We start from the raw sequence: 46,356 nt of genomic DNA, 5'->3' as shown, positions 1-46,356 counted from the left end.
CGGCCTTCTTGACGGCGATGTTGGCGGCGGCACGCGCCGTCTTGAGCGCCTTGAGATCGGCTGCCGGGGCAGCGGCGCCTGTCGTGGAGGTGCTTGCCGCCGCAGGGGCAGCTGACTCGCTGGTCTCGCTGGCGGCCTTGAGGTCGGCTTCGGCCTTTGCCAGTCGGGCCCTGGCGTCCGTGACGCTGGCCTCCAGCGCCGCGATATCACCCTCACCGCTGTCCTGTGCCGTCTTGAGGGCCTTCTCGGCCTTCTTGACGGCGATGTTGGCGGCGGCACGCGCCGTCTTGAGCGCCTTGAGGTCGCCAGCCGAAGCTGCGGCAGCCGGGGCTGCGGCGGCGGGGGCGGACGCGCCGGTGGCAGCAGAGGCGGGGGCCGCAGCGGCGGACTCGCTTGCCTCACTGGCGGCCTTGAGGGCGCTCTCGGCGCTGGCAAGCTTGGCCTTGGCCGCGGTCACGTTGGCCTCAAGCGCCGCAAGATCACTGGCGCTGCTCTCGCCACTGTCCTGAGCCGCCTTGAGCGCCTTCTCGGCCTTCTTGAGAGCGATGTTGGCTGCGGCGCGCGCCGTCTTGAAGGCTTTGATATCGGTGGCCGGTGCCGGTTGGGCAGCCGTGGTCGCTGTGGAGGCCGAGGTCGACGTCGTGTCTGCGACGGCGCTGGCATCGGCGCGCGCTGCGGCGGCCTTCTGGGCGGCCTGGGCACGCTGTTGGCGCTTGGCTTCCTTCTCGGCTTCCTCGCGTGCCATGCGCGCCTGCTTGAACTCGAAGCGGTGACGGGCGCGCTCTGACTTGCGCGCCTCGTGCTGGGCGGTACGAATCTCGCCCTTGGCGAAGCGGTAATACTGCACCAGCGGAATCTGGCTGGGGCAGACATAGGAGCAGGCACCGCACTCGATGCAGTCCGCGAGGTTGTAGAGCTCGGCCTTGTCGAACTCGCGAGACTTGGAGAACCAGTAGAGCTGCTGCGGGAGCAGCTCCGCCGGACATGCCTGCTCGCACATGCCACAGCGGATGCAGGGTTGCTCGACAGCGGGGGCCGGCACCGCCTCAGGCGAGGAGGCCAGCAGACAATTGGTGGTCTTGATGATCGGCAGGGCGTCACTCTCGAGGGTGAAGCCCATCATCGGCCCACCCATCACCAGACGGGCGATGCCGCTCGCAGAAGGAGCAGCCAGGCGCAGCAGGTCACCGATGGCGGTGCCCAGGCGAGCCTCGACGTTGTGCGGGTGCTGCAGGGCCTCGCCAGTCAGGGTGACGACCCGCGAGATCATCGGCTCGCCGAAGCACACCGCACGCTGCACCGCGCGCACGGTGCCCGGATTGTGCACCACCACGCCGACATCCGCGGGCAGGCCGCGACTGGGCACTTCGCGGCCCGTCAGCAGCTTGATCAGCTGCTTCTCGCCGCCGGAAGGGTACTTGGTCGGCACCACCACGACTTCCAGACGTGAATCCAGCGGCGGCAGGCGCTTGTCGGCACGCCGGGCGCGAATCGCCTGCTCCAGCGCGATGACGGCCTCGGGCTTGTTGTCCTCGATACCGATCAGGATGCACTCGGGGCCGATCAGGCTGGCGAGAATCTCGAGCCCTTCGATCAGCGCTTCCGGATGCGTGCGCATGGTCAGGTCATCGGCGGTGATGTAAGGCTCACACTCCGCCGCGTTCAGAATCAGGGTGTCGATGGCGTGGCGCTCACGCACGCGCGCCTTCACCGCCGAGGGGAAGCCCGCACCGCCCTGGCCGACCACGCCGGCATCCTGCAGGCGCTGGATCAGGTCCTGGGCTTCCTGCTGGCGCCAGTCGCGCCAGGCCTCAAGGCGCGCCCATTCATCGATCTCGCCGTCACGCTCGATCACGATGCACAGATCTTCCAGGCCCGAGACGTGAGGGATCTGACGCGGCTCGATGGCGGTGACCACGCCGGTGATGCTGGCATGCACTGGCGCGGAGATCATGCCCTGGGCGCGAGCGATCAGCTCACCGGTCTTCACGCGCTGGCCGATCTCCACCAGCGGCTGGGCGGGCGCGCCGATATGCTGACTGAGCGGCAGTACCACCTCATGGGGCAGCGGTGCGGCCACCAGCGGGGCGCGATTGGAGAGTGCCTTGTGTTCCGGCGGGTGAATGCCGCCGTGGAAGTCGAATACGCGGGGAGCACTGTCACTGCCTGTCGCGCGCGGGGCAGCAGTGCTCGTGGCAGAACGGGACGTCACCATGGACTTGAGCAACGACAGAACCATCAGGCGACATTCCTTGCAGAGGTGGCGGTAGCGCGCTCTTGCGGGGCAGCGTCAGTGACGATCAGGCTGCCGCTGAAGCGGGTATTGTCTCGGGTCGGGCCGGCCGGCTGTGGCCAATGCCAGCTGCGCACGTCGGTGGCGACCGGCACCATGTCGATGCAGTCCACCGGGCAGGGCTCGACGCACAGGTCGCAGCCGGTGCATTCGTCGGCGATCACGGTGTGCATGTGCTTGGCGGCGCCCAGGATGGCGTCCACCGGGCAGGCCTGGATGCACTTGGTGCAGCCGATGCATTCGTCTTCGCGAATCACCGCCACCTTGGGGGTGTTGTCGGCATCGCCATCCAGCGGCGTGGCCTCGCGACCCAGCAGGTCGGCCAGCGAGGCGATGGTGCTCTCGCCACCCGGTGGGCACTTGTTGATCTCGTCCCCCTCGGCGATGGCCTGGGCATAGGGCTTGCAGCCCGGATAGCCGCACTGGCCGCACTGGGTCTGCGGCAGCAGCTGGTCGATCTGCTCGACGATGGGGTCGCCCTCGACCTTGAAGGCCACCGAGGCGAAGCCGAGCAGGCCACCGAAGACGATCGCCATGGCCACCAGCGCGATGATGGCGGAGATCAGCGTATGGTCGTTGAGGAAATCGAGCATGTCAGATCTGCACCAGTCCGGAGAAGCCGAGGAAGGCCAGCGACATCAGGCTGGCGGTGATCATCGCGATGGCCGGGCCCTGGAAGGGGCGTGGCACATCGGCGAAGGCCAGGCGCTCACGCATGGCGGCGAACAGCACCAGCACCAGCGAGAAGCCCACGGCCGCACCGAAACCGTAGAGCGTGGCTTCCATGAAGCTTGAATTGCGGTTCAGGGTCAGCAGCGCCACACCGAGCACCGCACAGTTGGTGGTGATCAGCGGCAGGAAGATGCCCAGCACCTGGTAGAGCAGCGGACTGGTCTTCTTGACCACCATCTCGGTGAACTGCACCACCACGGCAATCACCATGATGAACGCGATGGTGCGCAGGTACTCAAGCCCCAGCGGCGCGAGGATGAAGTGGTAGGTCAGGTAGGCGCACATCGAGGACAGAGTGAGCACGAAGGTGGTGGCCAGCGACATGCCCATCGCCGACTCCAGCTTGTTGGAGACCCCCATGAACGGGCACAAGCCGAGGAACTGAACCAGCACGAAATTGTTGACCAGGATGGTGCTGATCAGGATAAGAAGGTATTCACTCATCAGGGGCGTCGCTCGGTCAGGGTGTTTCGAAGGCGCTCTGGTGTACGGTCGACAGGCATGACGCTGCGCTAGCAGAAGATCATGGCGCGTCGCTGTCGTGCGCAGTCAGGATGCGGCACGTCAGGAAGGAGCGTCGAGCGCGGCAGCATTATACGCAAGATACTGCCTGCCGACAGCCTGTAGCGTGGCAATCAAGGCGCAGTGTTGCCAGTGTGAGACGGCCATTGTTTCGTGTTTTGCTTGGCTCTTGAAGTAATAAAGAAGAATTCCTTTATTACTTTTTATGATTCTGGCGTTGCCAGTGTCTTTTCATCCTCAAGGGATTGCACAAGGAGTGGGATATGCGTCGATCGGGTTCGCGCGGCAGGCGGCCGTTGTGGGTCATTGTCATCGTGGTCATCCTGGCGGGAATTTCCCAGCTGACGGGCAATGGCAACCTTTCGCTCACGCAGTTGTGGAGCGACTTCCGCTCACCGCAGACCACGCAGGAGCAGGGCACCGGCTCCGCGGATGAGCAGCGCCTGCGCGATGCCATCCGCGCGCAGCAGAGTGATGTGCAGGTGCGCGGCACGGGGGAGGTGATACGCCTGCTTCGGGATGATCTCAAGGGCAGTCGCCATCAGAAATTCCTGATTCGAGTGGCAGGCGGGACCACCATTCTGGTGGCGCACAACATCGATCTCGCGCCGCGTATCGACAGTCTTCAGGTCGGGGATCGCATCGGCTTCTACGGGGAATACGAGTGGACCGACAAGGGCGGCGTGATCCACTGGACGCATCATGATCCCGGTGGCCGCCATGTGGGCGGCTGGCTGGAGCATGCCGGTCGCCGTTACGAGTGATCGTGATACTGCCGAGTCCTGAGCCAGATGCCTGAACGACGACGCCCCGCCAGAGACTCTCTGGCGGGGCGTTGCGCTGAAGAGGCTTCAGCGAGGCTGAATCAGTGCATCAAGTGACGCGCTGTCCCGGCTTGGCACCGGTGTGCGGCTCCAGCAGGTAGATGCCTTCGTCGTCACCGGCGGCCAGCACCATGCCTTCGGACACGCCGAAGCGCATCTTGCGCGGTGCGAGGTTGGCGACCATCACGGTCAGGCGGCCTTCCAGGGCTTCCGGCGCGTAGGCGGACTTGATGCCGGAGAATACGGTGCGCGTCTCGCCGCCGATATCCAATGTCAGCTTGAGCAGCTTGGCCGCCTTCTCGACGTGCTCCGCCTTGACGATCTTCGCCACGCGCAGGTCGGTCTTCATGAAGGTGTCGAAGTCGATCTCCTCGGCGATCGGGTCGGCGTCGAGCGGGCTCGGCGCGGCGGCAGCTTCCGCCTTGGCGGTGCCGTCCTTGATCTTCTGCTCCTCGACCAGCACTTCGCGCGAGGCTTCGAGCATCTTGTCGATGCGCTCCGGCTCGACACGGGTCAGCAGCGGCTTGAACTTGTTGATGGCATGATCGGTCAGCACGCTTTCGCGGCTGGCCCAGTCCAGGCTCTCGAGGTTCAGGAAGTCGCGCGCCTTGTTGGCCAGCTCCGGAATCACCGGCGCCAGATAGACCATCAGCTGGCGGAACAGGTTGATGCCCACGGAGCAGACGTCGAGCACTTCCTGCTCGCGGCCGTCTTCCTTGGCCATCGCCCACGGCGCCTTGTCGGCGATGTAGGTGTTGGCTTCATCGGCCAGCTCCATCACCTTGCGCATGGCGCGGGCGAATTCACGGGCTTCGAAGTCCGCCGCGATGCCTTCGCCAGCGGCGATGAAGCGCTCGACCAGCTCCGGCTCGGCGCAGGTGGCGGACAGCTTGCCGTCGCCCAGCTTCTTGACGAAGCCGGCACAGCGGCTGGCGATGTTGACCACCTTGCCGACCAGGTCGGAATTCACGCGGGCGGTGAAGTCCTCGAGGTTGAGGTCGAGGTCATCGACGCCGGAGGTCAGCTTGGCGGCGAAGTAGTAGCGCAGGTATTCCGGGTTGAGGAACTGCGCGTAGGTATCGGCCTTGATGAAGGTGCCGCGCGACTTGGACATCTTGGCGCCGTTCACGGTCACGAAGCCGTGGCAGTTGACGCCGGTCGGGGTGCGCATGCCGGCACCTTCCAGCATCGCCGGCCAGAACAGGGCGTGGAAGTAGACGATGTCCTTGCCGATGAAGTGATAGACCTCGGCGTCGGAATCGGCCTTCCAGTAGCTGTCGAAGTCGATGCCCTGCTTCTCGCACAGGTTCTGGAAGCTGGCGAGATAGCCGATCGGCGCGTCCAGCCACACGTAGAAGTACTTGCCCGGCGCGTCCGGAATCTCGAAGCCGAAGTACGGTGCATCGCGGGAGATGTCCCACTCGGCCAGACCCGCCTCGAACCATTCCTGCAGCTTGTTGGAGATCTGGCTCTGCACGCGGCCGCTCTTGGTCCACTCCTTGAGGAACTCGGCGAAGTTCGGCAGCTTGAAGAAGTAGTGCGTGGAGGTGCGCATTTCCGGGGTGGCACCGGAGATGGCAGAGACCGGATCGATCAGCTCGGCCGGCGTGTAGGCCGCGCCGCAGGCTTCACAGTTGTCGCCGTACTGGTCTTCGGTCTTGCACTTCGGGCAGGTGCCCTTGATGAAGCGGTCGGCGAGGAACAGGCCCTTGACCGGGTCGAACATCTGCTCGATGTCACGGGTGGCGATATGGCCGGCATCACGCAGCGCCAGATAGATGCGCTCGCTGTGGGCGCGGTTCTCCGGCGAGTGGGTGGAGTGGTAGTTGTCAAAGTCGACACCGAACTTGGCGAAGTCGGCCTGGTGCTCGTCACTCACACGCTGGATCAGCTGCTCGGCGGTGACACCTTCCTGCTCGGCACGCAGCATGATGGCGGTACCGTGGGCGTCATCGGCGCACACGTAATGGCATTCGTGGCCACGACTTTTCTGGAAGCGTACCCAGATGTCGGTCTGGATGTACTCAAGCAGGTGACCCAGGTGGATCGACCCATTGGCATAGGGCAGGGCACTGGTGACCAGAATCTTGCGCGCTGACATGAGGCCTCGTCTTGACGGTAAAGGGCGCCTGCTGCGTGAAGGGCAGCGGCTCGCCGGGATGACACGTGATAGGGGCGAACGCATCGCCCCGTCGGGATGAGCGCTACTATATCGCGAAGGTGCGGGCGGCGCGAAGGGCGCGTCGCGTCACCAGCAACGCCGCCATGCGCAACTGTGCGGTTGCATCCCTTCCCGGCGCCCTCATGAAGGATGCTATACGCCACTTTTCCCGTTTCTGGAGGTCAGCATGGCAGCTCAACTATCTGTCGCAGGTCAGATCAATCGTCTCATCCGTCAGGTGATGATGCCCGGCAGCAACGCGCGCCCCAACGATGAACCCGGCCCCGAGCTTGCGATGGCCGTGCTGATGTTCGAGGTGGTGCGCGCCGATGACCACCTCGATGTGCGCGAGCGAGAAGCGCTTGCACGTCAGCTGGCCGAGCGTTTCTCGCTGGAGAAGGATGAGCTTGCCAGCCTGTTGTCCCAGGCCGAACAGGATGCCGAACAGGCCACGGATCACTACCGCTTCGTCAAGCAGCTCAACGAGCACATGAGCCTTGAGGAGCGCACCGAGCTGATCGGCATGCTCTGGGAGCTGGCGTACGCCGATGGCGAGCTGGATGCCCATGAGGAGCATCGCATCCGCCGGCTTGCCGGACTGCTGCACGTCAGTCACAGCGAATTCATCCGTACCAAGCTGACGGCCCAGCCGAACAAGTAAGCGCAGCCGCTCTCATGCAGACGCCCCCGCTGCCAATGGCAACGGGGGCGTCGTGTTTCCGACTTGTGGTCGCAGTGTCGGTAGGCTCTCAACAGTGGTCATCCAGCAACAGCGGCTCGCGCTCAGTTGCGATAGAACAGGTGCTGACCGATGCGCGCGGTGCGCACGAAGCGCTTGGCCCAGTAGGGCGTAGCGTAGCGGGCGTGGAAGTAGAGCGCGCCGTCGGTGACGTCTTCCAGCTGATGGTTGAGCGCCTGCCGAGCCACGTCGCGTGCCTCGGCGTAGGCTTCCGGCTCGCGAATCCTGTCGGAACGCCCGTCACACCACCAGGAGAACTGGCAGCTGCCGCTCTCGCCGCCCTGCTTGACCACGCCACAGAGGCTGTCGGGGAAGCGCGGGTCGGCGGCGCGATTGATCACCACGTTGACGATGCCCTGCATGCCGCTTCGGCCTTCGCCCTTGGCTTCCCAGTAGGCGGCGCGCGCCAGACAGGTCAGCGGGTCGTCCACCGGTCGCTGGCCATTGGGGTCGATGGCGCGGGCGCCGGCCTTGGTCAGCAACAGCTCATCGGGGATATCGTCCTGGCCTCGCACCAGCAGGCTCTCGAGGCGCTCGGCCTTGGCGGCGGCGCTGACGGCATTGGCAGCGGCAGGGGTGTCCGAGGCCTGTGGCGCCGAGCAGCCAGCCGCCAGCGTCAGCCCCGCGACAAGCAGCAGATGACGCAGTCCACGCAGCGTGGCGTGGCGGTCGATGCCGGCAATGCCGCGGCGCGGTGCCGGGGGTGTAGCGTGGGCACGCACGGGGTGCGCGGATGTCGATGGACGCATGCAGTTTACCTGTAGACATGTCCTGTAGGCTTGGGGTGGTGTGCCAATCTAGGCAGTGACACAGGCATCCCCCGGCGTGATGACCCTTCGGGCGCGATCGAGCAGTAATGGTCGCATGAGGGCGAGTCGCGCAGACGCGCCATCTTGCCCGATGTCATTCGTTCGATGCCCCTTGTCGGCTTCAACGCAACTCTGACGCAGCTCAGACGACGGCAGTCGGGAAGAGTTCCCTGCCGCCATTGAATCACGCCGGGCGGCGGCGGGCATTCTCCCGTGTCATCGCGCCGGCTTGTCGTTATCATGGCCGGTCTTCGTGATTGTCCATCGTGCATCACACTTCGTCATCCTGCGCTGGTGCGTGCCATTGCCTCCGGTCGCTAGCGTCGCTGTCCTTGAGAGTTTCCATGACTGAACCCGTCCGTCTATCCAAGTTCCTGGCCCATCAGCAGGGCATTTCACGTCGTGAAGCCGAGCATCTCATCGCCCAGGGCGTGGTGCGAGTCGCGGGCGAAGTCGTCGAGGCGCCGTTCTTCAAGGTCACGGATGAGGAAGTCACGGTCGATGAGGGCGCCAGCATGGAGCCCATCGCGCCGATGACTCTGGTGTGGTATCGCCCGCCGGGCGCTCCGCTGCCGGACCCGCTCACCCTGCGTGACGGCGCGCCGCGCAGTGCGCTGGACCACAGCGGTGCCGACTGGCTCAAGGTGCATTTCCTGTCCCAGCAGCCGCTGGCGGAGCTCGGCGAGGATGAATCCGGTCTCGCGGTGTGGTCACAGAATCGTGGTGTGATCCGCAAGCTCGGTGATGACCTGGACCAGCTGGAGCAGGAATACGTCGTCGAAGTGGAAGGGACGCTGGATGACGACGGCCTCAAGCGTATCGGCTTCGCGCTGTGCGCCGACATCCGCGGGCGCAAGCCCAAGGTCAGCATCAGCTGGCAGAGCGACACCCGTCTGCGCATCGCCATGAAGCGAGTGCCGGTGGGCGGTATCCGCGGTGCGGTCGAGGAGCAGGGCCTCAGGGTCATCGAGGTGCGCCGCCTGCGCCTGGGCGCGATCCTGCTGGGCCGCATGGCACCGGGCGAGTGGCGCTTCCTGCCGGTCGACGTGCGTTTCTGATCATGGTTCATCGGGTCATGACTCCTCGAGGCATGTCCCATCGGCTTGGCCCGTATCGCGGTGGCAGGCATACTGTGCCCATCGTGTTCCACGGCTTTTTTCGCTGACAGTTCAGACGTCTGCGCCTGCTGCGTTGACCGCGCGGCGCAGGCCGTCACAGGAGTTTCAAGATATGGAAGGTATCAAGCACATCGTGGCCGTCGCCTCCGGCAAGGGTGGCGTCGGCAAGTCCACCGTGACGGCCAATCTGGCACTGGCGCTGGCTCAGGAAGGTCTCAAGGTCGGCCTGCTGGACGCCGACATCTACGGGCCGAGTCAGGCGCAGATGTTCGGCGTGCCGACCGGTCAGCGTCCGGAGATGACCGGTGAGCAGGTCTTCAGCCCCATCGAGGCCCACGGCATCAAGACCATGTCGATGGCCTATCTGGTCGACGTGAAGGACCCGATGGTCTGGCGTGGCCCGATGGTCGCGGGTGCCTTCCAGCAGTTGCTCAACCAGACTGCCTGGGGAGAGCTGGACGTGCTGTTGATCGACATGCCGCCGGGCACCGGTGACATCCAGCTGACCCTGTCCCAGAAGGTGCCGGTCTCCGGGGCTGTCATCGTCACCACGCCGCAGGACATCGCGCTGCTGGATGCCCAGAAGGGCATCGAGATGTTCCGCAAGGTCAAGGTGCCGGTGCTGGGCGTGGTCGAGAACATGAGCACGCATACCTGCAGCCAGTGTGGCCACAGTGAAGCGGTCTTCGGTGCCGGTGGCGGTGAGCGCATCGCCGAGGAATACCAGACTCGTCTGCTGGGCCAGCTGCCGCTGACCCTGAGCATCCGCGAGAATGCCGATGGTGGTCGTCCCAGCGTGATCGCGGAGCCGCAAGGCGAGGTGGCCAAGTGCTTCCTCTCCATCGCGCGTCAGGTCATCGAGACCCTGGACACTGCCGAGGCGGACGAAGGCCCGAGCATCAGCTTCAGCTGAGCCTGAGCCGACACGCCGCCGTCGCCTCGTCGCGAGGTTTCCAGCGGCGCAGCGGGCCGGTATCATGCTGGCCCGCGTTTCATGGCGCTCACGCGTCTCTCCCCCATCAGTCAGTCAGGTACGCTCGATGAGCATCAAATCCGACAAGTGGATCCGTCGCATGGCCGAAAGCCACGACATGATCGAACCCTTTGAGCCCGATCAGGTGCGCTTTCACGATGAGCGCCGTGTGATTTCCTACGGCACCTCCAGCTACGGCTACGACGTGCGCTGTTCGGATGAATTCAAGGTCTTCACCAACATCCATTCGGCGACGGTGGACCCCAAGCACTTCGACGAGAAGAGCTTCGTGGACGTGAAAGGCGATTCCTGCGTGATTCCGCCCAACTCCTTCGCACTGGCCCGTACCATCGAGTACTTCCGCATTCCGCGTAACGTGCTGACCATCTGCCTGGGCAAGTCCACCTACGCGCGCTGCGGCATCATCGTCAACGTGACGCCGCTGGAGCCGGAGTGGGAAGGGCACGTCACCCTCGAGTTCTCCAACACCACCAACCTGCCGGCGCGTATCTACGCCAATGAAGGCGTGGCGCAGATGCTGTTCCTCGAGTCCGACGAAGTCTGCGAGACCAGCTACAAGGATCGCGGTGGCAAGTATCAGGGCCAGCGTGGCGTGACACTGCCGCGTACCTGAGGCACCGGTAGCGGTACTGCTTTCGCTGCCAGCCGCACCTGTGATTGCCAAAAGCGCCTCCCCCGGGAGGCGCTTTTCTTTGCGTGAGCGCAGGCGAGATCCGTCGCGGATGTGCTCGCTGCTTGCTGCTTGCGAGCCGAAGCATTAGTCGGAAGTTGAACGAAACATTCGATTCAATCACTTGTTTTATTGCCTATGCTTGTCTGCAGGCCACCCCAGAGTGGCTGCAGGACGGATACCTCCCACAAGCAAGGGGCACGCCATGCCATCGCGTTCACATCGCGCTGTATTCCCTCCGACCAGCGCCAGCGGTCTGGTCCGACGTTTCACTCTGAGCAGTCTCGCGCTCGCCATCAGCACCACGCTGCTGGCGACTCCCGCGCAGGCCTATTCCGACATCTATCTCTTCGGCGACAGCCTGAGCGATTCCGGGCAGTTCCCCGATACCACCCTGGGCGGCCTCAACAGCCTGCGATTCACCAACCGCAGCGGGCCGGATTACGAGAACTCGCCCTATGGCAGCGTCTCGACCCAGTTGCTGGCCACGGAGCTTGGGCTTGCCGCTGAGCCTTCCACCTCGGTGATCTATCAATTGGCCGGCTTCAGTGACGGCACCAACTACGCCGTGGGCGGCTATACCACGGCGCAGATTCTGGCCTCGGTGACCGACGAGGATGGCTCCGAGGTGGTCATCCCCGCGGGCAGCCCGGGCGGTGGTACGGTGCTCAGGGTCGAGGATGGCTATCTGGTCAGCACCGGCGGCAGTGCCGACCCGGACGCGCTCTATTACGTCAATGGCGGTGGCAATGACTTCCTGCAGGGCGTGATCACCTCACCGGCCACGGCGGTCGCCTCCGCCGGCAATCTGGCCGCGGCGGTGGAGGCACTGGCGGCGGCGGGGGCGACCACCATCATGGTCTCCAACCTGCCGGATGTCGGCAGCACGCCGGCAGGTCAGTCGGCGGGTGCCGCGCAGGCGGCGGGGACCTCCGCGCTGGTGGGCGTCTTCAATGACGCGCTGGGCGAGCGATTGGCGGCGCTGGATGGTCAGGTCAACATCATCCGGCTCGACACCGTCGGCATTCTCGAGGAGGTACTGGCATCGCCGGCCGAGTTTGGCTTTGCCAGCGACGTGCCGCTGACCCAGGTGTGCTTCTCGGACAGCTGCAACGTCACGTCTTATGGGCTGGGCGGAGCTGCAGAAGACCCGGACTCCCTGCTGTTCAATGACGGGGTGCACCCGACCAGCGCCGGCCAGGAGATTCTCGCCGACTACGCCTATGCGATGCTCGCCGCGCCCTCGGTACTGGGGTTGGCGCCGCAGCTGGGCACGGGGGCGCTCAATGCCAGTCAGCGCAGTCTCGCCGACGAATTGCGCCCCGGGGCGCAGCATCCGCAGGCGGGAGGGGAGACGGGCGTGCGTGTGTTCGCCATCGGCTCGGCCACTGGCGGCACCGGCGATGGCGAGACCTCCACCGGCCAGCAAGGCGTTGACAGCGAACAGCGCGGCGCGGGTGTCGGCGTGATGCTGCCGCTGGACAACGCGCTCGGCCGCGCCTGGGGCGGGGTGGCGGTCAGTCAGCGCCATGCGGACTTCGATGTCGATGATGGCAGTGAGCTTGAATTGGAAGGCCAGGTGTTCAGTCTGTTCGCCCGTCAGCAGCTGGGCAGAGTTGGCATGCAGGCAGTGGCCAGCTACGGTGACTTCGAGTACGACCTCGACCGCCATGTCGCGCTGGGCCAGTCATCGCGCACCCTGTCCGGTGAGACGGATGGCGATGGCTTCAGCGCCGAGGCGCGTCTCGACTATCGCCTCACCGCCGCCGATTCGCTGTGGTACAACGCGCCCTTCGTGGCCTATCGTCACACCGAGTCCGACCTCGATGGCTACACCGAATCCGGCTCCGCCGCCAATGCCCTGAGCGTCTCGGATCAGACGCTGCGCGATCGGCGTGTCGAGCTGGGCTTCATGGTCGATCGCGCCGTCGCGGATGGCTTCGGCCTCTACGGGGAGCTGGCCTACGGCAAGCGTCTCGATGATGACGCCGAGAGCGCCGAGGTGCGTCTGGCGAGCCTGCCGACCAACGCCTACAGCGCCGAGGATCTCGATCGCGGCAGTGACAACTACCTGCGTGTCGATGGCGGCTGGCGCATGCAACTGGGCCGCAATGCCATGCTGCATCTGGGGGCAGGGTTCGAGACATGGGATGAGGTGACGGCGCGCGGCGAGGTGGGCGTGAGTTATACCTTCTAGAAGCGCAAGCGCCGAGAGAGAAGGGAAGCGTGAGAGACAAGAAGACCCCGTGACATTGGCATGTCGCGGGGTCTTCTGTTTTCAGCTCGCTGTCAGCTCAGCCTGCCTTGTTAGCAAGGCAGACAGTGCGGATCAGTCTTCTTCGCCTTCCGGCAGCTCATCGCTGAGCTCTTCTTCCACATCGGCGTGGGAGAGGCGCAGACCGCCCACCGGCAGGTCATGGCCGTCGAGCTTGGCCACTTCGCCGTCGAGCTTCAGGCGGCCTTCGAGGAACCAGCGCACCGCGATCGGGTAGATCAGATGCTCACGCGTGTGCACGCGTTCCTTGAGGCTGGCTTCGTCATCACCTTCCAGCACGTTGGCGACGGCCTGGATCGCCACCGGACCACCGTCGAGCTCCTCGGTGACGAAGTGCACGCTGGCGCCGTGTTCCTTCTCGCCAGCTTCCAGAACCTTGCGATGGGTATCAAGGCCCGGCCAGGCCGGCAGCAGTGACGGATGGATGTTGATCAGTCGACCGAAGAAGCGCTGCACGAAGATCGGCGACAGGATGCGCATGAAGCCGGCCAGCACGATGAGATCCGGCTCGTGGCGTTCGATCACCTTGATCAGGGCACCATCGTAGTGCTCGCGATTCTCGTACTCGTCATGCGGCAGCACCACGGCATCCACGCCCGCTTCGCGTGCGCGCACCAAGCCGTAGGCATCGGCCTTGTTGGAAATCACCGCGACCACGTCGCCGCCCAGCTCATCGTGCTCCTGAGCCTCCAGCAGCGCCTGCAGGTTGCTGCCGCTGCCGGAGATCAGTACCACGACGCGTGGGCGTACCGGCGTGTCATCCGCCTCGAAACCGTTGCCGAAGCCGCCGAGAGTGTCACCGTTGGAGGCGTTGGTAGTCGGTTCGATCATGCGGACAGATTCTCCAGCTGGACCTGTTCTTCTTCGCCCTTGCGTGCACGGATGGCGCCGAGGGTGAAGACCGTCTCGCCCTGGGCTTCCAGGTGAGCGCGCGCGGCATCGGCATCCGCCGCGGCCACGACGACGACCATGCCGACGCCACAGTTGAGCACGCGGTGCATCTCGTGCTCCTCGACATTGCCCTGCTGCTGCAGCCAGTCGAACACGGCCGGACGCTTCCAGCTGGCGACGTCGATCTCGGCGGTGCAGTCATGCGGCAGCACGCGCGGGATGTTCTCGAGCAGGCCACCACCGGTGATGTGGGACATGGCATGCACGCTGACATCGCTTTCCTTGAGCAGGGACAGCAGCGGCTTGACGTAGATGCGCGTCGGCGCCATCAGGGCGTCAGCCAGCGGCTGGCCGTCGATCTGCTGCTCCAGCAGCGAGGCATCGGCGACTTCGAGAATCTTGCGGATCAGCGAGTAGCCGTTGGAGTGCGGGCCGGAGGAGGCCAGACCCAGAATCACGTCGCCTTCGCCGACCTTCTTGCCGTCGAGGATCTCGGACTTCTCGACCACACCGACGCAGAAGCCGGCCAGATCGTAGTCACTGCCTTCGTACATGCCCGGCATCTCGGCCGTCTCGCCGCCGACCAGTGCACAGCCGGACTGCAGGCAGCCTTCGCCGATCCCGGTGACGACGTCAGCGGCGATGTCGACGTCCAGCTTGCCGGTGGCATAGTAGTCGAGGAACTGCAGCGGCTCGGCGCCGGCGACCACCAGATCATTGACACACATGGCGACCAGATCGATGCCGATGGTGTCGTGACGGTTGAGGTCCATGGCCAGGCGCAGCTTGGTGCCCACGCCATCGGTACCGGTGACCAGCACGGGCTGGCGATAGCCTTGCGGCAGTTCGCACAGGGCGCCGAAGCCACCCAGACCACCCATCACTTCCGGGCGGTGAGTGCGCTTGGCGACACCCTTGATGCGTTCCACGAGGGCGTTGCCTGCATCGATATCGACACCTGCATCCTTGTAGCTCAAGGAAGTCTTGCTGGGCGAGGAGTCCTGGGGGCGTTGCGTCATGTGAGGTTCCTGTCGGTGCGGCCTGAGCGGTGAGACACGATCGATCGGGGGAAAGAAAGGCGGCTATTGTAGCATTGCGCTTCACGGCTGACACCGTGGCGTTTCACAAAAAATGGCCATGATGTGAAAGACACGCCCCGAGCGCTTTCCTGAGGGCGCGCCAGTCCCTTTGGCCATCTTTCGTCAGGTGGGTCGTCCCGTTCGCCGGGCGCTTGTGGGTGAGTCAGTGACAGGCAACAATGGGGGCATGCGTGGACCGTCGGCGACATGCCGCCTGTGAGCCACACGGCTTGTCTCAAGGAGTGATGATGCAGCGTAAATGGTGGTTGCTGGCCGCAGGCGTGGCCCTGCTCGGGTTGCTGGTTCTGCTGGAGCCGATTCTGATGCCGTTCTTCATCGGCATGATTCTCGCCTATCTGGGCGACCCGCTGGCCGACTGGCTGGAAGAGAAGGGCCTGTCGCGCCGACTGGCCGTCAGCCTGGTGTTCAGCGTGCTCTCGGTGGTGCTGCTGATCGCGCTGCTCATTCTGGTGCCGCTGCTCGGGCGTCAGCTGGCGCAGTTGATCAGCTTCATGCCGATGGTCTTCAACTGGATACGCGAGACGATCCTGCCGGAAGTGCAGGCCTTCACCGGCATGGATTTCAGCGCCGATTTCGATCAGGTGCGCTCGCTGCTGCTGGGCAACTGGAAGGAAACCGGTACCTTCGCCGCCGCTTTCCTGGGCACCGTCTCCAAATCCGGGCTCGCCATGGCCATCTGGCTGGGCAACCTGGCGCTGATTCCCGTCGTCACCTTCTATCTGCTGCTCGACTGGGACCGCATGAAGGAGAAGCTGCAGGGGCTCCTGCCGCGCCACATGGAGCCGACCGCCACGCGGCTGGCCCATGACTGTGACGAGGTACTGGGTGCCTTCCTGCGCGGGCAGCTGCTGGTGATGCTGAGTCTGGGCATCGTCTATGCCATCGGCCTTGCCATCATCGGCCTCAAGTTCGCGCTGCTCATCGGGCTGGTGGCGGGGCTCGCCAGTATCGTGCCGTATCTGGGCGTCATCGTCGGGGTGTTGATCGCGGCGACGGTGGCCTTCTTCCAGTTCGGCGAGTGGTGGGCGCTGCTGGCGGTGGGCGGTGTCTTCGCGCTGGGGCAGCTGCTGGAAGGCGTGGTGTTGCAACCCCTGCTGCTGGGCGACAAGATTGGCCTGCACCCCGTGGCGGTCATCTTTGCCGTCATGGCCGGCGGGCAGCTGTTCGGGTTCACGGGCATTCTGCTGGCGCTGCCGGTAGCCGCCGTGATCATGGTGCTCTTGCGTTATCTGCATGATCGCTATAAAAACAGTACTTTATATGATCAACAGCGTGATTCTCGCCCCGTGGCCGCCAGTGAGCCACCCGCGCCTTCGGCGGCAGAGGATACCCAGTGATCGAGAGAGATCACGGCAACAACAACCAGCATGACGGATGGCAATGACACAGGGACAGATGGCACTCGGCGTCGGGGTACGCGACGCCGCGACCTTCGACAACTACCACTTCACCTCCACCTCGCTGGCAGAGGCCCTCAAGGGGCAGCTTGCTGACGGCGGGGAGCCCTTCGTCTATCTATGGGGCGGTGAGCAGAGTGGGCGTAGCCATCTGTTGCAGGCGGCATGCCATCTGGCGGGAGAGCAGGGCAAGCGTGCCTTCTACCTGCCGCTCAAGGAGATTGGCCACTTCCCGCCGCACATGCTGGAAGGGTTGGACGAGATGGATCTGGTCGCCATCGACGACCTCGAGAGCGTGATCGGCCGCAAGCGCTGGGAAGAGGCGCTGTTCCACCTTTACAACCGCCTGCGTGACAGTGGCCGCCACCTGCTGGTCAGCGCCAGCTGTGCGCCGCGCCTGCTCCCCGTCACCCTGCCGGACCTGGCCTCACGCCTCTCCTGGGGCGTCACCTTCCACCTCTCCGGGCTGGATGATGGCCAGCGTCTCGAGGCGCTCAAGCTGCGCGCCAAGGACCACGGCCTCGCGCTGCCCGATGAAGTCGCCCGCTACATCCTGCATCGCGGGCCGCGCAGCCTGCCGGGCCTGTTCGCCGCGATGATCGAGCTCGACAACGCCTCGCTCTCCGCCCAGCGCAAGCTCACCATTCCCTTCGTCAAGCAGACCCTCGGCTGGTAGACGCCGCGCCTGCGCGGGCTACTTGGCCCAATCTTGCCTTCATCACGACCGCGGCACCGATATTGCAGTCTCTTTCTCATCATCTCTGTCTGAGGACACGCGGCATGAACAGGCTAGACAAGCATCGAGAGCGCATGCACAAGCAAGCCAACTCGATCGGCAATTTCCTGGTCGAGGGCTTTCATTATCTTGGGCTGTTCGCCATCGGCGGAGCCATCGCCATTGCCTCGGTGTCGGCCTTCTTCGAGATGTTCGCCAAGGGCTCGGCCAGCGTTGATGACATCCTGCTGCTGTTCATCTATCTCGAACTCGGCGCGATGGTCGGTATCTACTTCAAGACCAACCACCTGCCGATCCGCTTTCTGCTCTACATCGCCATCACCGCGCTGACGCGCTACCTCATCGGTGATGTCTCCCACCACAAGGCCCCCGATATCGGCCTGCTCTACCTCTGCGGCGGCATTTTCTTCCTTGCCCTCTCGGTACTCGCCGTACGCTTCGCCTCCTACAAATATCCCTCCAGCCGCGCCATGGACCCGATGGGCGGCACGGTAGGGGACGAGGACTCGACGCGATAAGCCCGTGTTTCAGTAGCTTCTGAAGACCCCAAAGGCCGCGATCACTCGCGGCCTTTTTTCATTCTCCACTCAGCGTCAGACACAACCTGCGACTGCCGCCGTGGTCGCGGTGTTCGCCGAGCCAGATGCCTTGCCAGGTGCCGAGGGCGAGGCGGTTGACGCCGCGGCGGGCTTCGACGGGCAGGGTGAGTTGGGTGCCGAGCAGGCTGGCGAGTACATGGGCGGGCATGTCGTCATCGCCTTCCAGCGTGTGGCGGAAGTAGGGCAGGTTGCCGGGCACCAGGCGGCGCAGGAAGGCGTCCATGTCGTGACGCACGTCGGGGTCGGCGTTCTCGTTGAGCGTCAGCGAGGCGGAGGTGTGCAGCAGCTGCACATGCAACAGGCCAACACTGACCGGCGGCATTTCGGCCAATGCCTGCTCCACCTCGTCACTGATGAGGTGAAAGCCACGCTTGCGAGCGGAGAGGGTGAGCGTGTCGCGTTGCCACATAGTAGTTTCTAATCTTAGTTTGGGCGTTGATTGATTTTTAGTGTGCTAGACAGTAAATAGCGAACGTGGTCCAGTGTTGCTGACTTTTTCTATTGTTTGAGATAGATCGTATTCAGTCAAGCGGCGCAATGTTGATGCTGCAATAAATTGTGATCCAATGGCTAGTCTGACTACTTCGAGTCGAGTCATACCTGCAGAAGAGTAACGGCTATTAACAAAATGCGGCATCTTATGTATAATCGAAGTGATATTCTCATCATCACGGTGGCGGCGTGCTGAAAACATTTTTTTAGCAAGGAGATCTAAATCATGACTCTTGATGTCTTTGGTTTTTGCACCTTGATAAATCAGTGCTGCTTTTAGTGATAACTCCGATGTCATATGTATTGATTGAATTATCGTGTCATTAGACGTTAAGTTTGGTAGTGCGTTGCTCAAGTCTTCTAAGCATGATTGTGTCAATTCCCAGTACGTTGCTGCTTCAATATTGGTGTTTTTAACCTGCTCAAGGCCCATGCTAAAGTCATAGATATCTGCAATTGTGTAATCCACGTCAAGAGCTATGTTTTGTTTGTTGTAGCACCAGTTATTGTACTCTTCGCACGAAGTGAATCCTGCTATTTTCCAAGCTGTAAAAGAAAATTCTCCATAATTAACTGGGAGGACAATTTTCTTGGTTTTATCCATAGAGCTTATGAGGCCAATACCTGCTCCAGGCCAACTACTATCAGCTTCAGGAAGTACTTTTTTGTAAGCCTGTACGATTTTCTTTACTTCTATAGGATCCAAGCCTTCAAGTGATACACTACTTCCTAATATTTCGATCGCAGCTTTTAGTGGGCATTGGTACATTGGTATATCTTCTAAAGAAAATCTATAGTCTATTTTTTGAAGATCATATAAGTTCCATTTTTTCATTAGCTAGTACTCTGAGCTGTTAGAATAACTTTCCACTTAAGCATAGTCGAAATAATTGATGAAAAAATAGTGGATCACCTAAAAAACAAGAAGGCCAGCCCCTGAGGGCTGGCCTTTTTGCGGCGTGCCGCGCTGATTCATGCCACCTCGAGCGTGAGAGTCAGCGTAGCAATGCTGCCATCAACCGGCAGTGGTGGCGGCTTCGCTGACGGTGCGGCGGGCGGCCTTGGCGGTGACGCGCTCCGGTTCTGTCTTGCCGATCTCGCGGGCGAGCCAGTCGGCGAGCATGCGCACGCGGGTCGGGATTGGGCCGCGCGGCAGCAGCATGCCGATCTCGACCGGCGGGATCTCGTCGCATTCCAGACGCTTGAAGGACTGGCCGTTGCGCTCGCTGAGCGAGTTGACCCAGTCGATGGGCAGCACGGCGCGAATCAGACCATCGGCGACGTAGTCGGTGAGGACTTCGAGGTCATCGGACTGGATGTGATTCGGGCGCGGGTCTTCCGGGTGACGCGAGAGCGAGGTGCCGGAGACGAGCGGTTCCAGCTCGCCCCACGGCAGTTCTTCGGGATGCTCGACATGCGAGGCCGCGTAGGCGGCTTGCTGCCACTGGGTCAGCGGGCGGAAGACGTGAGTGCTGCCGGCCAGGTGCGGGAAGCCGATGACCAGATGCGGCTGGTTCTCGAGAATCTCGCGACCGTTGTGCCACAGCTTCAGCTTGATATCGACTCCGTCATGCTCGGACAGGAAGCTGGTGAGAGCGTGGCCCAGGAAGTGACGACCCAGCGCTGGGGTGGCGTGGATACGAATGGTGCCGGTGAGGTCCGACTGACGATCCTCGATGGCGCGGTGCGCTTCATCATCGAGGTTGGCCATCGATCGTGCGTAGCGGTAGAGAGTCTCTCCCGCTTCCGACAGGCGGATACCGCGATGGCCGCGTTCCACCAGGCGAGTGCCGAAGCGGCCCTCGAGGGCGTCGAGGCGACGGCTGACGGTGGATTTGGGCAGGCGCAGGCGTTCGGCAGCGCGGGACAGGCTGCCGAGATCCGCGACCATCAGAAAGGTGTTATAGGCGTCGATATCGCTCATCGAATAGGTCCGGTTGTTCAGGGGGTCGGGGTGTGTCGTCAGGGAAACACCCACCTTGTACGGGCCATGTCGGGCCCGTCGCAGCGCAGGGGCTGCACAACGGATTGCCTGTCGATGACCGTGCCCCTCGTACCGCGGGGGATGCCCCGGGCAAAGACGCGCTCATCGATCAACAACCGCTCCTGTCAGTCGTGCACCGCAGCGCACGTCGACAGGTCTTGCACTTGATTCTTGCCTTCAGCTCTTGCGGCCGGCTAGTGAAGCCCGGTCTTGGGGCTCAGTCTTGAAGCCCGGTCTCGAAACCCGGCTTCGCGCACAGTGCCGCGCCAGAAACGCGAGAACGATTTTCAGGCGCTGGATGCCGGCGACTCTGAGCAGGCTAACAATATCACCATCCCGTCATTGTTGCATCCAAAGTCGCACGCATTGCGCAATTCCGATCTCCGTGAAACGTGACACCTCGGCAGAATGCGCAACGGCGGGGGACTGGCGTCATTGGCGGCATGACGGCTCAGACGTCAGTGACCGGAGATGGTTCCGTATCTGATGACAGACAGGTGAGAAAAAGTGTCTTTTTCGTGAGGCAAGGCGCAGGGCAGGTCATTGTGCGGCTGGGGAGGGACTTCTGGCGCGAGAAATCGGGAATCGGCGAGGGGGCAGATGGGTGCGAGGCGAGTGGGCGTGCCCGTGAGGAGGGCACCCGATTGCAGGTTTCGAGAAGAGGCGTTGCAGAAACGGTAGATGACGGAAATGTGCAAGAAAGTGCATTATCTCGCCTGCAAAGAAGAATCATTATTATTATTAATCTTGGGAACGCTCCGCTCATGACAGTCTGCCTCTCTTCGCGCCACACCGTCAGCGCTTCACGCGCGACGGTCTTCACTCCTCGTCCGCTGGTCGCGGCCATCGCCTTGCTGTGTGCCGGGACGGTCAATGCCGAGCCGCTGCAGATGCAGACACTGCAGGTCGAGGAGGATCGCCTCGAGGCCACGGCGGTGGTGGACAGCGAAGAGCTTGCCCTGCATCAGGCGCGTGATCTCAAGGACATCTTCCGCGATACGCCTTCCGTCACCGTTGGCGGCACCACGGCCTCCTCCGAGAAGCTCTACGTGCGCGGGCTGGAAGATACCAACCTCAACATCAGCATCGATGGCGCCAGCCAGAACGGCTACCTGTTCCACCACAGCTCCAACTTCAACATCGAGCCGGAGCTGCTCAAGCGCGCCGAGGTCCAGGCCGGGCCGGGGGCGGCGGACAATGGGCCGAACGCGCTGGGTGGCAGCATCAAGTTCGTGACCAAGGATGCCCAGGACCTGCTCAAGCCGGGTCAGAGCTTCGGTGGCATGGTGAAGGGCAGCACGGAATCCGCGGCAGATGCCGTCAAGGGCACGCTGTCGGTGTATGGGGAGGTGGCGCCCAACGCGGGGCTGCTGTTCACCACCAGCGCACGCAACAGCGATGACTACCGCACCGGCGGCGGTGATGAGGAAGAGGGTACCGGCGGTCATCAGCGCAGCTATTTCGGCAAGTTCAGCCTGCTGGATCAGGGCGCGCACAGCCTGCGACTCAGCGCGGAGCACAATGAGGACACCGGCATCTACTGCGTGCGTCCCAACATGGAGTGTCAGCCGTTCAACAACGCCAAGGTCGATACCGAGCTGAGCCGTGACACCTATACCGCCAACTACGATTTCGAACCGGGCTCGCGGCTGGTGGATGTGCACGCCAATGTCTTCCACTCCAGTACGGAAGTGGACCGCACGTCCCTCGCTACCGGCGCCAGCTCGAATGCCAAGGTCGAGAGTGTCGGGGGGGATCTCAACAACACCTTCCGCTTCGGCCCCGAGGCGATGAACAACCGTCTGACCCTGGGCAGTGATTACGTCGAGGATGAATCCAGCACCGCTGGCTTCGACGAGACGGCGCGCAACATCGCGCTCTACGCCCAGCACCGCATGACGCTCGGCGCGGTGGATCTGTCCTTTGGTGCCCGAGTCGATGACTACCGGACCGAATACGCCAATGGCGAGACGCTGGATGACACCGATGTCAGCCCCAACGCGAGCCTCAACTGGCGTGTCGGCGGGGGTGTCGAGCTGTTCACCGGCTACGCCACGGCCGTGCGTGGCAACAAGGGCCGCGAAGCCCTGTTGATCGACGGGGGCGTCGGCCCGGGCGAGACGCTGGTGGTCGAGCCGGGTCTCGAGGCCGAGACCTCGCGCAGCACCGAGGTCGGTGCCCGCTGGAAAGGCGAGGGCATCCTCACCCAGCGTGACCGTGCCGGACTGGAAGTCACCTACTTCGATACCCACTTCGACAACTACATCACCGAAGGGTCGGCGGGTGACGTGACCGCCATCACCAACATGGAAGGTATCGTCACCAGCAAGGGTGTCGAGGCGCGAGCCACCTACGGACTGGGCGGCTGGGACATGACGCTGGGCTACCTGACCATGGACCTGGAAGACAACCAGGGCGAGACCGTGGTGGATGACATGGGGCTGGGCAACCAGACCGGAGACCGCTGGAGCCTGGACAACCGTTACACCTTCGCCGACCCGCAGCTGACTCTCGGCTGGACCGTGACCGCCTACGAGCGCCTCACCGACCTGCCGGATGACCAGAGCGAGCGTGCCGGTTACGCCACGCATGACCTCTACGCCAGCTGGGTGCCGGGTGACATGCCGGACCTGACTCTGACGGCCGGTATCTACAACCTGTTCGACAAGGAATACTCCGACCAGAACACCTTCTATCTGGAAACCAACAGCCCACGTGGCATCACGCCGGGCGCCATCACCAGCCCGGGGCGTGACGTGCGTCTGTCGGCGGCGTATCGCTTCTGATCAAAAGGTGCTGTCAGCCAGCGTGTCTCTGACGGAAGGGCATCGCCAGCGGTCGTGATCCAGGCTCGCACCCCGGGAGGCTTCACTGACGCGTAGCCCCGCTCCAGAGAACGAGGTAGCGACACGGCGGCAACGGCAGCACCGATGCAAGGGCATCAGCGCAGGAACGTCAGTGCAGGAACGTAAGCGCAAGAACGTCAGCGCAAGAAAAAAGCGGCGCCATCGTGTTTTTACGGTGGCGCTGTCTTGTCTTTGGAGTACGCGTGCTGCATGGCGCGGGCCCCGGCCGGCCTGCGTCCCGCGGGCAGGCTGTGCTACCATCGCGACCAAATGTCGGAGAGCCGCTGCACGACTCTTCGCACCGCACTCACGTTCCCGCCCGTGGCGGGTGATCGTACGAATAAGGAAGGATGCATGGCGCTTCTGAAGATTTTTGTCGGCACGATGTATGGCGGCTCACTGGATGTGGCCGAGCAGGTGCAACCGCTGTTCGAGCAGGCAGGCTATACGGTGGAAGTGCTTGACCAGCCGACACTGGAAGACTTGACGGAGACACGCCCGGATCTGGCGCTGTTCGTCACCTCCACCACCGGCAGTGGCGATGTGCCGGGCAACCTGAGCGGCTTCCTCAATGCGCTCTCGGCCCAGTCACCGGCGCTGGACTGGCTGCGTTATGGTCTGATCGCTCTCGGCGACAGCTCCTACGGCGAGACCTACTGCGGTGCCGGGCGTCAGCTGGACGAGCGTCTGGCGGATCTGGGCGCCACGCGCCACGGCGAGCGCCTCGAGATCGATGCCATGGAGACCTTCATGGCGGATGACGCGGCCCTGCCGTGGGTCGAGAGCTGGATTCCGACGCTGCCGGCGACCGCCTGATCCCGTCACGCCGGGCGTGCCCGGCGTCCGACTTCTTCGTCGTGTTCGATTTCCACGTTGCCCGACCTTTCCTCGAGACTGCTGCACATGCCGAAACTCAATCCTGATCATCCGCGCGCCCGCAACCTGACACCGCAACGTGTCTCCGTGCTGGCGGGCCTCGCCATCGTGATGGTCGCCAACATTCCGCGTTTTCTGCTTAGCGGTGATACCACGCGCCTGATGCTGATCAGTGGCTTTGCCGTGGCCGTCGCGGCGCTGGGGGTCTACATCTATCGCCAGCTCTCCGATGTCGCCCAGGGCGAAGTGCCGAGGCTGATGCGTCGCGTGTTCGTGTGGCTGGTGGTGGGCCTGGCGGCGATGGCAGCCTTCAACTTCGCCGCGCCGATGCTTGACCGCCCCAGGGAAGGGGCGCTGGAAGTGCTGGTCGATGGCCTGACACTGGGGCTGGTGGCGCATGTCATCAGTCTGTGGATGCATCGGGGCCGCAAGAGCGACTGAGCCCTGTCTGCCGCCTGCCGCAAACGACGACGCCCCCGGCCAGTGATGGTCGGGGGCGTCGTCGTATCAGGCCCGGGGCTGATGTCCCGGGCGTCACGGCCTCACTTGCACAGCGTGTAGCAGGGCTCGTAGTCGCTGCCCGGCAGCTTCATGCGGCCCTGGGCCACGAAGGAGGTGAGCAGGGCGTCGAGACGCTCCATCAGCTCGGCTTCGGCGGTCAGGCGGAAGGGCCCATCGCGCTCGATCTCCTCGATGCCTTCCTTCTTGACGTTGCCGGCGACGATGCCCGAGAAGGCACGACGCAGGTTGGCGGCCAGCTCATGCACCGGCTGGTTGCGATGCAGCGCCAGGCTCGACATGTTGGCGTGGGTCGGCGCGAAGGGCTGCTGGAAGTGCGGGGCGATATGCAGACGCCAGTTGTAGTAGAAGGCGTCGTGATGCTGACGACGGAACTCCGCGACGTCATCGATGCCACCTCGCATGGTGCGCGCCACCTCGACCGGATTGTCGATGATGATGGTATAGCGCGAGCGCGCTTCCTCACCCAGCGTATAGGTGATGAACTCGTCGATCTGCTGGAAGTAGTCGGCGCTGGAGGCCGGGCCGGTGAAGATGACCGGGAACGGCAGGCCTTCGTTTTCCGGATGCAGCAGGATACCCAGCAGGTAGAGAATCTCTTCCGCGGTGCCCACGCCGCCCGGGAAGACGATGATGCCATGCGCGGTCCGCACGAAGGCCTCAAGGCGCTTCTCGATGTCCGGCATGATGATCAGTTCATTGACGATCGGGTTGGGTGACTCGGCGGCGATGATGCCCGGCTCCGAGATGCCCAGATAACGGCCCTGCTTGCGACGCTGCTTGGCATGCGCGACGTTGGCCCCCTTCATCGGGCCCTTCATCGCGCCGGGACCACAGCCGGTGCAGATGTCGAGTTCGCGCAGGCCGAGGTGATAGCCCACGTCCTTGGTGTACTCGTATTCCTCGCGATTGATCGAGTGGCCACCCCAGCAGGTGACGAGGCTCGGTTCACGCGAGGACTTCAGGGCACCGGCGTTGCGCAGGATATGGAACACCGCGTTGGTGGTGCCTTCGGTGGTGGAGAGATCGAAGCGGGGCGTGTTCTGGATCTCGTTGGCCACGTAGACGATGTCGCGCAGCACGCTCGAGAGGTGCTCACGAATGCCGCGGATCATCTTGCCATCCACGAAGGCGTCGCCCGGCGCATTGTCGAGCTTCAGACGGATGCCACGATCCTGCTGCAGCACCTCGATCTCGAAGTCCTTGTAGGCATTGAGCACCGAGACGCTGTCATCGGTCTGGCTGCCGCAGTTGAGCACCGCCAGCGCGCAGCGGCGCAGGATGTCATGCAGGCCATTGGAGGAGGTGTCGCGCAGGCGATTGACCTCATCCTGGGAGAGAACTTCCAGGCTGCCTTCCGGTGAGATGATGGTGGAGACCAGCGTCGAGCTGGCATCGCGGGAGTAGGTGGTAGCTTCACTGGTGACAGAGTTCATGACCGTCTTCCTTGTGTCAGGCGCCCACGGCTGACTGGGCGCGGTTCCGGGCTTCTGCCCAGAGTTCGGCGATGCGCTCGCGGTCGTCCACGCTCATGCCGTCCTGGGCAAAGGCGTGCTGCATCCACTCTTCGAAGGTGGCGTCAAAATCTTCCGCGACCACATCGGCGGCATCGTAATCGGCGTTCTCGAGAACCAGTTCCACCTGGGGAATCATGTATCCCAGCGGGAAGAGGTCGACTTCGGCGCATTCGCTTTCCATGGCGAGCAGTGCCTTGTGGATGGCTTCGCCGCGCGCGGCCAGTGGATCAAGCATCTGGAGCATCTCGTGATTCGGGCCAGTCGCGAAGACTGGTCGGGGCAGAGGAAAGGCGCCGAGCCCTGTCGCGTCATTCGGGCATCGCCCACGAAAGACGCAGCCAGAGCGGCACCTGGCAATGAGGATGATGCTAACACGCGAGGGCGCCACGGCGCAGCGCTGCGCATGGCGGCTGGCTCTGGTAGAATCATGGGCTTTGCGGGTCGGTGGCCCTGTGCAGACATTCAGGCAGCTATCGGCAACACGACGCGCCGAGTCGCGTCCCCCGTTCGTGAGTGGTCAGTGCCTCCATGTTCAACGCCCAGTATTTTCGTACCTTCATCACCCTGGTGGAGACCGGCAGCTTTACCCATACCGCGCGCAAGCTGGAAATGACCCAGCCCGGCGTCAGCCAGCATATCCGCAAGCTGGAGCAGTACCTGGGGCGCTCGCTGCTCAACCGTCAGGGACGCAAGTTCTCGCTCACCGCAGCGGGGCGTCGCTGTTACGACTACTCCGTCAAGCTGTTTGCCGAGCACACCCAGTTCATGCACTCGCTGGATGATGACTCGCCCGACAGCGGGGAATGCCGTGTGGCCAGCCCCTCAAGCGTCGGGCTGATGTTCTATCCGTTCACGCTCGGCTATCAGCAGCAGCATCCGGGGCTGACGGTCAGCTACAGCTTCGCCTTCAATTCCGAGATCGTGCAGGACGTGCTGGCGGGGCGCTTCGATCTTGGCATCGTCACTGAGCCGGTCAAGCATCCGGATCTCAACTTCGAGCTGTGGCATCAGGAGCCGCTGTGCCTGGTGGTGCCCGCCGACTTCGCCGGCAACAGCCTCAATGAGCTGATGGCGCTGGGCTTCATGAATTACGCCGACGGCGTCAACAACGCCAGCGCCTTGCTGCGCGAGAACTTCGCCGGTGAATTCCGCTCGATGAGCCACTTCCCGCAGCAGGGTTTCACCAACGACATCGGCATGGTGCTGGATGCCGTGGCACGTGGCCTGGGCTTCACCGTCGTCTCGCGCACGGTGCTGGAGACGTCCCCGTGGCAGCGCCAGGTGCGCGAGATGCCGCTCACCGAGGCCGTCTACGAGAACCTGTACATCGTCACGCGTGACAATGCCGAGGTGCCGCGCCGCTATGAGCAGCTGCTGGGCGAATTCCGCCTGCAGCGCCGCAACACGCTTTACGGCTACGCCGATGCCCCGGAAAGCTTCGACAACATGGACCTCGACGGCATGGTGTAACGCCTGCCATGACGTGACAGGGCTCCCCTCAAGCCTGCCCGGCATCGCAAGACCCGCTCCTCGAAGCGGGTCTTCGTGTTTCCGGGGCAGGGACAGGCCCGCGTCAGGGCGTCGCTTGGAGCGCACCGTCCTGTTTCAGTGCGCGACCCCGGCTTGCGACCAAGGCCTGATGCGACGCCGCCACGGCGCGTGGGATGCTGGATGACAGCCTGACCAGTGTCGTGAGGTGTTTGCGCGACTTGCTGCCTACCCCTTGTTCGTTGTCATCGAGGAACCCGTACCGTGTCTTCTTCCAAGTCCCGATTCGTTGATGCACCGCCTGCCGCGAGCGACGTGGCCGATGCCCAGTCCTTTCGCCAGTCGTTCTCGCTGCTGTCGCGCATGGAGGTGACGGAGCTTGACGAGGCGCTGCGTGACGAGCTCGCCCGGCGCTGTCGCTGGCAGGGATGGGAGTCACGCCACATGAGCGCGAGCCAGGCCGCCGAGCTGATTCGCGATGGCATGACGGTGGGCATGAGCGGCTTCACGCGGGCGGGGGAGGCCAAGGCCCTGCCGCTGGCACTGGTCGAGAAGGCACGCCGCGAGCCCTTCGCCATCACGCTGATGACCGGCGCCTCGCTGGGCAATGACCTCGACGGTCAGATGGCGGACGCCCACATGCTGGCGCGGCGCATGCCGTTTCAGGTCGATCCGGTGCTGCGCCGTGCCATCAACGCCGGCGAAGTGATGTTCATGGATCAGCATCTCTCGGAGACGGTGGAGCTGCTGCGCAACCATCAGCTGAGTGACATGGACGTCGCGGTGGTCGAGGCCAGTGCCATCACCGCTGACGGCGGCATCGTGCCGACCACCTCGGTGGGCAATTCGGCCAGCTACGCGATTCTGGCCGACAAGGTGATCATCGAGCTCAATCTCGAGTCCCCGGCGGCACTCGAGGGACTGCACGATATCTACATTCCGCAGATGCGCCCCAGCCGTCAGCCGATCCCGGTGGTGGCGCCGGATTCGCGTATCGGCACGCCGTACATCCCCATCGATCCTGCCAGGATCGCCGCCATCGTGTTGACGCGTGGCAAGGACAGCCCCTCGACCTGTACTCCGCCGGATGAGGATACCCGGCGGATGGCGGACCATCTGGTCGAACTGCTCAAGCAGGAGGTCACGCTGGGGCGTCTGACGCCTGCGTTGCTGCCGCTGCAGGCCGGGATCGGCAGCATGGCCAACGCGGTGATGAGCGGACTGAAGGAGGGACCCTTCGAGCACCTCACCATGTACTCGGAGGTATTGCAGGACTCCACCTTCGATCTGCTGGATGCCGGCAAGCTCGACTTCGCCTCCGGCTCCTCCATCACCGTCACCGAGGAGCGCGGGCGCACCCTGTGGAAGGACCTCGAGCGTTACCGTGACCGTCTGATCCTGCGTCCGCAGGAGCTGTCCAATCATCCGGGCATCGTGCGGCGTCTCGGCGTCATCGCCGTGAATACCGCGCTGGAATTCGACATCTACGGCAACGTCAACTCCACCCACGTGTGCGGCACGCGGATGATGAACGGTATCGGCGGCTCCGGGGACTTCGCGCGCAATGCCCAGCTCTCGGTGTTCATCACCAAGTCACTGGCCAAGGGCGGGGATATCTCGAGCGTGGTGCCCTTCGTCAGTCACGTGGATCACACCGAGCATGACGTGGACATTCTGGTGACCGAACACGGCCTGGCGGATCTGCGGGGGCTGGCACCGCGAGAACGTGCGGTACTGGTGATCGAGAACTGCGCCGACCCGCGCTATCGTCCCGCGCTGCGGGCCTACTTCGAGGAGGCCTGCCGGCGGGGCGGCCATACCCCGCATTGCCTGGAGCAGGCGCTCAGCTGGCATCGCGAGGTGGAAGTGCACGGCAACATGCGCGCCCTGTGCACGCCTGAGCAACGCGGCGATGTGCCGGCGAAGCAGGCAGGTGAGAAGGTCAGCGCCGGCTAGCGCGGCGTTCAGGCCGCTCTCGCCACCGGAGCGGCCAGAGGCCAGCCACCAGACGCCAGAAACCAGGGCGGCTCAGGCGACTGACTCAAGCGACTGACTCAAGCGGCAAGCGGCAAGCGGCAAGCGACGAGTGACAGGAGGACGGATCACTGATCCAGACCGTTTTCCTTGCGCTCGTCTTCGCATTCCGGGCTGCCCATCTCATAGTCACGGCATAGCTGGGGGCGGCGATCATAGATGGTGCACATCAGCGTCTCGCGATCGACGGCGGCACACCAGCCATCATCGAGGCGGCGCATGACTTCGCCCCCCCACTCATCCTCGTCGATCAGATAGTCCGGCACGCCGGTATCGGTGAGCAGAATGACCTCAAGCCTGCAGCAGCAGGCCTGGCAGTTGCTGCAGGTGATCTCGGGATTCACAGGTGTCGTATCGCCGGTAGCGAACGGCGATACGTCGGTAATCGGAATATTCATCGGGTCAGGGTCAGCCACAGTGAGTCAGGTGCCATCATCGGCACGCTTCAGCCGGCAGTGAAACATACTCACGCACGGATTACTTGTAGACCTTGTCGATCCCTTCCCAGTAGCCCTCGGGGTCCCGGTCATCGGTCATGTAATAGAGCTGGTAGCGACGATTGAGGCGTGCACCACCATCACGGGTCAGCGGTGCCCAGGCAAAGCCGGTACTGCCCTTGCTGGAGGTGGTGAAGAAGGCGTCCAGCGGAATGCTGACGTAGAGCCCCTTGTCGAAGCTGCCCTCGCCATAGTCATCGCCGGCATCGGTCATGGTCGCCCAGGCCCCGACGCTGACCCCGTTGGAGAAGCGGCGGGACAGATCCAGCGTCGCGCCGATATCGCCGGCCAGATAGCGCCCCACCGAGCCCTTGACCAGCACATCGTGCCAGCCGGACTGCCAGTAGGCGGTGGCATGGCCGGTGGTGACGGAATAGTCGCGCAGGCCGAACTGCTGATCGAATTCCCGCTGGCGGACGCGGTTGATATCCAGCCCCAGTGCCAGCGAGCTGTTCATCGGGCGATAGAGCACCTCGGCACCGACACCGGCATACATCATCTCGAGAATGCCGCCGTAGGCCTGGGCATACCAGTCACGCCCGAACTGATGAGTGCGGGTGTACTGCAGATTGGTGATGCCCAGATCGGTCTCCTTGACGTAATCCCCGACGTAGGTGCGCACGCGTGGCAGGTCGGAGTCGGCGATGTACTCGTAGTTCTCGTAGTTGTCGGCCAGCTGATAGGTGGCCACGCCGGAGAACCAGCCATTGCGATCGGTGCGCCACAGGGCATCCAGCTGCAGGTTGAGCTGGTAGAGATAGCCGTCCGGTCCGCCGAAGTTCTGTTTCAGGTTGGGCGAGAATCCCCAGTTGAAGCCGGCGGGTTCCCTGTCCAGCACCGTGGCGGCCTCCGCGCTGGCGTCGTCGTCAGGCGCGGGAGAGGCGGCGCGAGCGGTGATGGAATGCTCGTACTCGGCACCGAAACGTCTGTCGTTGGCGGCCGCGACGAAGGCCTCTCGCGGATGCTCATCCTCGCGCAGCGCCAGGCCGTTGCTGCTCAGGCGGTAGCGGAAGTGGGTGATCTCGGCGGGCAGGCGGTTGTGCAGTACGCGATTGGCGCGGCCTTCGGCCTGCAGGTCCTTGCGAAAGCGCGTGGCCTCCGCCTCGATGACCAAGGTCTCGCCCTCTACCCGCAGGCGGGAGACTTCAAGCCCCGTCTGGGCACGCAGTGTCGCGGCCAGTGCCTGCCAGTCGACGTCCTCCAGCCGTATCGGCGCTGGCGGGCTTGCGGCGGGCTCGCCCGTGGTGGCACTCGGGGAGGTCGGCAGCGTCAGCAGGCGGCCTTGAGGTGCAGCCTCGTCGCCGGTCGGCGAGGGCGTTGAGAGCGGCGCAGCCTCGCCGCCGTCCAGCGAGGGCGTTGAGGCCGGCGTGGCACTGGCGGGACGTGGCGGGCGATCCGACGGGACTGACTCGCTGTTCCCACGATTGACGGCATCCAGCGAGCGCACCCGGAAGGCTTCCGGGGTCTGGTCATGGCGGTAGCGCGAATGGTGACTGGGGGCGACATCTTCCGGGGTGCCGTCATCCTTGGCCTGAGCCAGCCCCGCCAGATTGGTGGACAGCGACAGGCCCAGCATGGCGGTGTTGCCGCGCTCCCAGCCGCCATGCAGCGACAGGTTGTCATTGACCTTGAACGTCGCGCCCAGATTGAACGGTGAATCCTGGTCTATCTCCACCGTCAGGGGCTCGTCGGAGTAGTCGTTGCCCTCGTATTCCAGCATCAGGGTCAGCGGGTCCCAGGGCGTCTGATATTCGATGCCACCGAAGACGGCCGGGCTGCCACTGAACATGCTGCCCAGCTGGAAGTCGCCCCCGTTGTCGCTGGTGGTGTCGCTGCGCGTCTCGAGGCTACTTCTCACCAGCGCCAGCGGGTTGCTGAAGTCGCCCCGCGTGCCCAGATAGCCCCAGCCAAGCCCCAGACTGACATCAAGATCACCATAGCGCTTGCTGGCCACCAGATATTCAGAGCTGAACAGCCCCGTACCGCCGAGATCTCGCAGACCCACCGCAAGTGCCGGGCGATAACGGTCCTCTTCCCAGAGCCGGAACTTGGTGTCGAAGGATTTATCCAGGTAGTCGCGGTCCGGGGCGGCCTCACCGTAGCTGACCGTTTCCACCGAGACATAGCGAAAGCCCAGCTCCATCCACTCGAAGGGGGCGGCGTTGACGCTGAAGCGCTTGTAGGGCTGGGTACGGCTGTAGGTGAAGCTCAGCTCGCCCTGTGGGGCGAAGCGTGCCGTGGGAGTCTGCATCAGCCCCACGCCTCCGAAATCACTCTGGGATTCCCCGGTGGCAGCGTGGGCGATCTGGGCGCCGAGCAGGCCTCCCGCCATGCCGAGCGCCAGCCAGCCGGTGCGTGCCGGAGCAGGGCGCTGCTCGTCTCGGGGGCGCGTGGAGGGATGGGCTGGGCGAAAGGGACTCGACATGGGCGTCTCGCATGCTCCCGCGCGACAGGCGCGTGAGCGTGAATGAGGGTATGGAGGATAGAAATATCGAGGCGATGCCGGCAGTGCCGGGAACGACCGCTAGCGGGCCGGCACTTGCGGGTCACTGCCTGACGTCCCGGGAGCTGTCGGCTCGTCGTCCGCTGACGGCAGCGAGGCGGCGTCCAGCTGCCAGCTGTGACAGTTCTCACCGGGCAGGCGGCTGGCCAGCCATTGCGGCAGCGCCTCGTTGACCCATTGCTGCGCGGTATCGATACCGGGGGTATGGATCACCAGACTGGCTCCCGGCGCGACCGGCAGGTCGGCTGCGCCACGCGTGAGGCGATTCCAGCTGGCGATGGGCCGCGTGAGCACCTGCCCCTGGGGGGTGACGAGGCTGGCCCGTGCCGCCTGGCCCAGCGAGTCGGCGGCGCGGCGCTCATCGATCAAGGCGTCCAGTGTCAGGCCGGGGCTCCACTGGCGCTGGTGCACGCCGCTGGCGTCCAGGATCACCACGTCGCGGGGAGCCTGACAGGCACCGATCACCATGCCGGGAGCGATGCGTATCGCCCGCGGGCCATCGCGCATGTCAGTGAGCGGATTCAGCTGGCCGGGCAGGCGTGCCAGCACGCTGCGTGGCTCACCCTGTTGACGGCCCTGATCGAGATAGCGCTGCCAGGCGTGCAACCCCTCGACATAGGCGGCCCGAGAGCTGCCTTCGGGCGCCCCCACCGCGTAGCGAGCCGCGATCAGTTCAATCTCGGCGCTCAGGCGGTTGGCGGTCGCGGCCATCTGCCGGCGAATCAGCGGCGTGCTGACGAAGCTGTAGCGCCAGTCCAGCGCCATGCGGGTCTGATGGGAGGACCATTGCTGTTCCAGTACCTGACTGGCCAGTGGCGTGCTGGCGGCGCTGAAGGGCAGCGGCGTCTCGTTCGCCCGGGCGAGGGTCGGGATCAGCAGGGCGGCCAGGCACACCCCCGTGGGCAGTGCGCGGGCGAGGGCGCGCAGCGGTCCCTCGACGCGGGCCGAATCGTGTGCGGGGCGAGCAGAATCAGGTCGTGAAAAGCGCATTACCATGCCTTGGCGATCTCCCAGCCGAAGCGTGGCCCGTCCGGCCAGGCCGTCATGTCGGCGGCCCACACCCGAGTGGCATCGCGCCATATCTCGTTGGTGGTGGTGTGGCCATCGTCCCATGCCAGGGTCTCGGTGCAGTGTTGCAGCGACAGCTCGGCCAGTGGCAGCGCGTGTGGCGCGGCGGCCTCACAGCGCAGATGTGCATCGGCTTCATGCACCTGCATCACCGGCACGTCATCTTGATGCTGACTGCCGGAGGAAGCGGCATCTTCCCGCTCCAGCCGGCGAGGATAGGGGCTCAGGGCGCTGACACTGACGCGATAGCGGCTGTCGTCAGCCATCAGCCAGGCCGGACGCGCCAAGGCGCGCCCGGTAGTGCTTTGCTCATGCCTGTCCGCGATGTCTCGCGTGAAGCCGGATGTCGCGGACAGTACGCCGTCGCGCAGTTCGATGATGCCGCGGTCCTGGCTCTCGAAACGCGCGATGCGTCCCTCATCCTCGAGCGTGGCCAACACGACCAGTGCCGTGTTGTTGCCATGCAGGAACTTGAGGGAGGCGTAGGGCAGTTCACTGGCGCGCGCCGCCTCGAAGTCATCCTTGCCGAAGGCATCGCCCACCGAACTGGCCACTATCTGGGCACAGCCGCTCACTGACACGGCACAGGCAGTGATGCCCAGCAGCGTCAGCGAGCGCCGGATGCCTGGAAGGTGCCTGGCTCGCGATTGGCGATGATTCGCGCCTGAACGACGCGATGCGGAGCGCGACGTCATCAACGTGTCCCGGTAGAGCCGGTGGTACCTGTCGTGCCGGTGGTACCGGTGGTGCCGGTCGTCCCGCCACCGACGGTGCCCGTGGCCGCGCCGGCCGCGATGCTGCCGCCGTTGGTGCTCGGGGTCACGCTGCCGGACGCGCTCTGGCTGGCCGTGCCGCTGCCAGCGGCGCTGCCGGTGGGAACGCTACCGGTCGTGCCGGTCGTACCAGTCGTGCCGGTGGTACCAGTCGTGCCGGTGGTACCGGTGGTGCCAGTGGTACCGGTCGTGCCGGTAGTACCAGTAGTTCCGGTGGTACCGGTCGTCCCCGTCGCAGCCTGCCCAGCGGCAGGTGCCTCCTCTTCCGCCATGGCGTTGCCTGCCAACAGCAGGGCACCGGACAGGCCGAGAATGGCGCCGATATGTGACTTGCGCATATGAAGTCTCCTTGATGAGCATTGCCGGTCATCTGCCAGTCAGGGCGCTGCGATGACTGGGCTCGGTGATGGGTGGCCAAGGCCAGCGTCGTGCATGCCGGATGCCGTGCTGTCTATGACCATCGGCAACACTGCTGCTGAGAGTTGCGTCGTGGTGTGCGTGAGCAAGCTCACGCCTGTTCCATGATGTGCAGGGCGCCGTCCCTGATACCGTCCGTAGCATCTTCCCTGGCGCAGCCTCGTCCTGAGGTGTTCCTGCCATGGCCGCATTCCCTGGCCACCGTATTGCTCGCTTTCGAGGTGATGACATCGCCGTCGTCATGAGAAATGTGCATGCACATTTCAGACGGACGCCTCTCTCTATCCCCCCGTGAAAGCGAGGCCCATGTTAACCAGAAAATGTCGGCTGTCTAGCGAGAGAGGTCGCGTCGATGTGGCGTTGATGGAAAGCGAAATATTTATGTAAAAAAGAGTAATCGTGGTGTGGATAAAAGCAGACATGCCTGTCGATCTTTCAGACACCGCGGGCGCTGGACTTGATCCGCATGGCTGCTGAAATTCTTGTGAAGGATGTGTCGATTTACAGACGAACCCAGCGTTTCACTGTCTGTGATCGGCTACGTCATCATGTGGCGGTTAGCGACACACGTCGTGCTGATGATGATACAAAGCAATGTTTTTATTGGATTTTTGTAACAGCGCTCGATTGGCGAGCGGCGTGGATCAGGTAAAATGCGCAACAGATGGAGTCTGGTCACTCCACTCTTGATGCCCATGAAGACGACGCAGCGGACAGTGCGATAAACGTTGCCATCACGTTGTGGAACCTGCGCCGTCAGGTGGGTGTGGTGGGCACTGTCGATGGCGTGAATATGTGCCTGTAAAAGGTGTCATCGATGTGCAGCAGAGACGTGATTTTATGAGGAAGACTTCGTGTAAATCGAAGGGGACTCAATCACATTCATCGTCTTCATGGGCCAGCATTCGCGTGATTGCCCAAGGGAGTGTTCGCGCCATTGCCAGACAGGCGCAAGCCGTCATGCAAGGGGCGGGACGCCAGCAGACGCAAGTACTCAAGCAAACCAAGACATGACACCAGCACGAGGGATCACCCTCGGCCCGAGGTCACCGTCGTTGCAACTGTCGTTGCACATGGGGCCATCGCGTTACGCAAGGCGAACCGAAGACGTTATCGAATTGGTCCCGGCGTCAGCGTGCGGCGGGAATGATCGGGGCAGCCTCGCATCAATCGCTGCTCGGGTCTGTCGACTCAACGGACTTCAGATGAAAAATGCACTGATCGCACGACTTCTGGGCGCCAGCTTGAGCCTCGGCGCCCTCACCGGACTGGCGGGCTGCGTCTTCGCGCCCGGTGGCGACATCGACTATGACACCTCGGCCGCGCCGGTGGATGACATCGTCGATGTGGAGCCCATCACCTTCGGCTTGATCAAGGCCCAGGCGCGGGCGGATGCCCAGGCACGCCAGGCGGCTCGGGGTGACGGCACCCAGCGCGAGCTGGAGCAGGCGCTGACCCAGGAGCTCAACAGCAGCACCCGTGCGCAACTGGCGCCGGATTATCAGTACCACGTGGGGCCGGGCGACATTCTCAATATCGTCGTCTATGACCACCCGGAGCTGTCGTTGCCCACGGGCTCCGAGCGCAGCGCCCAGGAAGCCGGCAACGTGGTGCATGCCGACGGCACGCTCTTCTATCCCTACATCGGCCGTGTCCAGGTCAGCGGCAAGACCCTGGACGAGATCCGTCGGGTGCTGGGCGAGCGCCTCCAGCCCTACCTCAACGAGCCGCAGATCGACGTCAAGGTGGCGGCCTTCCGCAGTCAGAAGGTGCGGATCAGCGGTGAGGTGGAGCAGCCTGGCGTGCAGCCCATCAATGATGTGCCGTTGAGTCTGCTCGATGCCATCGCCGCCGCCGGCGGCATGACCGGAGACGCGGACTGGCACAACGTGGTGCTCAAGCGCAATGGCGAGGAGACCGTCATCTCGCTCTATGAGCTGCTGGCACAGCGCAATGCGGCGACCGGCGAGGCACGTGATCGGCTGCTCAAGGACGGTGATGTCCTGTATGTGCCGGATGTCGGGACCCGCAAGGTGTTCGTGATGGGTGAGGTCGACAAGTCGGTCAGCCTGCCGCTGGGCAGAAGCCCCATCTCGCTGACCGATGCCATCGCCCAGGCGGGCGGCATCAAGGAAGACTCCGCGGATGCCTCCGGCATCTTCGTGGTACGGCGGGACCGGGAAGACCCCGAGAAGCTGGCCACCGTCTATCAGCTGGATGCTCGCAACACCACGGCCCTGATTCTGGGCGCCGACTTCGCGCTCAAGCCGCAGGATGTCGTCTATGTCACGGCCGCGCCGGTGTCGCGCTGGAACCGCGTGATCAGTCAGTTGCTGCCCACCGTGAGCTCCATCTACTACAGCACCGAAATCCAGGACAACCTCGATACCCTCGGCCAGTAAGGCGAGGGGTCGTCAAGGCGTCCCTGCCCGTCGCGATGCACGGGCAGGACACCAGGAGAGTGACTCAACGATGTCGATTCGCAATGCCCATTCCTCCCGTCAGACGGGGGCCACCGAACCCGCAGCGGTACCGGCGCGCACCAGTCTCGATCTGGGCCGCATGCTGGGTCAGCTGTATGACAGCCGCCTGACGCTGGCGCTGATCACCGGCACCTTCACCGTGCTGGCGGTGCTCTATGCGCTGCTGGCGACGCCGATCTACAAGGCCGATGCGCTGGTGCAGGTCGAGGATGGTGGCAGCAACATGAATCCGCTGCGGGATGTCTCCAGCATGCTGCGGGGGGAGGCGCCGCCGTCGGAATCCGAGATCCAGATCATCACCTCGCGCCTGGTGCTGGGCGAGACCGTCAAGAAGGAGCAGCTGGATCTGGTGGTCAAGCCTTACCAGTACCCGGTGATCGGGACCTTCCTGCGCAGCCACGAGGTGGAGCGCCCGAGCTGGCTGTCCGGTTCCAGCATGGTGTGGGCAGGCGAGTCACTGGAAGTGGCCAGCCTGGCCGTGCCCAAGGCCTGGGACAACGTCCCGCTGACGCTGGTGACGCTCGGCTCGGGTGAGCAGGGCCGCTATGAACTGCGCTACGACGGCAAGGTGCTCGGCACAGGCTCGGTGGGCAAGCGTGAGCGTTTCGAGGGGCCGCTGGGCGAGGTGAGTCTCGAGGTGACCTCGCTCACCGCGGGCGAGGGAGCCGAGTTCACCCTGATGCACCAGTCCACTCTGGAAGCCACCAATGCGCTGCGCGCGCGCTTCGCGGTGGCCGAGATGGGCAAGGAGACCGGCGTGCTGGGGCTGGCACTGGTGGGGGAAGACCCGCTGCGCACCCAGCAGGTGCTTGAGCGCATCACCGAGACCTATCAGCAGCAGAATATCGACCGTCAATCGGCGGAAGCGGAGAAGTCGCTCGAATTCCTCAAGGAACAGGTGCCGACCGTCCGCAAGAAGCTGACCGAGGCCGAAGAGCGTCTCAATGCCTATCGCGGCAAGAGCGACAGCGTGAATCTGGATCTCGAGACCAAGTCGGTGCTCGAGCAGCTGGTGAACATCGACAACCAGCTCAACCAGACCCAGCTCGAGGAAGCGGAGCTCTCCGGCAAGTTCAACCCGAGTCACCCAAGCTACGTGGCACTGCGCAAGAAGCGCGCGGATCTTGAGCGCACGCGCAGTGAGCTCGAGAAGCAGGTGGGGGATCTTCCGGACACCCAGCAGGAGATCCTGCGTCTGGAGCGTGAAGTCGAGGTCAATCAGCAGATCTACGTGCAGCTGCTCAACAAGACCCAGGAAATGAACATCGCCCAGGCCAGCACCATCGGCAACATTCGCATCCTGGATGAGGCCGTGGCGCAGCCGCACCCGGTCAGCCCGCGCAAGGCGATGATCGTGGTGATCGCGACCCTGCTGGGCGCCATGCTGGGTGTGGTCTTCGTGCTGCTGCGCTCGCTGCTGCATCGTGGCATCGAGACACCGTCGGAGCTTTCCGATCTCGGCCTCAACGTGCATGCGACCCTGCCGCTCTCCGAGGAGCAGGCGCGCCTCAATCGTCGTCTGGCGCGTGGCATCAAGCGCTTCTCCTCCTTCAAGCTCGGCAAGGGCGCCACGGCGGCGGCCGGCAATGCCGCGCCTGGCCTGCTGGCGGTGCGCAATCCGGCGGATCTCTCCATCGAGGGTCTGCGGGGTCTGCGTACCAGCCTGCACTTCGCGATGATGGAAGCTCCCGACAACCGCCTGATGATCTGCGGCCCCAGCCCGGGCATCGGCAAGAGCTTCGTGTCCGCCAACCTGGCCGCCGTCTGTGCCCAGGCAGGCAACCGCGTGCTGGTGATCGATGCCGACATGCGCCGTGGTCACGTGCATCAGAGCATGGCGGGCCATCAGGTGGGCGCCGTGGCACCGGGGCTGAGCGACTACCTGCTCGGCAAGGTGGAGCGCAGCGCCATCATCCGCAGCATCGCCGACGAGAGCCTGGCGGTGGTCGGTGAAGGCGGGGAGACGCCGGACACCCTCTGCTACGTGGCACGCGGCACCTCACCGAGCAATCCCTCCGAGTTGCTGCTGCAGGCGCGCTTCTCCGAGCTGCTCGAGTGGGCCAGCGAGAACTTCGACATGGTCATCGTGGATACGCCGCCGATCCTGGCGGTCACCGATGCAGCCATCGTCGGCAAGCTGTGCGGCGTCAGCGTGATGGTGACGCGCTTCATGCACAACTCGCCCAAGGAAATCGAAGCCGCATTGGAGCGCTTCGCTTCCAGTGGCGTGAGCGTGGATGGCGCCATCCTCAACGCCGTCGAGCGCAAGGCGACCACGGCCTACAGCTACGGCTACAGCTATCACGACTACCAGTATCAGGGCGGCGCAAATACGTGAGTGCTGACTTGCCATCCACGGCGACGCCCCTATGTCTGATGACAGCTCGTCAACAGACACCCAGGCGGAAGACGACGTATCGCAAGACCCGGTGTCACTCGACACCACGTCACCGACACGGCGCGGCATGCCGGCCCGAAGGGCGCATGCGGCGTGATGAGAAGACAGCACGATTTGCGATAGACCGGTGCAGGCCGCAAGGGCGGCGGGAGACGGCACCGGGTGTGATGAACGGAAACACCACTCGAACGCAAACCAAGGGGGAGACAGGCACATGAACACGACGACAAATCCAGCGACGACCGGACTCGAGGGGCGTCAGCGACATTCGCGCATGTACGAACGTCTGATGTTCAACTCGCTGTGTCAGGCGCTGGTGGGTCTGATTCTGGCGGTGGGTGTCCCGCTGTTGCTGATCAATGGCCTGCGCCCCTGGGTCAGCGAGATGCGCATGCACAGCGTCATCGCGGCCAGCGGTGGCTTCCTGCTCGCGCTGCAGGCGATTCGTCACATGTCGCGCTACCCCGGTGCCAAGGCGTTCGCCTACGTGCTGCCGGCCATCACCATCAGCTATCTGCTGGCGATGAGCGTGCTGATCGCGCTGGATCTGCGCTTCAGCCGTATCGTGCTGGGCAGCTCCTGGCTCGCGGCGATGCTGATCTGCTCCATCGGCTTCTGGGCCGAGCAGCGCACCCGCATCCGCAAGCTGGCCGTGGTGCCGTTCGGTGACTATCGCAACCTGTTCACCACTCGTGGAGCGCGCTGGAACCTGATGCGCGCACCGGACCTGGGCCAGGAGCGCTACAACGGCGTGGTCGCGGACCTGGAAGCCGAGATGCCGGCCGAGTGGCAGCGTTTCCTGGCCAACTGCGTGCTCAACCGCATTCCGGTCTACGACGCCAGTGAAGTGCGCGAGTCGCTCACCGGTCGCGTGGAGCTCAACCAGGTGCGCGAGAACAGCTTCGGTCAGCTGGCACCCAACAGTGAATATGAGCTGTTCAAGCGTCTGTTCGACGTGCTGGCCGTACTGGCGGTGGCCCCGTTCGTGCTGCCGATCTGCCTGGTGACTGCCGTGCTGATCCGTCTGGATTCGCCGGGTGGCGTGTTCTTCGTGCAGGAGCGTGTCGGTCAGGGCGGTCGTCCGTATCGCATGTTCAAGTTCCGCAGCATGTGCCATGACAGCGAGAAGTCCGGTGCCCAGTTCGCCCAGGCCAACGACATGCGCGTGACCCGTATCGGCCGCGTGATCCGCAAGACCCGCATCGATGAGCTGCCGCAGTTCATCAACGTGCTCAAGGGCGAGATGAGCCTCATCGGTCCGCGTCCGGAGCAGGTCAAGTTCGTGAATGAATTCGCCGAACAGATCCCGTTCTACAACTACCGTCACGTGGTACGTCCGGGCATCACCGGCTGGGCGCAGGTGACCCAGGGGTACGCCTCCGACGCTGATGAGACGCGCGAGAAGCTCGAGCACGACTTCTACTACATCAAGCGCTTCTCCGTGTGGCTGGATCTGTTGATCGTCGGTCGTACCATCAAGACCATGCTGACCGGTTTCGGGGCACGCTGAGCATGCTGACCGTCAGTGGCTATTACGTCGGCTTCATGGCCCTGCTGGTGGCAGTTCTGCCACTGGCGGCCAGCGAGCGCACCCGCATGGTGGGTGCCTGGCTGGGTGGCGGGCTGTGTCTGGCGTTCATGGCATTGCGTTACGACGCAGGATACGACTACTTCTCGTATCGTCAGATGGCCACCTGGCAGGTCGACCTGAGCTTCCTCGAACCCGCGCCGGCGGCACTGGCGCGCATGGCTCGGGCCTGGGGGGAACCGCAGCTGTTCTTCTTCATCACTGCCTTCCTCTACGTGTCATGCTTCGTCACCGCACTGGTGATGAGCCGCCGCAACCTGGCCTGGTGCCTGCTGTTCTTCGTCTGCCTGCCGCTGATCTATCTCTCGGCCTTCGGCTTCGTCAAGCAGCACGTGGCGATCGCCCTGTTCATGGTGGCGATGGCCTGTCTGGAGCGTGGCATGCGGCTGCCGGCGCTGGTGCTGATGCTCGTCGGCACCAGCTTCCACTACACCCTGGCGCTGTATCTGCCGTTGCTGGTGCTCTACCCGCTGCTGCGACGCGCCTATCCCTTCTGGGTCTATCTGGGGCTGCTGCCGCTGTGTTTCGTGGCAGGACCGCTGGCCAAGAGCGCACTCAGCGCGCTGGGGCTCTATGCCCACTACTTCGAGGATTTTTCCGGGGGCGGGCAGAAGCTCTATGTCATCTATCTGCTGATCTGCCTGGGGACGCTGGGACTCTGGAAGCATTTCCGCCTGTCACTGGACCCCTGGGCCTTCAATCTGATGTTCATCGGCGTGGCGCTCTACACCCTGTTCATCACCTATGGTGAGCACGTGGCCCGCGCCAGCTACTACTTCCTGCCGTTTGCCATCTTCGTCATCTGTGACGTCATCGAGCACTTCCGCGACAAGCTGCTGCCCAGTCTGATCAGCGGTGCGCTGATGATGGCGTTGTTCTTCATGTCGCTGAAGGTGGCGGCCGGCAATCAGGATCATGATTTCTTGAACAACTACCAATTCTATTTCTTGAGCGATGAAGCACTGGTGGTCGGCAATGGAGGTCAGTCATGAGCGAAGCGCTGATCTTCTCGCTGTTCAACCTGATGGCGCGTGGCCTGTCGTCCGCGGCGGGCCTGCTGCTGGCGCGAGCCGTGGCGCCCGAGGCCTTCGGGGAATATGCCCTGGCCCTCAACTATGCGGTGTTGCTGGGCGTGCTGGCGCGCATGGGCGGCAACGAGGTGCTGCTGGTCACCGAAGATGGCGCCAGTGGCGCGGCGCTGCGCCGCTGGATGGGCGTCGGCATCGGCCTCTACGCCTTGCTGGCCATCGCCTTCGCCGTGGGCATCGCGCCGCTGCTGGGGCTGTCTGCCTTCATCTTCGCCTTCTGTGCCCTGCGCGCCGGGGCGGAGCAGGTCGGCCTGCAGATGGTCAATTCGCGCCTGCAGCGTCAGGAGCGCCTGGGGCGCGTCAATCTGATGACGGTGTTGATCTCGCTGGCGGTGGCGATCGCGGTCGCCTGCGCGGCAGGTCCGGCGCTCTATCATCAGGGCGTTGCGCTGCTGACCGGCGCCGAATTCAGCGCCGAGCTGACCACGCCGTCCGGCATGTTCGGCCTGGCACCGGTGGCCACCTTCGTGATGGTCGGTGCCCTCGCGCTGATCATCGTGATGCTGCTGGGCATGTGGCTGTCACATGACGCGGCGGCGGATGCCCGGGCGGCGGCTGCCAGCCGCGATGGCGCAAGCTCAAGTCGCCTGCCGAGCAAGGCGGACTTCGCGCGTGGACGCGGCTTTCTCTACAACAACCTGATGTCATTCGCCTACCTGCAGGCCTGGGTGATCCTGGCCGGGCTCGCCTTCGCGCCCGCCCAGGTGGCCAGTGTCTCGGTGGTGACCTCCATCGTGTTCGCGCTCTATGTCTTCCCCACCAGCCTGTATCGCTACTACCTGCCCAAGCTGACCCAGGGTGATGGCCGCCTCAAGGAATACCTGATCATCGCCAGCGGCTTCGCGCTGCCGGTGGCGGGCGGTCTGGCACTGGTGGCGCCGTGGCTGGCCGAGCACTTCCTGAGCGGCGCCTATCCGCGCCTGACCATGACGCTGCGCGCCTTCGCGCTGGTCTACCTGGTGCACGCCTTCGTCACCTGCGCCTTCACGCGTCTGGCGGCACTGCGCCTGAATGGCAAGCGCCTGCTGTGCCAGAGCACCGGGGCCATTCTGGTGGTCGGTGGGGGCCTTTCGATCGCGGCGCTCAATCACTCGCTCGGCAACGCGTCCGGCGAGAGCGGCAGCCTTCTGGGCATCGACCTCTACCACCTCTTCCTGTGCGTGCCGGTCACCGCGGAGCTGGTGATGCTGGCGATGGCGATCCTCTTCCAGCCGGCTCGCCAGCAAGAGGCGGCCGCGACGGCCAGCCCTTGACGTTCGGCCTTGGGGCCGACGAGTACACGACATTTCACGTGGCGATGCCCGGGCATCGTGCACACCGAACAGCGACATTACGGACAGAAGGACGAACAGCATGGCCAAGATATGCATGACGCACGGATGGCATGACGACAACAAGGGCGACTCCGCCATCCTGATGGGCACCATCGACTTCCTCGACCAGCTGATCGATGCCGAACACGGCCGCAGCGATGTCTCCGGTGAAGGCGTGGCGAAGGCCGAAGGCCATCGCATCGATATCCTGCCCATCGATGATCAGGTGTTCGCCACCGAGCGCGGACCCTTCCGCCACATTCGTCGCCGCTACCGCGAGCGCGTCACCGTCGGTCAGCCCTTGATGCCGCCGATGCGTGACAAGCTGCGCTTCGTCACCTCGCTGCTGGGGCTGGGGGCCAAGATGGCGTTCGGCAAGCAGGGCAAGAGCGGCAACGATGTCATCGATGGTGCCGACCTGGTGGTGGTGAAGGGCGGTCATATCTTCCACAACGGCAGCTTCAAGAAGACCCTGTCTTCCTGGCTGGCGCTGATCGGTTATCTGGCGCCGGTGATGCTGGCGCGCAAGGCCGGCAAGCGTGTGCTGTTGCTGGGCCACTCCTTCGGCCCGTTCAAGACCCCGGCCCAGGAGCGCTTCTTCCTGCGCACCCTGAGCGACTGCCTGGTGGTCTCGCGTGAGGAGATCACCCACGCCATGACCCAGAAGGCCGACCCGAAGCTGCCGCATGCGCTGCTGGGCACCGACATGGCCTTCGCCATGGCCCCGCGGGCGAGCGATGAACATGCCGAGGTCAAGGCACCGGGCGGCGTGGCCTCACCCTATGCCGTGATCACCCTGCGTGACTGGTGGGGGCTGGATCAGCAGGCCTTCGCCGAGCGTGTCGAGGTGCTGTCGCGTTCACTGCTGGAATCCCGGGAGCGTCTGGGCATCGAGCGCCTGATGATCGTGCCGCACGTGCTGGGCCCGACCGATATCGAGAATGACCAGCGCATCTCCCAGCTGGTGTTCGATCACCTGCAGAAGGCACTGGCCGCCGCTGACGGGGGCGAGGAGCTCGCCACGCGCATCGAGCTGGTGCAGGGCGACCCGAGCCCGGATGCGCTGGTGGATCTCTACCGCGACGCCGAATTCCTGGTGGGCACACGTTTCCACTCGGTCATCTTCGCGCTGATGTCCGGCACGCCGGTCTACGCGCTGTCCTACTGTGGCCCCAAGGCGCCGGGCATCATGCGTGACTTCGGGCTCGGCGACAGCGTTCAGGACATCGAGAACTTCGACCCGGCACGCATCGTGGCCGACATCGAGGCGCTGGTCGCCGACAAGGCCTTCCCGGCGCTTGCCGAGCGCGTCATCGCCGACAAGCTGGCGATCACCGCCGACATCACGCGGGACTTCCTGCGCCGCGCACCGGGACGCGCCGGTGTCTGGGGCCAGCGTGAGCTCAAGCTCAATGACGACGCCTATCCCGCGCCGTCGGCTGCCAAGGCACCTGCCGCGACGGACCCCGTGGCCACGGACGCCCCGGCCGCTGAGCACGCCACCCACGACAGCGAGCCTGTCGTGCGAGGAGTCTGACATGGCCCATGTCGCTCTGTTGATCCAGGACATCAGCGCCTGCGGTGGCGTCGAGAAGGTGATGCACGGCCTGGCGCGTGATCTGCGCGACAGCCATCAGGTCACGCTGGTGTCGGTGCGTGAAGGCGAGCCCTACTGGGGCCGTCTCGAGGGTGTCGAATACCGCACCCTGGGCCTGCCCGCCACCGGTACGCGCAAGAACTTCCGCCACTGGGTGACGCATCTGCGTCGTCTGATGCTGGAGGCGCGCATCGAGGTGATGGTCAGTGGCTACTTCGCCTTCCATCTGGCGGCCCAGCTGGCGGCACGTGGCACCGGAGGCCGTGACGAGGCGGGCAATTCGCGCCCGCTGACCCGCGTCATCGCCCAGGAGCACAGCGCCTACCATCACGATCGTCGCGCCAAGCGCGTCATCAAGCACCTGCTCTATCGTCATCTCGATGTCCTGCAGGTGCTCAACGAGGTGGATGCGGAATGCTGGCGGCGGCGTGGTCTGCAACCGACGGTGATTCCCAACTATCTGGATGATCTCGCGGAGCGCGAGACGCGCGCCGAGTGCGAGCGTCAGGCCGACGTGGTGATGGTGGGGCGTCTGGCGCCGATCAAGCGTGTCGATCTGGCGATCCGTGCCTTTGCCCATTCGGGTTACCGCCGCGGGCGTCTGGTGCTGGTCGGGGATGGTCCGGAACGTGAGTCCTTGCTGGCGCTGTGCCACGAGCTGGGGCTGAAGGTCTTCCAGGGCGCCAACGACGACAGCGTGCCGGATGATACCCGGGTGCTGTTCACCGGCGCGCTGCAGGACGTCTCGCGTGAGTTGCGCCGAGCCCGTCTGCTGTTGCTGACGTCCGAGCGCGAATGCCTGCCGATGAACGTGCTGGAAGCCAAGCGTGAGGGCCTGCCGTGCCTGTCACGCCCGGTGCGCTCAGGCCCGCTGGCATTGATTCGCCACGATGTCGATGGCGTGCTGAGTGCCGAAGCGGACAGTGCCGGTGAGGTGGAGATCGTGCAGGAGCTGGCGCATGAACTGGCGCGTCTCGAATTTGACGACCATCGCCTGCTGCATCTCTCGAAGGCC

At 64.0% G+C, this 46,356-nt stretch carries 38 protein-coding genes (1 of these 38 running past the window's edge); 21 read left to right on the top strand and 17 right to left on the bottom strand.

Annotation, left to right across the window (positions count from 1 at the left end; genetic code table 11):
* The 3 genes from rsxC to rsxA form a co-directional block, all read right to left on the bottom strand.
* Positions 1-2,239, bottom strand: a 2,239-nt coding sequence (gene rsxC, locus QD172_RS14630; RefSeq protein WP_279856136.1) for an electron transport complex subunit RsxC, incomplete at its 3' end; no start/stop codon positions are given.
* Positions 2,239-2,886 (bottom strand): electron transport complex subunit RsxB, encoded by a 648-nt coding sequence (gene rsxB / locus QD172_RS14625; RefSeq protein ID WP_077374199.1) that lies wholly within the window; start codon positions 2,884-2,886, stop codon positions 2,239-2,241. The genes rsxC and rsxB, both read right to left, overlap by 1 nt.
* A gap of 1 nt (position 2,887) precedes the next feature.
* Positions 2,888-3,469, bottom strand: a complete 582-nt coding sequence (rsxA, locus tag QD172_RS14620; protein WP_077374196.1) for an electron transport complex subunit RsxA — start codon at positions 3,467-3,469, stop codon at positions 2,888-2,890.
* A 341-nt stretch (positions 3,470-3,810) separates the two neighbouring features.
* On the opposite strand from rsxA, the gene QD172_RS14615 reads away from it, so the two are divergent.
* Complete coding sequence (locus tag QD172_RS14615; RefSeq protein ID WP_279856135.1) at positions 3,811-4,311, top strand: DUF3465 domain-containing protein; 501 nt, start codon at positions 3,811-3,813, stop codon at positions 4,309-4,311.
* A 109-nt stretch (positions 4,312-4,420) separates the two neighbouring features.
* Here QD172_RS14615 and metG read toward each other — a convergent pair whose 3' ends face one another.
* Entirely contained in the window at positions 4,421-6,472 is a 2,052-nt protein-coding gene (metG, locus tag QD172_RS14610) for a methionine--tRNA ligase (RefSeq protein ID WP_279856134.1), read from the bottom strand.
* 247 nt (positions 6,473-6,719) lie between these two features.
* On the opposite strand from metG, the gene QD172_RS14605 reads away from it, so the two are divergent.
* A complete protein-coding gene (locus tag QD172_RS14605) occupies positions 6,720-7,193 on the top strand; it encodes a TerB family tellurite resistance protein (RefSeq protein WP_279856133.1) in 474 nt (157 codons plus the stop codon).
* A gap of 122 nt (positions 7,194-7,315) precedes the next feature.
* Here QD172_RS14605 and QD172_RS14600 read toward each other — a convergent pair whose 3' ends face one another.
* Positions 7,316-8,020, bottom strand: coding sequence for a cell wall hydrolase (locus QD172_RS14600; RefSeq protein ID WP_084208219.1), 705 nt, complete (start codon positions 8,018-8,020; stop codon positions 7,316-7,318).
* Positions 8,021-8,424: 404 nt separating this feature from the next.
* On the opposite strand from QD172_RS14600, the gene QD172_RS14595 reads away from it, so the two are divergent.
* The 4 genes from QD172_RS14595 (at position 8,425) to QD172_RS14580 (ending at position 13,059) form a co-directional block, all read left to right on the top strand.
* A complete protein-coding gene (locus QD172_RS14595) occupies positions 8,425-9,138 on the top strand; it encodes an RNA pseudouridine synthase (protein WP_279856132.1) in 714 nt (237 codons plus the stop codon).
* 133 nt (positions 9,139-9,271) lie between these two features.
* The gene (apbC, locus tag QD172_RS14590) at positions 9,272-10,111 is read left to right on the top strand and encodes an iron-sulfur cluster carrier protein ApbC (RefSeq protein ID WP_279856131.1); all 840 of its coding nucleotides are present in this window, start codon (positions 9,272-9,274) and stop codon (positions 10,109-10,111) included.
* 127 nt (positions 10,112-10,238) lie between these two features.
* Positions 10,239-10,805, top strand: a complete 567-nt coding sequence (dcd, locus tag QD172_RS14585) for a dCTP deaminase (RefSeq protein WP_043334107.1) — start codon at positions 10,239-10,241, stop codon at positions 10,803-10,805.
* 262 nt (positions 10,806-11,067) lie between these two features.
* A complete protein-coding gene (locus QD172_RS14580; protein WP_279856130.1) occupies positions 11,068-13,059 on the top strand; it encodes an autotransporter domain-containing protein in 1,992 nt (663 codons plus the stop codon).
* Positions 13,060-13,191: 132 nt separating this feature from the next.
* Here QD172_RS14580 and purN read toward each other — a convergent pair whose 3' ends face one another.
* A complete protein-coding gene (gene purN / locus QD172_RS14575; RefSeq protein ID WP_176494409.1) occupies positions 13,192-13,968 on the bottom strand; it encodes a phosphoribosylglycinamide formyltransferase in 777 nt (258 codons plus the stop codon).
* On the bottom strand, positions 13,965-15,047 hold the full coding sequence (purM, locus tag QD172_RS14570; protein WP_077374169.1) for a phosphoribosylformylglycinamidine cyclo-ligase: 1,083 nt from the start codon (positions 15,045-15,047) through the stop codon (positions 13,965-13,967). Before purM ends, purN begins: the two co-directional genes overlap by 4 nt.
* A gap of 308 nt (positions 15,048-15,355) precedes the next feature.
* On the opposite strand from purM, the gene QD172_RS14565 reads away from it, so the two are divergent.
* The 3 genes from QD172_RS14565 (at position 15,356) to QD172_RS14555 (ending at position 17,779) form a co-directional block, all read left to right on the top strand.
* On the top strand, positions 15,356-16,465 hold the full coding sequence (locus QD172_RS14565) for an AI-2E family transporter (protein WP_103751398.1): 1,110 nt from the start codon (positions 15,356-15,358) through the stop codon (positions 16,463-16,465).
* Between the two features lie 37 nt (positions 16,466-16,502).
* A complete protein-coding gene (hda, locus tag QD172_RS14560) occupies positions 16,503-17,201 on the top strand; it encodes a DnaA regulatory inactivator Hda (protein WP_077374165.1) in 699 nt (232 codons plus the stop codon).
* A 134-nt stretch (positions 17,202-17,335) separates the two neighbouring features.
* Positions 17,336-17,779, top strand: coding sequence for a phosphate-starvation-inducible PsiE family protein (locus tag QD172_RS14555; protein WP_240916616.1), 444 nt, complete (start codon positions 17,336-17,338; stop codon positions 17,777-17,779).
* A 58-nt stretch (positions 17,780-17,837) separates the two neighbouring features.
* Here the strand turns inward: QD172_RS14555 and QD172_RS14550 are convergent, their stop codons facing one another.
* The 3 genes from QD172_RS14550 to QD172_RS14540 form a co-directional block, all read right to left on the bottom strand.
* Complete coding sequence (locus QD172_RS14550; protein WP_136938633.1) at positions 17,838-18,269, bottom strand: secondary thiamine-phosphate synthase enzyme YjbQ; 432 nt, start codon at positions 18,267-18,269, stop codon at positions 17,838-17,840.
* Between the two features lie 45 nt (positions 18,270-18,314).
* Positions 18,315-19,187, bottom strand: coding sequence for a hypothetical protein (locus tag QD172_RS14545; protein ID WP_279856128.1), 873 nt, complete (start codon positions 19,185-19,187; stop codon positions 18,315-18,317).
* 180 nt (positions 19,188-19,367) lie between these two features.
* The gene (locus QD172_RS14540) at positions 19,368-20,276 is read right to left on the bottom strand and encodes a LysR family transcriptional regulator (RefSeq protein WP_077374153.1); all 909 of its coding nucleotides are present in this window, start codon (positions 20,274-20,276) and stop codon (positions 19,368-19,370) included.
* Between the two features lie 824 nt (positions 20,277-21,100).
* Between QD172_RS14540 and QD172_RS14535 the strand changes: the two genes are divergently transcribed.
* The 3 genes from QD172_RS14535 to QD172_RS14525 all read left to right on the top strand — a co-directional run bounded on the left by QD172_RS14535 (position 21,101) and on the right by QD172_RS14525 (position 24,499).
* The gene (locus tag QD172_RS14535; protein WP_279856127.1) at positions 21,101-23,122 is read left to right on the top strand and encodes a TonB-dependent receptor; all 2,022 of its coding nucleotides are present in this window, start codon (positions 21,101-21,103) and stop codon (positions 23,120-23,122) included.
* Between the two features lie 414 nt (positions 23,123-23,536).
* Positions 23,537-23,998, top strand: coding sequence for a flavodoxin domain-containing protein (locus QD172_RS14530; protein ID WP_077374146.1), 462 nt, complete (start codon positions 23,537-23,539; stop codon positions 23,996-23,998).
* 87 nt (positions 23,999-24,085) lie between these two features.
* A complete protein-coding gene (locus tag QD172_RS14525; protein ID WP_077374143.1) occupies positions 24,086-24,499 on the top strand; it encodes a hypothetical protein in 414 nt (137 codons plus the stop codon).
* Positions 24,500-24,600: 101 nt separating this feature from the next.
* Here the strand turns inward: QD172_RS14525 and ppnN are convergent, their stop codons facing one another.
* Together ppnN and QD172_RS14515 are read right to left on the bottom strand one after the other, a co-directional pair.
* Positions 24,601-26,013, bottom strand: a complete 1,413-nt coding sequence (gene ppnN, locus QD172_RS14520; protein WP_077374140.1) for a nucleotide 5'-monophosphate nucleosidase PpnN — start codon at positions 26,011-26,013, stop codon at positions 24,601-24,603.
* A 16-nt stretch (positions 26,014-26,029) separates the two neighbouring features.
* On the bottom strand, positions 26,030-26,329 hold the full coding sequence (locus QD172_RS14515) for a hypothetical protein (RefSeq protein WP_077374137.1): 300 nt from the start codon (positions 26,327-26,329) through the stop codon (positions 26,030-26,032).
* A 293-nt stretch (positions 26,330-26,622) separates the two neighbouring features.
* Between QD172_RS14515 and QD172_RS14510 the strand changes: the two genes are divergently transcribed.
* Together QD172_RS14510 and QD172_RS14505 are read left to right on the top strand one after the other, a co-directional pair.
* Entirely contained in the window at positions 26,623-27,564 is a 942-nt protein-coding gene (locus QD172_RS14510; protein ID WP_077374134.1) for a LysR family transcriptional regulator, read from the top strand.
* 282 nt (positions 27,565-27,846) lie between these two features.
* Entirely contained in the window at positions 27,847-29,538 is a 1,692-nt protein-coding gene (locus QD172_RS14505; protein ID WP_279856126.1) for an acetyl-CoA hydrolase/transferase family protein, read from the top strand.
* A gap of 146 nt (positions 29,539-29,684) precedes the next feature.
* On the opposite strand, the gene QD172_RS14500 is transcribed toward QD172_RS14505, so the two are convergent.
* The 5 genes from QD172_RS14500 to QD172_RS14480 all read right to left on the bottom strand — a co-directional run bounded on the left by QD172_RS14500 (position 29,685) and on the right by QD172_RS14480 (position 34,795).
* Complete coding sequence (locus tag QD172_RS14500; protein WP_077374131.1) at positions 29,685-30,014, bottom strand: YkgJ family cysteine cluster protein; 330 nt, start codon at positions 30,012-30,014, stop codon at positions 29,685-29,687.
* 79 nt (positions 30,015-30,093) lie between these two features.
* Entirely contained in the window at positions 30,094-32,538 is a 2,445-nt protein-coding gene (locus tag QD172_RS14495) for a YjbH domain-containing protein (RefSeq protein WP_279856125.1), read from the bottom strand.
* A gap of 99 nt (positions 32,539-32,637) precedes the next feature.
* A complete protein-coding gene (locus QD172_RS14490) occupies positions 32,638-33,606 on the bottom strand; it encodes a hypothetical protein (RefSeq protein ID WP_279856124.1) in 969 nt (322 codons plus the stop codon).
* Entirely contained in the window at positions 33,606-34,379 is a 774-nt protein-coding gene (locus QD172_RS14485) for a YjbF family lipoprotein (RefSeq protein ID WP_279856123.1), read from the bottom strand. The genes QD172_RS14490 and QD172_RS14485 overlap by 1 nt, the downstream gene beginning before the upstream one ends.
* Complete coding sequence (locus tag QD172_RS14480; RefSeq protein ID WP_279856122.1) at positions 34,379-34,795, bottom strand: hypothetical protein; 417 nt, start codon at positions 34,793-34,795, stop codon at positions 34,379-34,381. Before QD172_RS14480 ends, QD172_RS14485 begins: the two co-directional genes overlap by 1 nt.
* Positions 34,796-36,079: 1,284 nt before the next feature.
* Here QD172_RS14480 and QD172_RS14475 point away from each other — a divergent pair.
* The 7 genes from QD172_RS14475 to QD172_RS14445 all read left to right on the top strand — a co-directional run.
* Complete coding sequence (locus QD172_RS14475) at positions 36,080-37,276, top strand: polysaccharide export protein (protein ID WP_084208231.1); 1,197 nt, start codon at positions 36,080-36,082, stop codon at positions 37,274-37,276.
* A gap of 70 nt (positions 37,277-37,346) precedes the next feature.
* On the top strand, positions 37,347-39,695 hold the full coding sequence (locus tag QD172_RS14470; RefSeq protein WP_279856121.1) for a polysaccharide biosynthesis tyrosine autokinase: 2,349 nt from the start codon (positions 37,347-37,349) through the stop codon (positions 39,693-39,695).
* A 274-nt stretch (positions 39,696-39,969) separates the two neighbouring features.
* Positions 39,970-41,265 carry a sugar transferase gene (locus QD172_RS14465; protein ID WP_240499683.1) on the top strand — a complete coding sequence of 432 codons (1,296 nt, stop codon included), beginning with the start codon at positions 39,970-39,972 and terminating at the stop codon, positions 41,263-41,265.
* Between the two features lie 2 nt (positions 41,266-41,267).
* A complete protein-coding gene (locus QD172_RS14460; RefSeq protein WP_077374117.1) occupies positions 41,268-42,335 on the top strand; it encodes an EpsG family protein in 1,068 nt (355 codons plus the stop codon).
* Positions 42,332-43,684 (top strand): hypothetical protein, encoded by a 1,353-nt coding sequence (locus QD172_RS14455; RefSeq protein WP_279856120.1) that lies wholly within the window; start codon positions 42,332-42,334, stop codon positions 43,682-43,684. Before QD172_RS14460 ends, QD172_RS14455 begins: the two co-directional genes overlap by 4 nt.
* Positions 43,685-43,784: 100 nt before the next feature.
* Positions 43,785-45,281, top strand: a complete 1,497-nt coding sequence (locus QD172_RS14450; RefSeq protein WP_077374111.1) for a polysaccharide pyruvyl transferase family protein — start codon at positions 43,785-43,787, stop codon at positions 45,279-45,281.
* A gap of 1 nt (position 45,282) precedes the next feature.
* On the top strand, positions 45,283-46,356 hold the 5' portion of the coding sequence (locus QD172_RS14445) for a glycosyltransferase (protein ID WP_167592981.1). The gene runs 165 nt beyond the window's last position; the window shows 1,074 of its 1,239 coding nt (coding positions 1-1,074); it begins with the start codon at positions 45,283-45,285; its stop codon lies off the right edge, out of view.

This window comes from Cobetia sp. 10Alg 146 (assembly GCF_029846385.1).
Taxonomy (GTDB): Bacteria; Pseudomonadota; Gammaproteobacteria; order Pseudomonadales; family Halomonadaceae; genus Cobetia; species Cobetia marina.
The sequence above is the reverse complement of the archived record's forward strand: the minus strand, read 5'-3'. Positions and strand labels throughout refer to the sequence as shown.

Excerpts from the sequence above, each read along its gene's own strand:
- QD172_RS14545 (WP_279856128.1), bottom strand. The coding sequence starts at position 19,187 with ATGAAAAAATGGAACTTATATGATCTTCAAAAAATAGACTATAGATTT.
- QD172_RS14540 (WP_077374153.1), bottom strand. The coding sequence starts at position 20,276 with ATGAGCGATATCGACGCCTATAACACCTTTCTGATGGTCGCGGATCTC.
- QD172_RS14595 (WP_279856132.1), top strand. The coding sequence starts at position 8,425 with ATGACTGAACCCGTCCGTCTATCCAAGTTCCTGGCCCATCAGCAGGGC.
- QD172_RS14580 (WP_279856130.1), top strand. The coding sequence starts at position 11,068 with ATGCCATCGCGTTCACATCGCGCTGTATTCCCTCCGACCAGCGCCAGC.
- QD172_RS14475 (WP_084208231.1), top strand. The coding sequence starts at position 36,080 with ATGAAAAATGCACTGATCGCACGACTTCTGGGCGCCAGCTTGAGCCTC.
- QD172_RS14470 (WP_279856121.1), top strand. The coding sequence starts at position 37,347 with ATGTCGATTCGCAATGCCCATTCCTCCCGTCAGACGGGGGCCACCGAA.
- QD172_RS14480 (WP_279856122.1), bottom strand. The coding sequence starts at position 34,795 with ATGCGCAAGTCACATATCGGCGCCATTCTCGGCCTGTCCGGTGCCCTG.
- QD172_RS14450 (WP_077374111.1), top strand. The coding sequence starts at position 43,785 with ATGGCCAAGATATGCATGACGCACGGATGGCATGACGACAACAAGGGC.
- QD172_RS14555 (WP_240916616.1), top strand. The coding sequence starts at position 17,336 with ATGCACAAGCAAGCCAACTCGATCGGCAATTTCCTGGTCGAGGGCTTT.
- QD172_RS14495 (WP_279856125.1), bottom strand. The coding sequence starts at position 32,538 with ATGTCGAGTCCCTTTCGCCCAGCCCATCCCTCCACGCGCCCCCGAGAC.
- QD172_RS14535 (WP_279856127.1), top strand. The coding sequence starts at position 21,101 with ATGACAGTCTGCCTCTCTTCGCGCCACACCGTCAGCGCTTCACGCGCG.
- QD172_RS14525 (WP_077374143.1), top strand. The coding sequence starts at position 24,086 with ATGCCGAAACTCAATCCTGATCATCCGCGCGCCCGCAACCTGACACCG.
- metG (WP_279856134.1), bottom strand. The coding sequence starts at position 6,472 with ATGTCAGCGCGCAAGATTCTGGTCACCAGTGCCCTGCCCTATGCCAAT.
- QD172_RS14510 (WP_077374134.1), top strand. The coding sequence starts at position 26,623 with ATGTTCAACGCCCAGTATTTTCGTACCTTCATCACCCTGGTGGAGACC.
- QD172_RS14485 (WP_279856123.1), bottom strand. The coding sequence starts at position 34,379 with ATGACGTCGCGCTCCGCATCGCGTCGTTCAGGCGCGAATCATCGCCAA.
- QD172_RS14465 (WP_240499683.1), top strand. The coding sequence starts at position 39,970 with ATGAACACGACGACAAATCCAGCGACGACCGGACTCGAGGGGCGTCAG.
- QD172_RS14460 (WP_077374117.1), top strand. The coding sequence starts at position 41,268 with ATGCTGACCGTCAGTGGCTATTACGTCGGCTTCATGGCCCTGCTGGTG.
- QD172_RS14530 (WP_077374146.1), top strand. The coding sequence starts at position 23,537 with ATGGCGCTTCTGAAGATTTTTGTCGGCACGATGTATGGCGGCTCACTG.
- purM (WP_077374169.1), bottom strand. The coding sequence starts at position 15,047 with ATGACGCAACGCCCCCAGGACTCCTCGCCCAGCAAGACTTCCTTGAGC.
- rsxB (WP_077374199.1), bottom strand. The coding sequence starts at position 2,886 with ATGCTCGATTTCCTCAACGACCATACGCTGATCTCCGCCATCATCGCG.
- purN (WP_176494409.1), bottom strand. The coding sequence starts at position 13,968 with ATGATCGAACCGACTACCAACGCCTCCAACGGTGACACTCTCGGCGGC.
- ppnN (WP_077374140.1), bottom strand. The coding sequence starts at position 26,013 with ATGAACTCTGTCACCAGTGAAGCTACCACCTACTCCCGCGATGCCAGC.
- QD172_RS14600 (WP_084208219.1), bottom strand. The coding sequence starts at position 8,020 with ATGCGTCCATCGACATCCGCGCACCCCGTGCGTGCCCACGCTACACCC.
- QD172_RS14615 (WP_279856135.1), top strand. The coding sequence starts at position 3,811 with ATGCGTCGATCGGGTTCGCGCGGCAGGCGGCCGTTGTGGGTCATTGTC.
- QD172_RS14500 (WP_077374131.1), bottom strand. The coding sequence starts at position 30,014 with ATGAATATTCCGATTACCGACGTATCGCCGTTCGCTACCGGCGATACG.
- QD172_RS14455 (WP_279856120.1), top strand. The coding sequence starts at position 42,332 with ATGAGCGAAGCGCTGATCTTCTCGCTGTTCAACCTGATGGCGCGTGGC.
- dcd (WP_043334107.1), top strand. The coding sequence starts at position 10,239 with ATGAGCATCAAATCCGACAAGTGGATCCGTCGCATGGCCGAAAGCCAC.
- QD172_RS14550 (WP_136938633.1), bottom strand. The coding sequence starts at position 18,269 with ATGTGGCAACGCGACACGCTCACCCTCTCCGCTCGCAAGCGTGGCTTT.
- QD172_RS14605 (WP_279856133.1), top strand. The coding sequence starts at position 6,720 with ATGGCAGCTCAACTATCTGTCGCAGGTCAGATCAATCGTCTCATCCGT.
- hda (WP_077374165.1), top strand. The coding sequence starts at position 16,503 with ATGGCAATGACACAGGGACAGATGGCACTCGGCGTCGGGGTACGCGAC.
- QD172_RS14490 (WP_279856124.1), bottom strand. The coding sequence starts at position 33,606 with ATGCGCTTTTCACGACCTGATTCTGCTCGCCCCGCACACGATTCGGCC.
- QD172_RS14565 (WP_103751398.1), top strand. The coding sequence starts at position 15,356 with ATGCAGCGTAAATGGTGGTTGCTGGCCGCAGGCGTGGCCCTGCTCGGG.
- rsxA (WP_077374196.1), bottom strand. The coding sequence starts at position 3,469 with ATGAGTGAATACCTTCTTATCCTGATCAGCACCATCCTGGTCAACAAT.
- QD172_RS14515 (WP_077374137.1), bottom strand. The coding sequence starts at position 26,329 with ATGCTTGATCCACTGGCCGCGCGCGGCGAAGCCATCCACAAGGCACTG.